The following is a 57671-nucleotide window of genomic DNA, read 5'->3' as shown; positions in this document are numbered from 1 at the left end:
GTTACTTATATAGTATTTGCTATCCCAAGAAGGCATTGGGGGCTGTTGATTTCAGATTTTAGATTGGGGAGAGATCCAAAATCCAATGATGTTATACAGACGATTTGGACGCACAGAATTAAAAATGCCAGTGTTTTCCTGCGGTGGCATGAGATACCAGCATAAATGGAAGGATGTCCCGCAATGGCAAATACCCCGTGATAACCAGCAAAATCTAGAAGCAACTATTCGACGCGCAGTCGAATTAGGAATTAATCACATTGAAACTGCCCGTGGTTATGGGAGTTCCGAAATGCAGTTGGGGAGAATTTTGCCAACATTCCCCCGTGAACAGTTAATTGTTCAAACTAAAGTCAGTCCGATGGCAGATGCAAAAGCATTTCAGCGTGACTTTGAAAAGTCACTGCGAAATCTGCGGCTAGATTATGTTGACTTGCTAGGAATACATGGCATCAACAATGCTGAGTTATTAAACTACAGTATCCGTCCTGGTGGCTGTTTAGAAGTAGCAAAAAAACTTCAGGCACAAGGAAAAGTCAGCTTTATCGGTTTTTCCACGCATGGACCAACAGATATCATTATCCAAACTATTGATACTAACCAATTTGATTACGTCAATTTGCATTGGTACTACATAAATCAAGTCAATTGGGCTGCAATTGAAGCAGCAAATCGTCAAGATATGGGCGTATTTATTATTAGCCCATCCGACAAAGGGGGAATGTTGTATAAACCACCACAAAAATTAGTGAATCTTTGCACTCCTTTGAGTCCAATGGTGTTTAATGATTTGTTTTGTCTAAGTCACTCTCAGGTACATACCTTAAGTGTAGGGGCTGCAAAACCCCAAGATTTTGACGAACACCTGAAAACTTTAGATTTGCTGGATAATACATCCGAAATTTTGCCACCAATTTTGGCACGGCTAGAGGAAGAAGCTATTGCTACCTTAGGGGAAGACTGGGTGAAAACTTGGCAGCTGAATTTACCAACTATTGAGGAAACTCCAGATCAAATCAATATTCGAGCGATTTTATGGTTGAGGAATTTGGCGATCGCCTACGATCTGTTAGAGTACGCCAAAATGCGTTACAACATGCTTGGCAATGCTGGTCATTGGTTTCCTGGTAACAAAGCTGACAAGGTAGATAAACTAGATTTACGGCAATGTCTCAGCCGCAGTCCTCATGCTGAAAGAATTCCTCACCTCCTTACAGAAGCACATCACATGTTGGCAGGTGAAGTGGTGCAGCGCTTGTCGCAAAGTTAGTGTTGTGTGAATTGTGAATTATCAATTATGAATGATGAAGCTTTTTTAATCATTCATAATTTTTTGACGCAATAACTCAAAAAACTTTTCGTCAACCGAAAGCTTATATTATATTGAGCTTCTTGTTGAATCTACACTTTGCAACATTTGAAACCAAACACTTCCAGGAATATTTTCAAAAAATTAGGCAGACAACTTGGGCGTGCTGTGTCTTTTTCCGTTTTATCTAGCAACCATACGTAGAAATCTTAATACTATAAAAAAGTATTTATAAATAATTTACACTTGTCTGTGTCCATCTATGGTTAAAATCAAAAATCGATAAACAATTGGTCTAAATTTCAGAAAATAACAACTGAAATTAGAATTATTAGGCTGCAATCACTATTATGGCTATTAATCGTCGTCATTTCTTATTGTTACTCGGAGCTAGTGCAGGTGCTTTTACCTTAGATGCTTGTGCCCTGGCACAGAATGCGCCAAGCCAAAACAAACCAAGTCCAGGTAAAACAGCTGCTATTGAACTACCACCGTTGCCTTATCCCTACGAGGCGCTGGAACCACACATCGATGCTGGAACAATGCGGTTTCATCACGATAAACACCATGCGACTTATGTAAAAAACTTAAATGCAGCATTAGATAAACATCCAGAACTCAAAAGCAGAACTGTTGAACAACTGCTGCGTAACCTCAACAGCGTACCAGAAGATATTCGTAGAACAGTACGCAATAACGGTGGTGGACACGTGAACCACTCGATGTTTTGGAGAATTATGAAGCCGAAGGGTGGTGGAGAACCAACAGGGGCGATCGCATCCGCCATTAATCAAAACTTCGGCAATTTTGCTGCATTCAAAAAGCAGTTTAACGAAGCTGGTGCAAGTCGTTTTGGCAGTGGTTGGGCTTGGCTAGTCCGCACCAAAGATGGCAAGCTTGCGGTGACAAGTACAGCCAATCAGGACAGTCCCTTGATTGAAGGTAACTACCCAATTATGGGCAATGACGTGTGGGAACACGCATATTACCTCAAGTACCAGAACCGCCGCGCTGACTACTTGGATGCTTGGTGGAATGTCTTGAACTGGGATGAGATTAATAGGCGGTTTGCAGCAGCAAGTAAAGCGGCGTGACAAGGGGAGTAGGAAAGTAGGGGGGAGATGGGGAAGTAGGGGCAGACAATATCTCCCTTATCTCTGCCATCTCCCTAATCTCGCTCCTAAACGCTTATCGCTCCTAAAGCGGCTTTTGGGTGGGTACACCAACAGGACGGGGAAACTGAACTGGTGTGGTTGCTACTTTACGCAAGTAAAGGCAGTGACGGATGCTATCAGTTAAGGGAGTTGTAAATTTTTCAATTGATTCAACTACCCCACCCAACTGATTAACGGCATTTTCCAAAGCTTTTGTTTCTTCTTGTGTCCAATTGCCCCGGTAGATTACGGCTAAACCACCTTGCTTAAGCAATGGTAGGGCATATTCTGCACAGACAGAGGCTGTCCCAACAGCGCGAATGAGGGCAACATCATAAGTTTGTCGGTGCTGAGGTTGCTGACCGACTTCTTCAGATCTGCCAGTGAGAGTTTTAACATTGCTCAGGTCAAGGGCAGCGCTGAGTTTTTCAACAAATGTCATTTTTTTCTGGGTAGAATCAAGCAGAGTAACAGTAGAATTAGCTACAGTAATTGCGACTGGAATTCCTGGGAAACCTGCGCCCGTGCCGATATCTATAAAAGATAGGGAAGTGGGGGAAGATGAGGGAGATACAAAAGTGTTGCCTACCCCTGCTTCCTTATCTCTCAACAGAGGGGCAATTCCTCTTAGAGAATCCCAAAGATGTTTTTCCCAAAACTCTTGGGGGTCGGTAATGCGAGTTAGGTTAAACTGGCGATTACCTTCTAGGATGAATTCGTAAAGCTGTTGGAATTGCACCTGCTGTTGGACAGTGGGAGTCCAATGAAGAGTTTGCTGCCAAATATCCGGCATTTCAGGCAAAGAAGGCGATTTCAAGTTGTTCACAGTCACACAAATCGCTTTGGATTGTATCGCAAGTTTTCTTTCTTTATTGTGAGAGCAATTCTATGGAGTATAGGGTATAGACTGACAATGCTTACCCTATTTATAAAACTGTAAGTTATTCCCATGTTAAAGCTGTATCACGAGCCGATTTCTCCAAATTCTCGCCGTGTCTGGATTACTCTGTTGGAGAAAGAACTTGAGTTTGAATTGGTGGAGGTGAAACTCGATGGCGAACAGTTTCAACCAGAATTTCTGGCACTCAACCCCTTTCACCACATTCCAGTTTTGGTAGACGACGGTTTTAATATAGTAGAGTCTTTGGCAATTTTAGATTATTTAGAGAAGAAGTACCCCAAGCCTGCGATGTTGCCAACTGATGCCAAGGATTTGGCGATCGCCCGAATGGTGCAACTGGTAAGTGTGAATGAGTTGTTGCCTGCCATTGCTCCACTGTTTCCGGTGATGTTAGGTTTAGGTGGAGGAAATCCAGAAAAAATCGAACAGGCAAAGCAGAAAGCGTCAACGGTACTGAAGTTTTTTGAGAATTTATTAGATGAACGCCCTTACTTTGGCAGTCAAAGCTTAACTTTAGCTGAGGTTGTGGCTGGTACTGTAGTACCTTGGTTGCCGAGAGGAGGTGTGTCCTTGAGCGATTATCCAAAATTGAGTGCTTGGTGCCATCGCCTAATAGCACGTCCAGCGTGGCAAACGACTGAGGCTACACCGCAGGTTATTGAAGTGTTTAAGTCTCGCATGGCGGCAAGAATGGCGTAGGCATCCACAGTCTAGCAGAAGGCTGCAAAAATTAAGCATTTATAGCGATTTCGCGCTTAACGCTCGCGCCCGCCCCGATATAGGACGGGCTGTCCTGCCCATCCCAGAAGAATCTAGAACTATATTTTATTGAAACAATACTTTGTCTGTTTGCCGCTTTTTTTTGGCTTGAGCTAAAAGCCTGAAAATGGCAAACTATCTGTAAAGTTTGTTTCAACCAAGAAGTTCTATGAAAACGACTTGGAAGCTTTGACTTTGCATGATCAAATAAAAATGATTTAATACAATTCTTGTCAAAGTACTCTTAATGAGTATAGCGATGCTCCTAGAGGGAGCCGCCCAAAGGGCGATCGCACAGAAACAGTCTTGAACTATAAACAGTCTTATATACTTTACTTTTTGTCAAGACTAATACTAACTTTAGCAAAAGTACTCACGACTTTATTCCTCGACTATGAAACAACCTGCTGCTATTACAACTGCAATATTCACGACTTGCGCTATGCTGCTAACAGCCTGCGGCGGCGGCACTAACAGTAGTACAAACACTGCAACTAACGCCACCCCAAATTCTGCAACCAACGCTGCTGCGACAACAAGTACATCTGGTGCTATTCCTATTGGTATTGCCTTGGCGCAAACCAGCAACGTGGCATTACTTGGTCAAGAGGGATTTGTTGGAGCCAGAATGGCGGAGAAGTATTTTAATGATAAAGGTGGCATCAATGGCACTCCAATTCGATTAGTTATGCAAGATACTGGCGGAGATGAAGCCGGAGCAATTAATGCTTTTCAAACTTTAATTAATAAAGATAAAGTTGTTGGTATTGTTGGTCCTACTTTATCACAGCAAGCTTTTAGTGCCGCTCCGATTGCAGACCGTGCTAAAGTTCCAGTGCTTGGAGCATCAACTACGGCAAAAGGAATTCCGGAAATAGGTGATTATGTTGCGCGTATATCTGCACCCGTTTCTATCGTCGCTCCTAATTCAGTAAAAGCTGCGCTTAAGCAGAATCCTAATATTAAAAAAGTAGCCGTTTTTTATGCACAAAATGATGCCTTTAACAAATCAGAAACAGAAATCTTTCAGAAAACAGTTAAAGACCAAGGGCTAGAAGTAGTCACAGTTCAAAAGTTCCAAACCTCTGACACCGACTTTCAAGCTCAAGCCACCAATGCTCTTAACTTAAAACCCGATTTGGTAATCATATCTGGTTTGGCTGCGGACGGAGGTAACTTAGTTAGACAACTGCGGGAACTGGGTTATAAAGGCATCATTGTAGGTGGCAATGGCTTGAACACACCAAATCTATTCTCAGTATGTAAAGCGCTTTGTGATGGCGTGTTGATTGCTCAAGCTTACAGCCCTGAACATCCAGGAGAAATTAACGCAACATTTCACAAAACCTATGTTAATCAATACAAAAAAGAACCTGCTCAATTCAGCGCTCAATCTTTTACGGCAGTACAGGTATATGTAGAAGCTCTGAAAGCTTTGGATAAAAAGACCAAAATTAGTACAATGTCCCTTGATAAACTGCGTACTGAATTAAATAAGGAATTACTAGCAGGAAAGTACGACACTCCTCTGGGTGAAATTTCTTTCACGCCAGTCGGTGATATCGTTCAAAAAGATTTTTACGTCTCCCAAATACAAATGGATAAAGACGGAAATAATGGCAAATTTGTATTTTTAAAATAGCTGTAATATGGAGATAAATCTGGTTTTACAAAAGATTTTGAATGGTTTATCCATAGGCAGTGTCTACGCTATTTTTGCCTTGGGATACACCTTGGTTTACTCCATTTTAGGCATAATTAATTTAGCTCATGGCGCAGTTTTTACCTTGGGTGCTTATCTCACATATGCACTGATAGGTGGTGCTTTTGGATTTAATGGATTGCTGGCTAATGCATCACTACCTATACAATTGCCATTTGCTGTTGCGTTGATTTTAGGAAGTACGCTTTCCGGGTTAGTTGGGGTGGCAATTGAACGTCTTGCCTTTCTCCCTTTGCGACAGCGGGGTTCTGACCCTTTATTAACAGTTGTTTCCAGTTTAGGTGTAGGAGTGGTTATTGTTAACTTAATCCAGTACCTGGTAGGGGCGGAAAGCTATACATTTCCTGCAAACACTTACGGGAATTTGCCACCTGCTATTAATTTTGGCACGGCCGAAAACCCGATTCCGATTCGCACTGTTCAACTGATGATTTTTGCTATATCAGTAGTGATTGTTGCCATTCTGACTCTATTCATCAATTACACAAAGTATGGTAAGGCAATGCAGGCGATCGCCGAAGATCCAACGACCGCAAGTTTGTTGGGAATAAACAGCGATCGCTTTATTGTGCTGACGTTTTTTATCAGTAGTTTCATTGCAGGAGTGGCGGGAACATTAGTTGCTTCTAGTGTCAGCATTGCTGGACCTTATTTTGGACTGAGTTTTGGGTTGAGGGGCTTATCAGTCATTGTCTTGGGCGGTTTGGGCAGTATTCCCGGTGCAGTGCTAGGAGGTTTGGTGATTGGATTAGTGGAGGCGTTTGTCCCTGGGGAATACTCAGGGTATAAAGATGCTGTTGCCTTTGGCATCCTATTTATTATGTTGTTAGTTCGACCCCAAGGTTTACTCGGGCGTCGGTTTGTACAGAAGGTTTAAATCCAGAAAGTTTAAAAGCGATTGGTAACTCAATGATTATCGACCCAGAAAAAGTACCTACTGAAAGGAGAACGAATTACCCCGATGAGTTCAAGCCAATTGTTGCAGGACGGGTTCGACAACGGTTAGGCAACTTTGCAGGACTCAAGAACTTTGGGGTGAATCTGGTGAAGTTAGAACCTGGAAGCAGTTCTGCTTTGCGACATTGGCATTCCCATCAAGATGAATTCATATATGTCTTGGAAGGTGAACTCACTTTAATCACAGATGCAGGTGAGGAAATTCTGAAACCAGGAATGGCAGCGGGATTTCCAGCCAATGAGGCAAATGGACATCATTTGGTGAATCGGTCGTCGGTAGTTGGTGTTTATCTAGAGGTAGGCGATCGTACCCCTAATGACGAAGCGACATATCCTGATCATGATTTGATTGCACAATCCAGTGCTGATGGCAAATTCAGATTTATCCACAAGGATGGCACGCCCTACTAAAGCTTAGTCAAAACTCTTTAAAATGCCTGAATTTATCGCTACTTACGGTTCTCTTATCGTCTCTATGGTACTAGGGGCGCTGCTGGGGCTGTCGCTGTACTTACCACTGATGGCGGGACAGTTGTCTATGGCAAGCCCTGGCTTTTATGCTTTGGGTGGTTATATTGCAGCCATTCTGTCCACAACCGTTTTTTCTTCCACAGCTAATCCATTCCCCATTCCATTAGTGCTGTTGGAAATGTTGATTGCTGGTGTCGTTTCTGGTTTATTGGGTGTAGTGGTGGGAATTCCAGCGTTGCGGTTGCGGGGGATTTATTTGGCGATCGCCACCATTGCCTTTGTGGAAGTTCTGCGAGTCATATCTCTAAATTTAGATATTACAGGTGGTGCTGTCGGCATTTTTGCCATTCCTCAACCTTTTCAAACACCAATCGAATACTTGTGGATTGCGCTGCCATTGCTGCTTATCAGCATGATATTCATTTACCGTTTAGAACGCATCCGAGCCGGAAGGGCATTCATCGCCATCCGTGAGGATGAATTGGCAGCAAGTGCGATGGGAATTAACCCAACTTACTACAAAGTTTGGGCATTCACGCTAGGGTGTATTCTGGCAGGAGTGGTTGGTGCTATCAGCGCGCATTTTCTTAATACCTGGAATGCACGCCAAGGTACCTTTGATGCGAGTATTATTTACTTAACTTTTGTGTTGATTGGTGGTTCCAGAACTTTTCTTGGTTCCGTCGTTGGAGGTATGGTATTTACAGCTCTGCCAGAAGTGTTGAGAGCAATAGCCGACACAGGTGGTTTACCTAGTTGGTTAGCGCAATTTTTGCGAGATGGTAGATTAATTATCTTTGGATTACTTATAGTTATCGGTACAATATTTTTCCCTCAAGGTCTTGTCACTCCAGATTTATTTAAAAAACGTAAAAAGCGCAGCAAAGATGTATTGAAATAATTATAATGACTCAAGAAAATGTGACGAAAACTGTATTTGGACTACCGATATTAGAGGCGAAAAACCTTACTCGTCGCTTCGGGGGATTAGTTGCGGTCAACGATGTCTCTTTCGTAGTCCATCAACATGAAATTTTTGGGCTGATTGGTCCCAACGGTGCTGGCAAGACAACTTTATTTAATTTAATAACAGGATTCATTACACCTTCAAGCGGGGAATTACTTTATCAAGGTAGCGAAATTTCTCAACTCAGTCCCGATAAAATTGCAGGTTTAGGTATTGCTCGAACCTTCCAAAACATTCGCCTATTTGCTGAACTATCTGCATTAGAAAATGTTAGAATTGCGCGTCATTTACATACTAAAAGTAGTTTGGTGAAAGGTGCGTTAGGGCTGCCACCGACTCTCAAGGAAGAACAAAAAAATAAGCACAAATCTTTAGAATTACTAGATCTTGTTGGTTTGGGCGATCGTATCGATGAAAAAGCCAGAAATTTTTCCTACGGCGACCAACGACGACTAGAAATTGCCCGCGCCCTTGCCTTAGAACCGCAAATTTTACTCTTAGACGAACCGGCTGCGGGTATGAACCCCAGCGAAAAGCAACAGCTCAGTAAATTTATCCGTAACCTCCGCGACAAATTCAACTTGACAATTATTCTAATTGAGCATCATGTACCTTTAGTTATGGGTTTATGTGACCGTATCGCCGTTTTAGATTTTGGTCAGTTGATTGCTTTAGGAGAACCATCTGTTGTCAGAAATAACCCAGCTGTCATTAACGCGTATTTGGGTAACGACTAAGCATATTAACCACAAATGCACACAAATGAACACAGATATATTAAATAATAAAGAAACTTTTCAAATATTAGAAATCAAAGACCTTTATGTTAACTATGGAGGCATTGAAGCTTTACAAAATATTAATTTATATATAAATAATGGCGAAGTCGTAACCTTGATAGGTGCTAATGGTGCAGGCAAAACGACGACTCTGCGCGCTATCTCCAAAATAGTGAATCCTCACCGTGGCAAAATTATGTACAGCGGACGTAACATTACCCGCCGCCAAGCGCACGAAGTTGTACAACTAGGTATCGCCCATTGTCCTGAAGGAAGAAGAGTATTAGCGCGGCAAACAGTTTTAGATAACTTACTCTTGGGTGCTTATATTCGCTCTAATCAAACAGAGCTAAGAAATGATATTCAATACTACTTTGAGATGTTCCCACGTTTAGCACAAAGACGCCATCAACTCGCGGGAACCCTCAGCGGTGGTGAACAACAAATGTTAGCTATAGCCCGTGCTTTGATGAGTAAACCCAAACTTTTGCTTTTAGATGAGCCTAGTTTGGGTTTAGCACCTACGATTGTTCGGGAAATTTTCAGCATCATTCAGAATTTGCGTGCAACAGGCGTGACTATCCTTTTGGTTGAACAAAACGCTAACCTTGCCCTACAAATTGCAGATCGTGGTTATGTGTTAGAAGCTGGTTGTATTACCCTGTCAGGTGCAGCATCGGAATTAATCACCGATGAGCGAGTAAAAAAGGCTTACTTGGGGTAATTAAGTTATTAGACTTCTTGCATTCATTCCAAAAAAAAGAATAATTAACCACAGATGGACACAGATGGAATCAAAGAGATGCAAGAGATGTATTACACATGGTACAGTTACAAACCCAAACTTTAACGTTGGAAGAGTTTATCAAAGGTTTAGATAAGACCAAAACCGTTATCAACACATCAATAGACTTCTTGCAAAAATGCTTGAAATGTCATGTTGAGCGTTCGCGCAGCGTGCCGGAGGCATAGCGAAACATCTCTTGAGATTCTGAGTCCCTGAGTCCTTACGGACACGCTGCGCGATCGGGACACGCTACGCGTTGGCGGAGCCTGCGCTTTGCGCTTACGCTACACTGCGTTTTGTATGCGCTAAGGCGCACGCTACGCGAACAGAATGACATCCACAACTTGCAACAAGTCTAATGTAGAGACGTTGCATGCAACGTCTCTACACGTATAGCGATCGCGCGTCTCTACACGTATAGTTACACAATTTGTCATATTATTTAATATACAGCCCGCGAAACGGGCTTAGTTTATGTAGCCCTAAACTTTAGCCTGCGGGAAATGTATCAAATCATCGCATGAGTCAAATAGTCTGGATTGCAAGACACGCTAACCGCCTCGATTTCGTCAACCCTGATTGGTTTCTCACAGCAGAACGACGCTACGATCCACCACTGTCTGAAGATGGTATGGTGCAAGCGCAGCAGTTAGCCAAGCGTCTCAAGAAAGAAAAAATTGCCCACATTTTTGCTTCCCCTTTCCTACGAACGGTACAAACGGCGATCGCAGTAGCAGAAGTTCTCGATTTGCGAATAAAACTGGAAACAGGCTTGAGTGAATGGCTGAATCCAGCTTGGATGACAGAAGAACCACAGCGACTCTCAACTCCAGCATTAGCAGAATTATTCCCCAGAATTGACATTAGCTACACTTCGTGCATTGCTGCAAAATACCCGGAAACAAGAGAACAAATGCTGGAACGTTCCGGGCAAACTGCGAGATGCTTAACTACAGAATTCTCTCCAGAGGATATTCTTTTAGTGGGACACGGTGCATCTGTATTGGGGGCGACAATAGGCTTAGTAGGTGAAATTGCCAGAACGGAAGTCAAAGCTTCGTTGTGTTCTCTGGTGAAAGTTGTGCGTCAACACCCAGAGTGGTTGTTAGAACTCAAGGGAGATACCTCCCATTTAACCCAAGTAGAAGAAGTCATTCGGTTTAATTAAGAAGAACTCATATGACACTATTATTGGCAGGAGACATCGGCGGCACGAAAACCATTTTGCGTCTGGTTGAGGCGTCAGATAAGCATCTATCACGCACTATTTATGAGGAACGGTACCGTAGTGGGGATTTTCCTGATTTAGTGCCGATAGTCCAGCAGTTTTTGCTCAAAGCTAATACACCAAAACCACAAAAAGCCTGTTTTGCCATTGCAGGACCTATAGTAAAAAATACCGCTAAGCTGACTAATTTAGCTTGGTTTCTCGATACAGAACGGTTACAACAAGAATTGGGTATCCTTCAAGTCAGTCTGATCAACGACTTTGCCGCTGTTGGGTTTGGCGTTTTGGGTTTAGACAAACAAGATTTCCTGACTTTGCAACCTGGCAAACCCAACCCCGAAGCCCCGATTGCCATTATTGGTGCTGGTACTGGCTTGGGGCAAGGATTTTTAATCAAGCAAGGAAACAGCTATCAAATCTTTCCTTCTGAAGGTGGACACGCTGATTTTGCCCCGCGTACTGAGTTAGAGTTTCAGCTTTTGAAATACCTGCTGGATAAGCATGATATCCAACGGGTTTCTGTAGAACGTGTGGTTTCTGGTATGGGAGTTGTCGCAATTTACCAATTTCTGCGCGACAGGAAAATTGGTACTGAATCCCCAGAAATTGCCCAAGTTGTCAGAACCTGGGAACAAGAAGCGGGACACCAAGAAAAAAGCGTTGATCCGGGTGCTGTCATTGGTAAAGCAGCATTAGAGAAAAGCGATCGCCTCTCGGAACAAACGATGCAATTATTTGTAGAAACATACGCCGCAGAAGCAGGCAATCTGGCGCTGAAACTTCTACCTTATGGTGGTTTATATGTTGCTGGAGGAATTGCACCTAAAATACTACCCTTAATTCAACAAGATAGGTTCCTGTTGAATTTCACGCAAAAAGGTAGAATGCGTCCCCTCCTAGAAGACATCCCTGTACATATTATCCTTAATCAACAAGTGGGACTCATAGGTGCTGCGATCGCCGCTGCTAGGTTATGACAGAAACAATTCAAAATTCAAAATTTAAAATAAAAAAAAGAAAATTTTGGATTTTGAAAAAAAAGATATAGCAATCGTATTTAATTTGTGTGAAAGTGCCTGCGGGAAGCGCAGAAATCGCGCCAGATTCCTCAGATTCCCGACTTCTTTAAGAAGTCGGGAATCTTGTTGTGTTTATGGTTGACGCTGGCGATTTTTGTAACACTGCCAAATTTTATCTCCTCCCCAAATCAACATTCCTACAACAACTCCAAAAAGGAGACTGTAACCAAGCGATAAGGTGAAGCGATGAGGAATAGGAGTGTCCAAGGCAGGTAACAGAGGTTCTTCTTTTGTGATTAAGGCGTAACTCGATGCCAAAATCCCGCCACAACCAATTGCACTACCTACCGCAAGAATAGTGATTTGCAAGTTGCGATTGCCTCCGGCACTGCCCCTTGGGCAATCGCCTATTTCTTTCTTTTCCTCTGCAAGGCGATCGCTTTTCGCCCTGTCTATCGCCACACGTCCCCGGATTGAGGCGATCGCTTTATCTAGCAAGCTAGAACCATGATGAAAATATCCCAAGTCTGCTCTTATTTGTTCCTGAAAATAAGAGCAGTTTTCTAAGCTAAATATTTCTAAAAACGTAATATCTTCTTCTTTAATCATACCACGAATCTGTTGCAATCTATCAGCATAGTTTCGAGCATTGATGGCGATTGTATTTTGGTATCCTTCCAGATATCGCAGCAGATTGGCATAATCTAATCCCATTTTGGGAAGTGTCTTTAATTTATGGCTTAATTCTTCTAATTGTTGTTCTGTTAATGACTTATTGTCCCCAAATTGTTCTAAAGTCTTAATTTCTTGTTCTATTTTGCTATATTCTTTATTAGTGTCCTGATAGACTTGCCGGCTTTGTTGAAAAGCTTTCACAACTTTGGCACGAAAGAAAAATAAATCTAATAATTGTTCCTGATAAGAATTAAACTTTTCTTCGGCTTCTGGATGGCTGAAGAACCAAACTAAAATATGACGATAATTGGTTAATTGGTTAAAAAGCCCGTATTCAAAAATGGGGCTACCAAATAAGGTAGCGGAACGAGCAAATGGGGGTATGGTATAGTCTTTAGGAAAGAAAGTTTTGAGACATTCATCAGCAAGTTCCTTCAAAGCTTTCTGATTTTGAGGGTCTTGTTCTGATGACAACCAAGCAGTAATGATTAGGGTTTCACCAAGAAATTTTTTGCTTTCATTTAACAGCAAACAATTATTTGGGTTCAACCGACTGAAAAGCTGAATATCGACATCCTCAGTTCTTTGACCATTTTCTGTTTGTGGACGATATAGATTGAGCCATAACCCGTAGCTATCGTAAAGTCTTAAAGGATAAGCAAAGCCGTCAATAATAATTGACCGATTATTTAAAGTTATCTCACCTTCAATAGGCTTAACTTCTGTTTGTTTCTCCGCTTTGATTAAAGAGACACTAGGATTATTTGGCTCCTTTTCTAAATCCAGCCATTGCATCAAGTTGAAATTTTTATGCAGTATTTTGTAGATGATTTCATCACAGGTTTGCCACAGCCAATCTTTCTCCTTTTCTTCTGCATCATCACCATCAGCGCTTTTTTGCAGAACAAAGGCAAATAAATGGACATTGGGAGCATAAACTTTAGGACTCATTAGGACTTTTTACAAAAGTATGATTAATTAATATTTCTAACCACAGATGGACACAGATTAACACAGATAATTTATCCATGTGTATCTGTGTTATATCAAGTCTCGTTAAATACTTATTATTACCTGAATAACCCCACCCCGGTAAAGCTGCGCTTCACCTCCCCCCCCGCTTGCGGGGAGGGGATAAAGGGGTGGGGTTCTTCACGAATGATAAGCAATCAACCAAACCTGATATTAATCTGCGATTTTATGTTTATAAATTTGACTTTTGCAATCTTGTTTATTTTTTAGGAGGTTCTGGCTGTGGATTTTTCTGCCGTTCATCAATAATTTTTTGGTAATCTGGAAACTGATTGATTAAAGTTCCTTCTTGATTAGCTGGATTACGTTTTTTGATAGTAATTTCTCTCGCAGCAAATAGGGCAGCATCTGCAACATCTGGATGTTCTCTACACCAAGCGGTAATTGCATCAGCGGCTGCTGAAAGTGATTGATTTTCTAATTCTGCCAAGGTTTGCTTAATTGTCAACAAATCTTCGCGGCTTTTTTCATCAAAGACAAATCCTTGCTGTTCTACGACTTGCAAAAAAGCCTCAATGATAATGCTAGCTTCATTAGCTTCCATAGGTTATACCTCCACTAGGATTTGAGATTTTGTTCTTCGTAGTGAGGACTTTAGTCCTCTTTTACAAAAGCAACGACTAAAGTCCTTACTACGAACTTTATTGCCCAATAGCACAGAAACCAGCCCAAGCCTCAGGTTTGCGAAACGGTTTATGCTCAGGAAAATACCACGTTTGTAGACGCTGCTGAATTGTTTGCTTATGTTCTTCATCTATATTGAGGTGATTTTGAGTCCATTCTATGAGTTCGGCTTGGGTAGAGTTGCGTAACCAGCGCTGCGCCTCAGAAAGTGCTTGGGCAACTGGCAGAGAGCGCTGATTATCGTAAAATCGAATCATTAACAAAGCAGTCGCGAAGTCATCCACCGCCCACAAACTGCTGACTATACTAGAAGTGCCTGCCTTGAGAAAGCCACTCGGTAAACCGATATACTCGTCGCTGGTGCTGAAAGGATCGGAAAGCCCAGTTTCACAAGCCGAGAGAGTGACGAGGCGACATTCTGGTAAATTGAGATTAAAGATGTCACGTAAGGTGAGGCATTTTTCTAAGTCAATGACATCACCATTTGCTAACTTTCGATAGCGTTTGCTGGAGTCAGCATCGGCAGGTATGGGAGAAATGCAATCTGCTAAAGCTATAGCTGAATCGACAGGCGAGTTTATATCAAAATAGCCGTGAGAAGAAAAGTGAACAACTTGAGCTTGACATAAACTCTTAAAAGCTGGTGCTTGGAATAAAGCTTGTTTGGTAGCGTCGCCTTTTTTTATAACAGTGGTTGGCTGGAAATAACGCTCAATCGTTTCTACTTCAATATTGGTATAAAGCAGGTTCTCGTTGGGATCTTGAATGGCGAATAGAGAACGTGATTTTTCCCCGCCAGTGCGCGTCCCCCTCCTCGGTGTGGAGGGGTTAGGGGTAGGGTTCCGAGATTTGGCTAATTTTAACAACTGACAACTAGGCGCATATCTCACCCCACGAGGAAATTTATCCAAAAGGCAATTCCCCTCTTCCCCAATAGGCAAAGCGTGCAGCGGTAATAAATGCAGGTAGCGATGGGGTACGAGAATTAAGGCTTGGCAGGAAGATGGTATGAGGTCGAGAATATTATTGATGTGCAAAATATCAGCTAACTTGCTCAGTTTGGCAGCCAGTTGACGTCGCCACAGAGGTTTCTTGGTAGCGTAAGTTTCCAGATACTCATCTGACCATTTCTTCAAATCTTTGACATCTTGCGGGGACGATTTCCAAATAGTCGGGTGTTGGTTGTGGCGAGTGATGATAAAAGCGCGGAAGCAATTACCAAAGATATACCATTGCACAATAGCTGTGTGGTCATCCACAAGCGCTTGAATTTCAGCAAAGCGGATATGTTCCAATTCTTCGGCAATTTTTTGGTCGAGTTCGTGCAGTGGCTGAAAACGCTTTTGACTTGCTATCAGTTCCACCAAGTTACGGGTTTTGCTACGCTCGATGTATTCCACTGCCTGGTCGTAGTATTCTAATTCCAGACAAACTTCCACCATGCGGCGATAAATCCTGTTGTATTCTTCCGCGTGTTTTTGTTTGATTTCATCGCCAGAGACAATTTCACCCCGCAGAAATTCTAGAGTGTCGATAGCAGATTGAAATATGTCGTAAGCATCGGCATACTGCTCAGCATCTATGTAAGCTAAACCCAAATTAAACGCAGTTTCAGCATGGTCTTGGGGCAAAGCATCGCGCGTGTATTCTTGCAACGCCTGTGTGTAGCATGAAATCGCCAGTTCTAAATTCTCCGCACGCTCCCCCCGGATGCGATCACCGTAAGCTATGCCCAGGTTGTTTTGCGTCATTGCCCATTCGATGGGAAAGCGATCGCGCGTGCGTTCTTGCAACGCCTGTGTGTAGCATGAAATCGCAATTTCTAAATTCTCCGCACGCTCCCCCCGGATGCGATTCCTGTAAGCATTGCCCAGGTTGTTTTGCGTCATTGCCCAGTCGATGGGAAAGCGATCGCGCGTGCGTTCTTGCAACGCCTGTGTGTAGCATGAAATCGCAATTTCTAAATTCTCGGCACGCTCCCCCGGATGCGATTACCGTAAGCTATGCCCAGGTTGTTTTGCGTCATTGCCCATTCGATGGGAAAGCGATCGCGCGTGCCTTCTTGCAACGCCTGTGTGTAGCATGAAATCGCAATTTCTAAATTCTCGGCACGCTCCCCCGGATGCGATCACTGTAAGCATTGCCCAGGTTGTTTTGCGTGGTTGCCCAGTCGATGGGAAAGCGATCGCGCGTGCCTTCTTGCAACGCCTGTGTGTAGCATGAAATCGCAATTTCTAAATTCTCGGCACGCTCCCCCCGGATGCGTTGGTCGTAAGCTGCGCCCAGGTTGTTTTGCGTCATTGCCCAGTCGATGGGAAAGCGATCGCGCGTGCCTTCTTGCAACGCCTGTCTGTAGCATGAAATCGCAATTTCTAAATTCTCGGCACGCTCCCCCCGGATGCGTTGGTCGTAAGCTGCGCCCAGGTTGTTTTGCGTCATTGCCCAGTAGATGGGAAAGCGAGCGCGCGTGCCTTCTTGCAATGCCTGTGTGTAGCATGAGATCGCAATTTCTAAATTTTCGGCACGCTCCCCGGATGCGATCACCGTAAGCTAAGCCCAGGTTGTTTTGCGTGGTTGCCCAGTCGATGGGAAAGCGATCGCGCGTGTATTCTTGCAATGCCTGTGTGTAGCATTCAATCGCCAGTTCTAAATTCTCGGCACGCTCCCCCGGATGCGATGGCTGTAAGCTATGCCCAGGTTGTTTTGCGTCATTGCCCAGTCGATGGGAAAGCGATCGCGCGTGCGTTCTTGCAACGCCTGTGTGTAGCATTCAATCGCCACTTCTAAATTCTCGGCACGCTCTCCCCGGATGCGATCACCGTAAGCTAAGCCCAGGTTGTTTTGCGTCATTGCCCAGTCGATGGGAAAGCGTTCTCTGGTAAAAACCGTTAATGCTATCTCGTAACCTGTAATGGCAATTTCTAAATTCTCCGCCCGGTTGCCCAAGGGGAAGTCCCACATCCGGGTACTAAAATTAACGATAACGCCTGCGATGCTTTGTGCTGTTTCTGTCTCCAAGTCTGGCAGAGTCCCTGTTGCCCAGTTTCGCAAAACTTGGGCAAAGCTTATATCCAATTTATCTACATGAGCTGCCAGTAGCGGGTGTATGACTGCGGCATCGCCGTTGCTTTCTGCTGTAGCTATAAGTACCTGTAATAAAAAGTCGAGTTGAGTGTCAGGCGTGGGGGCAATCTCTGTGTCCTTCTCCTGGGCGGGGGTGAATCCTAGCGTACTCGTGATTTTTTGGATAATCTTTTGTAAAAAAGTACGCAGCATTGCTCTTTCCCAGATTTTGATAGCTTCGTAGTTGCGCTTTAGCGCTAAAGCGGTGACTACAAATTAGGCTTACCTCTCAATTATTTTCTAACAAACCACAAGGACAAATGTGTCAGAAATCTTGTGGACGAGTCTCAAAGACTCGTGTGCGAGTATTAAAGACTCATCAACGAGTATTAAACACTCATCAGCGAGTATCAAACACTCATCAGCGAGTATTAGAACCTCGTGCGCGAGTGTCATAACCTCATGAACGAGTATCAGAACCTCATGAACGAGTATCAGAAACTTGTGAACGAGTATCAAAGACTCATCAGCGAGTGTCATAACCTCATGAACGAGTATCAGAACCTCATGAACGAGTATCAGAAACTTGTGAACGAGTATTAAGGGATTTCCAACAAATAAATTATTCCCTAACAGTGGGGTGGGCATCCCGGCATTAGTGTCAACTTAAGCCACAACCCTTTGACAATCTCGTTTCCAGGTTCTACCTGGAAACGCACTTTCATTGCGGCTCTGCCGCTTTGTAAGGGAGGCGGAGCCTCTTGGGAGGCATTCCCAGCCTCAGGCTGGGAACGAGGCATTACCACGTTAACTGCACCCCACCCCTTAATCCCCTCCCCGCTTGCGGGGAGGGGAGGTGAAGCGCAGCTTTACCGGGGTGGGGTTCTTAGAGTCATGATAAGTATTTAACCGGACTTGATATGAACAAGTATTAAGGGATTTCCAACAAGTCAAGAAGAAGTCAGAATTCTGAATTCTGACTTCTTCTTCAATTCGGAAGTCCCTTACGTGGCGATAAAACATAGCCTCAACGCTGACGCCGCTTAATAAACGTAGTAAAAGCCACTCCTAGCATAATTAAAGCCATTGCACACACTCCATGCCACTGCCAGTGACTCCAGCCATAAACACCAAGGAACGAACCCAACGCTCCACCAAGAAAATAAAAGGTAATATAAAGTGCATTCAAACGGCTGTGAAACTCTGAAGGTAAACTGTAAATTCTCGCTTGGTTAGAAACCATTGTGGTTTGCACACCCAAGTCCAAAAGGATAACCCCAGCAATCAACCCCAGAACGTGATAACCAAACACCCAGAAAATCAGAAACGATAAGCTTGTAATCACAAGACCTAACCCTACAGTCAGCTTGGGATTTCTCTTATCTGCTATCTTACCCACAATAGGAGCCGCCGCCGCTCCCACCACACCCACCAGCCCAAATAATCCCGTCACTTCACTGCCGTAATGGTAGGGTGGCTGTGCCAAAAAGAATACCAAAGTACTCCAAAAAGCGCTAAAGGCACCAAAGGACATTGCCCCTGCAAGGGAAGCTTCACGCAAGATAGGGTGCTGCCTTATCAACTTGAACAAAGATCCAATCAGCTGAGGGTAGGAAACACGCAGCGATGGTTGGCTTTTTGGTAGCATCCGAGACAAGACAACAGCCAGAACAATCATCAACCCACTCGCCAGCCAATACATCTCCCGCCAGCCGAAATTAGCTCCCACAAAGCCACTGACTGTCCTAGCTAAAAGAATTCCGATCAACAGCCCACTCATCACTGTGCCAACAACTCTTCCTCGCTGCTGCGGTTTTGCCAGTTGTGCTGCAAAAGGAACGATCAGCTGTGGGGTAATAGTCGTGATGCCGATCGCCAAACTCGCAACCAACAACCAAGCAAGGTTGAGTGACACCGCCGCCGCCCCCAACGCCACAGATGTTAACACCAGCATCGTCAGAACCAATCTCCGCTTTTCCATCAAGTCGCCCAGCGGAACGAGGAGAAAAATTCCCAAGGCGTAACCAATTTGCGTCACTATAGGAATCCACCCAGTGGCATGATTAGGAGCCTGTAAGCTTTGGGCAATCACCGCCAGTAGGGGTTGGTTGTAGTATAGATTAGCAGCCGCTGCCCCACTTGTGATCGCCATGATCCAGACGAGTTTGTGCCCTAATGGGTCTTGGTTCAGCCTTTCGGTAGATGCGTTATTGTTAACAATTCTCACAGGATAAGACTCCAGTTGCTTATTTAGCATTTATTTGAGTGAAAACCAGGTTTTTTGTAGAGGCACGGCACTGCCATGCGTGTCAACTTAAGCCAAAATCCTTCTAAAATCTCGTTTCCAGGTCTAAGCAGGAAATGCAGTGGGCGCGGCTAGTAACGCAAGTAAGCGAGGCAGAGCCTCCCAGTAGGCATTCCCAGCCTGAGGCTGGGAACGAGGCAATCTCTAAAAGCTTGTTCTATACGGGTTTTCACCTTAAGTTGACACCAATGCTGCGTTTATCTGTGGTTCCAACAAAAAATTTATTGCCTATCTATTTAAAAATCAAATCCAAGCGCTGCTGAGATTGTTTGAGCGCTTCTTGAGGCTCACTTTTCCCCAACATCACAGATTCCAACGCCCGTCCGATATTTTCTGAAACCCGATTATAACCCGGAAAAATAGGACGACTGCGCCCATATTTTGCCTGATCCAAAAACACCTTCACTGCTGGTTGTTTCTCAACATATGCCAGATATTTCGGATTTTGACGCGACTTCATGTTCGCAGGTAAATATCCAGTTCCCAACGCCCATTCTGTCTGAAATTCTTCACTTAAAACATATTCTGCAAAAGCAAATGCTGCTTTTTCCCTTTGGGGAGTCGTTTTAAACAGGAACAGATTTTCACCACCAGTGCTAGTAGCAGGACGTTCACCAACGGGAATCGGAAAAACAGCAAAATCTCCATTGGGAATATCTTGTTGCAAATATCCTAGCGTCCAAGGACCTGTTATTTGCATTGCTACCTTACCAGCAATGAAATTATCTGTTTCATAACCTCGTTCTGGTCCAGATAAAATCACTGAACCATCAGTAATCAAATCGCGCCACAATTGCAAAGCGGCAGTAGCACCTTTATTATCTTTTAATTGGACTGCTGCTGCTTGCAGTACGTCACCACTAACCAACTCACCGCCGCCACTCCACATAAACGGTAACCAGATAAATACCGAAAATTCTCCCTTTCCTAAAGGCAGAAAGATGCCGTGTTGGTCTATACTCCCGTCACCATTTGTATCACGAGTCAATTTTTTAGCAACTTGACGCAACTCTTCCCAAGTGCGGGGTAATTCAGTAATTCCTGCTGCTTGAAACAAACTCGGTCGGTAGTAAATACCAACATTATTCGTCGCAAACGGCACCGACCAAATTTTCCCCTTGTATTCCATTGACTCAAACAAAGCAGGGTCAATTTCTGCTTTGACTGGTGAGTTTGCTAACATTTCATCTATAGGTATCAGGGCATTCAATTCCACGAGTTGACCGCCAATGGTTGGGTTATACCACAACAAATCTGGTGGTGCATTTCCTACCACCGCTGATAAAATCTTTGGCATTTGCTGATCTGGTTGTCCCACATAAAGGGACTCCACCTGGATATTTGGGTGCGTTTGATTAAATCGGTCTACCAGCTTTTGCAACACATCGCGATTAGGCGGCGGATTTACCCCCTGCCATAAAGTCACATGAATCACTTGATCTGTTTTCTCGCCTTCTGGTAAAGCTTGACATCCAGTCAAAATCAAGATGCCCACTATGAGTAAAATCAATAACCTTGCTCTAAGGAAAGGGTAAGTAGGAATTTTAATGAATTTCATGAGTGCGTTGTCAAGTGGTTTAACATTAAGTTCCCATTTTTTGGGAAACTTAAGGATGAGTATGCAAAAGCTAGAATCTAGCTATATCGTATCTGGTGAGTAGATAGCATTATTAATTTCCGAATATGGCAGGACACAGTAAATGGGCAAATATTAAGCGCCAAAAAGCAGTAGTCGATGCAAAAAAGGGTAAGACTTTCACCCAGTGGTCCCGTGCGATTATTGTGGCGGCGAGAAGTGGCGTTCCAGATCCAACAGGAAATTTTCAACTTCGTACGGCAATTGAAAAAGCAAAGGCGGCGGGTCTTCCTAACGAGAATATAGAAAGAGCGATCGCCAAAGGTGCAGGTACACTCTCAGGCGGTGCGTCTAGTTTAGAAGCTATTCGTTACGAAGGTTACGGTCCTGGAGGAGTTGCTATCCTTGTTGAAGCCCTAACAGATAATCGCAATCGTACTGCTGCTGACTTACGTGTTGCCTTCAGTAAAAACGGTGGTAATCTCGGTGAAACAGGTTGTGTTGGCTGGATGTTTTCCCAAAATGGCGTTTGTACTGTTGAGGGAGTTGATGATGAAGAACAGCTTTTAGAAGCATCTCTCGAAGGTGGTGCCCAGTCTTATGAGATGACTGAGGAGCAAACCGCTGAGGTGTTTACCGAAGTAGCTGATTTAGAGAACCTCAGCCAAACCCTGAAAGACAAAGGCTTTAAGGTGACTGATGCCGAATTGCGCTGGATTCCTAGTAATAGTGTAGAAGTGAGTGATCCAGATCAGGCGCGATCGCTTCTCAAACTTATAGATACGCTAGAAGGTTTAGATGATGTACAAAATGTTACGGCAAATTTTGATATGTCAGAACAACTCATGGCTGTGATGGCTTGAGCAAGGAAATGAATTGATTTTAGAATTTTCAAAAGCGGTGGAATTAGAACAAATTAGGTACTGATAAGCGCAAAGCTTGGGAGATGTAATTTGTAATTTCTGGAATGAAAAAATGCTGTCAGCTTGCAACTATTGGCTGTAAACATAAGTTGGGCGTTTGAAATAAGAACAGGGCAAAAATCTACACAGAAACTCCACATCAATAACATGAGGCTGACACAACTTTCTGAGATAGTTAGGTTGTTGATTTTCAAATGAAAATTCTCAAATGAACAACTTCGCTAAAGCTGTACTCGTAGCTCTGGTATTTGCTGCTCCTGTAGCCCTGAGCGTACCCTCTGTCCAAGCCAAAACTGCTACTCCTGCGAAGACTACAACTGTTGCTGCCAAGCCTGCTGCTGGTACCAAAGCCACTAAAACTCATTACAAAAATCATCATGGCAAGCACAAAGCCTCCCATACTCAAAGCAGTGTGAAGAAATAGTTAGTGTTAACCTATACAATTTTTAGTAGCCCTACAAAAACTTTAATTGTTATTACTCTTCATTGAGATAAATAACACCATTTAACCCCGTAGCGTTCCTCAAGCTCCAACGGGGTTTTTTCTATTTTCTAGTTGGCAAATCGTCGCCTAGACCAATTTTTTGAGCAAAAATAAAGGCAGAAATTTACACAAAAACTCCACATCAATAACACGGCAATGACACATCTTGTTGAGATACTTAAATTATTGATTCTTGAATAATAAAACTTTCAAATGCTCAAGATCGCAAAAGCTTTACTTCTGTCTGTTGTTATTGCTGCTCCTGTAGCCCTAACTGCACCTACTGTGCATGCACAAACGCCTTCTTCCGCCACAACTACACCTGGTGCAACTACATCTGGTACAAGTACATCTGGTGGTATGACCAAACCTGGTAATACTACTACCAAACCTTCCACCGCTAAAAAGAAGAAATTGGGTACTCCTACCACCGGAAAAAAGACTTCCCGTCGTCCCTCCAGCAATTCTAGTACCAAGACATCTACAGGTAGTACACCTACAACATCTACAAGCGGTACACCTACAACACCTACTACTGAGTCCACACCTACTGCCCCAACTTCTTCAGGTAAATAAGCAATAGTTAGTCTAGGACTGAAGCAGAAAAGCATTTCGGTCAAAAGTATATATCCTCATGCTCTTCAAATTTTGCCTCGCTGTTATCAACAGCGAGCTTTTTTGTTTATAGCGGTTTTCATTTGGATGCAACACGCTTGAAACTTGCTCTCCAGCGGCTGCTTGCGTCAAAATAAGAATTAAAACCCTGTAATTTATCTTAACAATGGCGCAAGCGCAGCTTTCTCAAACCTTTAACGCTCCCCAAACATCAACACAGAAGCGGGGATATGATTATGATTTGGTTATCGTCGGCGGCGGGATAGTTGGCTTAACTCTAGCCTCTGCATTGAAAGATTCCGGCTTAAGTGTGCTGCTGGTGGAGGCAAAAGTAGAATCAGCAGCAGTCGCCAAAGGGCAGGCTTACGCAGTGCATATGCTTTCGGCGCTGATTTACCAAGGAATTGGAATTTGGGACAAAATATTGCCCAACATTGAGAGTTATCGCCGTGTGCGTCTTTCAGATGGTGATTATCCCGGTGTGGTGGAATGGGAAACCGGGGATATAAACGCACAAGATTTAGGTTACGTGGCGGAACACCAAGCACTGTTGCATCCCTTGCAGGAGTTTGTTAAAGATTGTTCTCATGTGACATATTTATGTCCTGGAGAAGTGTTAAATATCGAGTATCAGCAGGATGTGGTGACGATAGAGATCAAATTTGCAGACCAGATGCAGACGGTTCGCAGTAAATTAGTAGTAGCCGCAGATGGTTCGCGTTCTCCTATCCGTCAAGCAGCTGGAATTAAAACCCACGGCTGGAAATATTGGCAGTCTTGTATTGTTGCCTTTGTCAAACCAGAAAAATCCCATAACAACACAGCATACGAAAAATTCCACTCAAGTGGTCCGTTTGCGATTTTACCTTTGCCAGGAAACCGTTGCCGGATTGTGTGGACTGCCCCTCATGAAGAAGCAAAAGCTTTGTGTGCCTTGGATGATCAGCAATTTTTAGCAGAATTACAAGCGCGTTATGGCAATCAGATGGGCAAGTTAGAATTATTGGGCGATCGCTTTATTTTTCAAGTCCAACTCATGCAAAGCGATCGCTATGTTCTCCACCGACTCGCTTTAGTTGGTGATGCAGCGCACAATTGCCATCCTGTCGGCGGACAAGGTTTAAATTTAGGCATCCGGGATGTTGCTGCTTTGGCGCAAGTGTTGCAAGAGGCGAATGCAAAAGGTGAAGATATCGGCAACATTCAAATCCTCAAACGTTACGAACGCTGGCGTCAGCGGGAGAACTTGACAATTTTAGGTTTCACTGATTTGTTAGACCGAATGTTTTCTAATAACATCTTGCCAATTGTGCTAGTTCGCCGCCTCGGGTTATGGATCATGCGTCGAGTACCTGTGGTAAAAATATTTTCTCTGAAGCTGATGATCGGTTTGAAGGGGCGGGTTCCGAAATTAGCACAGCAGTAAATTGTGAGCAAAACTAATTCAGTGCTGAGTCCTGAGTAATGAGTTCAAATTAACTTTTTCCAATTTTTTTTATTCTACTATGGACTCAATACTCGGTACTTTCGACTGTTTTAGTCATTTGTATTTAGACGAAACAAAGCCAAAAATTATGGCTGGCGCGATCGCTCACCAAAGTTTCTAAAATACTATGGTGAAAGAATATATTGATATTGATACTTATATCTTGCTGGCATCCTCCATTAGGGGGATAAAGATGCAAATAAAGGTTCATCCAAAGACTTAACTATTAACAGCATTGTTGACAAAATAATTGTATTTTTTTGTACTAGTATTTCTATAAAAAGTGTTTAATTCCTAAAATTATCCTCTATTTTTTAGATTATATATTTGTTAAATAAAATACAGCAATACAATTTAATTCAGTGTTTATCTTGATAAAGATGGATTTGATACTTGGAGTAATATGTCTTTGTTTTATGAGATATGACAAAGATTATCTAACTTAACGAAGTGTCAATGATAAGTTCGGATTTGAGATTGACATCTCATCGATCCCCAACATTAAAAATACAAAAGTTAAAACTGACGACGTTGACCACTAGTAATGCTAAAGTGGCAAGAAATTCATGTGAAATTTGCAGCGGGAATCGATGCTGAAGAAGCTACAGACAAAGCATATTTCTCTAATTGCGGGTGCAGGACTGTGTGCCTTTTTAGCTGGGGCAATCGTGTCAGCTCCCGAAATAGGAAAATCAGTAGGACAATGGCTTAAACCACGGAAGATTCAGCCTGAACAGCTTTCGGAAGAAAGCAAAGCTAAATCACCCGTTTTTGCCTTGGTGTCACAATCTCCACAAGAACGTGCTGCAAAATTAGAAGCGCTCAAGGAGGGGGCAAAATCAACAGATCGAAATCGCGCTCGTTATCTTTTAGCAAGTGACTTAATTGAAAGGAAGCAAGCTAAAGCTGCACTTGAGTTACTAAAAGGACTAGAGACAGATTACCCACTCCTTGCGCCTTATGTGTTGCTTAGGCAAGCGCAAGCAGAAGAACTCCTAGGAGAAGAAGGCAAAGCCTCGGATCTTAGGCAGAAAGTGGTGAAAGAGTACTCCAAACAAGCAGCAGCAGCGAAAGCTTTGTATCTGATTGCCCTACCAGAGTATCAGGACAAAGCGATCGCGGAATTTCCTTCCCATCCCCTAACTTGGGAAATTATCCGTAAGCGATTGCAGGAAAATCCTAATCAGCCGCAATTACAGTTAGTCTTGGCTAAATACGCCTATGACCAACTAGGAATTGTTCCTGTATTAAATCAGCTGGCGAACAACTCCACCCTAAAACCTGAAGAATGGCAAATCATTGGTACAGCTTACTGGGAAAATAGTGAATTTGGTAAAGCGGCGACAGCATATGGCAAAGCGACGCGCACACCCCAAAACTATTACCGCGTTGCACGGGGATTGCAAGTAGGCGGACAACGAGCAGAAGCCGTTGTCATGTATCAACAACTGGTGAAAACGTTTCCGGATGCAAAAGAAAGTGGCACTGCTTTGATGCGTTTAGCAGAAATGGCAACAGTACGTAAAGACGCCTTGCCTTATCTCAACCAAGTCATTAGTAAATACCCTGACAAAGCAGGTACAGCGCTGGTAGAAAAAATCAAAATTCTTCAAACTCAAGATCAAAAAGCAGCCTCTGAAGCTCTGAAGCTCCTTCTTACCAAATATGGCAACTCTGAGGAAGCCGCAGAGTATCGCTGGAAAATGGCACAACAAAAAGCGAAGGCAAAAGATTATAAAGGTGCATGGCAATGGGCAGAACCGATTCCCAAAAATAACCCCAACAGTATTTTGGCTCCCAGAGCTAGCTTTTGGGTTGCAAAATGGGCAAGCAAACTAGGGAAAAACCAAGAGGCAAAACAAGCTTTTGAGTATACAATCAGCAATTTTCCCTACTCTTATTATTCGTGGCGAGCAGCGGCAACCTTGGGACTAAATGTTGGCAATTTCAACACAGTGCGTAAGATGAACCCACAGGTCGTCCCAATCCAGCGTCCGTTACCAACGGCGGGTTCGGAAACTTTTAAGGAATTGTACCTACTCGGTCAAGACCGCGATGCTTGGTTGCAATGGCAGACCGAATTTCAGAACAAAATGCAGCCAACAGTCGCAGAGGAATTTACCGATGGTTTGATGCAGCTGGCAAAAGGAGAAAATATCAAGGGAATTGATCAAATTTCCAAATTGGAAGACCGAGAAACGCCGCAAGAACAAGCTGAATATCAAGCTTTAAGCAAACAAATCACTTACTGGCAGGCGCGTTATCCCTTCCCCTATCTTAAGGAAATTGAGCAGTGGTCCCAAAAACGTCAGCTCAACCCCTTGCTCGTTACTGCCCTTATACGTCAGGAGTCCCGGTTTGAGACAAAAGTTCGTTCTACAGCTGGTGCGACTGGTTTAATGCAGGTTATGCCAGATACAGCTAAATGGATTGCCCCACAAATTAAGTTCGATACCAAAAAAATTGATTTACAAAACCCCAACAACAACATCATGCTGGGAACTTGGTATTTGGATCACACTCATCAGCAGTATGGCAATAACTCCCTGCTTGCAATTGCCAGTTACAATGCTGGTCCTGGTAACGTTAACAAGTGGTTGCCAATTCTGCCTAAGGAAGATCCAGATGAATTTGTAGAATCAATTCCCTTTGATGAAACCAAAAATTACGTGCGTCAGGTGTTTGGTAACTACTGGAATTACCTGAGACTTTACAACCCGGAAATTTCCCAAATAGTATCAAAATATTCGGCTGAACACCCACAACTACCGCTTCAGTGATGTTAAAGAGTGCAGAGGCGCTAGAGATGAAAGCGTCTCTACATCCACCTGCTTCCCAGTACAATGGTTAAAAGGTGATGCTCTCTAGCTAACTCATGACATCTTCACAAGACATAGACACAACAACTCCTCCTAGTATTGACGTTGAAGTACAAGGCGACTCAAAACCAGAAATAGATCCTATAGATCCTCTTGATGAATTGCCTGGTGAAATCGAAATGTCAATTTTCGATCACCTAGAGGAGTTGCGACAACGAATTTTTTACTCGTTAATTGCTGTAGCAGTAGGTGTTATCGGCTGCTTCTTAGCGGTTAAGCCGATTGTTCAGCTGCTAGAAGTGCCAGCACAGGGAGTAAAGTTTCTGCAACTGGCTCCGGGAGAATATTTCTTTGTCTCCCTCAAAGTCGCAGGCTACAGCGGGTTAGTGTTATCTAGCCCTTTTGTGCTATTGCAAATTATCCAGTTTGTCCTCCCTGGACTGACTCGGCGCGAACGCCGCTTACTGGGACCTGTGGTTTTGGGGTCAAGTGTTCTGTTCGCCGGGGGGATCGCATTTGCCTACCTTTTGTTGATACCAGCTGCTCTAAAATTCTTTATCAGCTATGGTGCAGACGTAGTCGAGCAACTGTGGTCGATTGACAAGTATTTTGAATTTGTCTTGTTGCTGCTCTTTAGTACTGGATTAGCATTTCAAATCCCCATCATCCAAGTGCTACTTGGTGCTTTAGGGATTGTTTCTTCTAAACTAATGCTTTCTGGTTGGCGCTACGTCATTTTGGGAGCAGTGATTTTAGGAGCAATTCTCACACCTTCAACTGACCCCTTCACCCAAAGTCTTTTAGCAGGAGCTGTGCTGGGGCTTTACTTTGGTGGTATTGGTCTAGTTAAGCTAATAGGAAAATGACACTAATTTCCTATGAAGACTTTGAAAAAGTAGAAATTCGTGTTGGTAAAATCATCAAATTAGAAGATTTTCCCGAAGCGCGCAAACCAGCATACAAACTTTGGATAGACTTTGGTGATTTGGGTATCAAAAAATCTAGCGCTCAAATTACCAAACTATATCAAAAACAAGATTTAACACACAGGTTAATATTAGCTGTCACAAACTTTCCACCCCGTCAAATAGCTGATTTCATGTCTGAAGTTCTTGTCTTAGGCGTAGTACTAGACGATGGTGAAGTCGTGTTAATTCAGCCAGATAGAGACGTACCTCTAGGTAAAAGAATTTTATAACAATTTTCTTTCTATTCTTTTCTTAGCGCCCTAGCACAACGCGGCGAAAATAAAGCTACCATTCCAAAGCAGTGAAAAGCCTACGTAATAAGCTTTTTGACTTGTTACCTTCACTTTTGACTTGTTACCTTCACTTTTGACTTTTGACTTCCAAAGCAGCGGTACTCGCCTACCCTTCAACAAGGGCTTCGTTCGCCCTAACAGCACGCCGCTGAATGTCTAAGGCGTCTACACCCGTCTCATGCGGTTCATACTTTCAACTACTCAATCAACCATTCCGCAGCGCGTTCACCCAAATCTAAGGAAATGCTCACAGCTTTACCAAGTCGTGGGCGTTCTCGTGTTTCTCTAATATACTTTTTCACCTGTGTCTCACAACCCAAGCCACTGAGATAATTGGCAATACTATCGAGATGCTCTTGGTAATCTGCCTCACTTAATGGAAAGGAAGCTTGCTCTAAATATTTCCACATAACTTGTAAGAATATTTTACCCTGTGTCCGACGCAACTGGACGTCATAAGAGCGTCCCCACTTCTCAATCAATAGTTGGTGCAATTCCTGTCCCGTCATAGCTTTTCTCAGATATTTTTACATTTAGTTATGATGTTAAGTTCCATTACTCAAGTATGATAGGACTATAAAGAAATGTAATCCTACTAAGAAAGATGCTAGAAATATCTTTGCATAGAGCATTCTCGCATCCTTGTAGGTATTATCATTTTGGCTCAGACAAGAGTTTTTTCATGAGAAACTCTTGTAAAATCTGTTAACAAAATACACAAAGAACGCGTAGGTTATGGCGCAATTTTCTGAATCAATGGACGTTCCCGATATGGGGCGTCGTCAATTCATGAATCTTCTGACTTTTGGAACTGTAACCGGAGTGGCACTGGGAGCATTGTATCCCGTTGTCAAGTATTTTATTCCACCAGCAACTGGTGGTGCTGGTGGTGGTACAACAGCAAAGGACGAGTTGGGCAACAATGTCAGCGTTAGCAAGTTTTTAGAAAGCCATAATGTAGGCGATCGCGTTCTGGTTCAAGGACTCAAGGGAGACCCTACCTATATTGTGGTAGATAGCAAAGAGGCGATTACTGATTACGGTATTAACGCTGTTTGCACCCACTTAGGTTGTGTTGTTCCTTGGAATGCAGCAGAGAACAAGTTTAAGTGTCCCTGTCATGGTTCACAGTACGACGCTACTGGTAAAGTTGTCCGAGGTCCAGCACCGCTATCTTTGGCTTTGAGTCATGCAAAAGTAGAAGAAGACAAAATTCTTCTAACTCAATGGAGTGAAACCGACTTCCGCACTGGGGAAGCACCTTGGTGGGCTTAATCAGGACTAAAGTGCAACCGATCCGAGTCTGGAGTCGAAATTTGACTCTTGACTAATGACACATCAGGCATGACTAATAACTAATATCAGAGAACGTTGTCCAAGTTGTCCTTATAGAGATGAGAAATGTTTGTCAAACGGCGAGTATAGCTCGCAGTGCTAGAGCAGTTGTAAAAACATTGCTTATAGCGATCGCTACAGTGACATTTTTCTTCACCAGCGATTTCGCCTTTCCTCAAGCGGCTTCAGCATATCCCTTTTGGGCACAGCAAACCTACCCCGAAACCCCTCGCGAACCGACAGGGCGGATTGTGTGTGCCAACTGTCACCTAGCAGCAAAGCCAGCCGAAGTAGAAATTCCCCAGTCTGTTCTACCTGACACGGTATTTAAAGCCGTGGTCAAAATTCCCTACGATACCAGCTTGCAGCAGGTGGGTGCCGATGGTTCCAAAACCGGCTTAAACGTTGGTGCTGTGCTGATGCTACCAGAAGGCTTCAAAATTGCTCCGGAAGAACGCATTCCTGAGGAGTGGAAAGAAGAAGTCGAAGGTTTGTTCTACCAACCCTACAGCGAAGAGAAAGAAAACGTCGTTATCATCGGACCACTACCTGGTGAACAATATCAGGAAATCGTCTTCCCCGTTCTTTCTCCCAACCCCGCAACGGATAAGAACATCCAGTTTGGTAAGTATGCTGTTCACCTAGGTGCTAACCGGGGACGCGGACAAATTTACCCAACAGGCGAAAAGAGCAACAACGCAGTATATGCTGCTTCTGCTACTGGTACAGTTAGCAAAATCGCCAAAACAGAAGATGAAGACGGTAACGTCAAGTATCAAGTCAGCATCCAGCCAGAATCTGGGGATACAGTCGTTGATACCATTCCCGTTGGACCAGAATTGATTGTTTCCGAAGGGCAAGCAGTCAAAAAAGATGACCCTTTGACCAACAATCCAAACGTCGGTGGATTCGGTCAAGATGATGGGGAAATCGTGCTACAAGATGCCAGCAGAGTTCAATGGTTGATTGCATTTGTCGCACTTGTGATGTTGGCTCAAGTTATGCTTGTTCTCAAGAAGAAGCAGGTTGAAAAAGTCCAAGCTGCAGAAATGAATTTCTAAATTAAGAGCCAATTTATTAGTTATAAGACAGGCATTTTGCCTGTTTTTTTTTGCGGTACAAAACCGCTTTGCGTGGCACCTTTATGACAGAGAATGAGCGTGGCGATGCTCCTCTGGAGCCGCCCAAAGGGCGATTGGCTCCGCCACTGCCCCGAATCGCAATCGCAGCTTCTTGGCGGGAAAGCGATCGCCCTTGTTATGCGCTTTATAGCAATCGCACACCTTCATCTGGGACTGAGCGATCGCCCCTCGAATCAAAGAGCGAAAGAGCCAAGTACATCAAGACCCACAGTTCTTGACGCCATAACACCAATAAGCACACCAAGACCTAGCGCTCTACGAAAATAATTAACGCCTTGAAATAATTCTAGCCACGCCCAAGTAAATAAAGAGCCAAAAGCAAGTGCCTCTAACCCTGTATTCACAACGCCTGTTGTAAAAACTAATTTGAGCAAACTAGCTGTTATCCAAACAATAAGCGGTAAGTTTGGCATCTGAGCTAAAACAATCTTGCCATCGCTGTCACGGAAGATTTTATCGAATAATGTATTTTTCATCACTTTAAATTGCAACAATCAGCTAAAATTATTAACTTACAAAAACTACGATTCCCATTACAACATTCAGATTTCTCTCTTATCAACCACCATTATGCTGAGATTAGAGCGGCAAAGCATATTCATATTGGACTTGGGTTTTAAGTTGAGCAATCTCCGTCTTTCTACTCTTTTGTGGTATGGCATAGTGAGCGAAAACCTATGTAAATTCTTCTTAGGTAATAACTGAAAACAGCCATAATCGTAAAAATATGTCCGTGGCAGGATGTGGCTTAGTTTCACCTCAAAAAGTGGGACTTTGAGACAACTGTTTAAACTTCATACCTTAATAGTCATTGTCAGCCACACAAATCCCTTTACATTTAATACCGTTCGTAGCGGTGCGCTGACAATGAGAACATAGAACTTTTTCGTTTTCTGTTTCTTGATTTGTTTTGATACTAGTGCTTGCGGTAAGAAAGTCTTTTTCGGTCTGGATTTTTTCACTCATAAGGTAGTTCTTGTTGGATAGCGATTAGTTCTCGAACATCGTCCATACTTAATTTTATTAAACTTGCCCAATGTTACGGTTTTCCCTCTTATCAAATTAATTCCTCTTCTCTTAATCTGGCTGCTTTTGGAACCAGTGACGGTCAGATATTTTTATCAGATAAAGGATTTAAAATTCCTCGTGATTTCCCAGCCTCCCAGTCATGGCGATCGCATTCTGAGCGATAGTATATAACCTAAGCTCCTAATGAGTTGAGGGATTGGTAATGACAGCCGCAGTAGAGTATTTTCCTATTACTCCAATTGAGTACCCAGATGAGGACGGTAAGCCAATGGCTGAAGGAGATATCCAGTGCAGTTACTTAACTTATGCAAGAAACGCGCTACGGCTATATTTCCAAAACCGTTCTGATGTATATGTTGCTGGCAATTTATTTATTTACTACGAACAGGGTAATCCAGAATCAGTTGTAGCACCAGATATATTTGTGGTGTTTGGAGTGGAAAACCGCCAGCGCCGCTCTTATAAAACTTGGGAAGAAAATAATAAAACACCTGATTTTGTTCTAGAGATTACCTCAAAAGCAACTCGTACAAAAGACCAAGGTGCAAAAAAAGGAATTTACGCCTTTTTGGGAGTTTGCGAATATTATCAATATGACCCTACAGGAGATTATCTCACTCCCCAACTCCAAGGTTTGCGCTTAGTCAATGAAAACTATTTCCCAGTCCCTACCAGTACTTTGCCAGATGGTACAGTATCCTTATCCAGTGAAGTCTTGGGTTTAGAGTTGCGAATTCAATCAGGAGAAATGCGCTTTTATGACCCAGCTACAGGTAAAACACTGCTAAGCTATGAGGAAGAAGCAGCAGCACGACAAGCTGCTGAAGAGAAAGCGCAACGCTTAGCCGCTAAACTTAGAGAATTGAACATTGACCCAGATACCCTATAAGGGACTCCCAAATTAAAAAATATCCAACTTTTTCTTGTGGGATGGGCTTCTAGCCCGTCCTATTAACTGGGCGGGCGGGGACGCCCACCCCACAAGATGGATAATTTATTTCTTGCAATACCCTAATACCAAAGCACCTCACCCGCAACTCCTCTCGGTGCCAGTGGGGTGAGGTTATTGGTGTATTTGAGCTAAGTCAAAACCCCTATAATTACAATGGACGATACACTCGATAATTGATATTAGGGAAGATATTGTCCATCAATTCAACTTTTTCCAGCCAACCGCTATCGATTTTGCCGATTTTAACGTCTTCGTAAAGCTTGTTGAAACGCATGAGGTGCGATCGCGTCCTTCTAACAGCATAAGGTACCATCGTTCCCGTTCGCATAATAAACGCCCAGTCAGAAGATTGCGCCAACAACAATTCCCGCGCCGCTTGGTTTAACGCTTTCCATTCCAACTCATCTGCTGGTTCCCGCTTTGATATTTCAATCATCCGTTCTGCGGCTTTATGCAGATGTGGGTAAATCCACGCATTTGTTTCGTTCAACCAATACTCGTGGAATCCTTTATAACCCCAACTCGATTGCGAAGGACGGCAGACTTGCTGAGTTGGTTCCGCCCGCAGATAATCTGCCAAGTGGGTCATTGCATAAGTCTTTTGGTCAAACCAGGACTTGCGGAACAGGTAATCGATGAACCAGGGACCCTCGTACCACCAATGTCCAAATAACTCTGCATCGTACGGAGAAACAATAATCGGCGGGCGATTCATTATACCATAGAGATGCCCGGCTTGCTGTTCTCTATTATACATAAAATTGGCAGCGTGTTCCGCAGTTTTTTCCCTTGCCCAATAGGGGTCGTAGAGTGCCTTATCTCCTAACCCTAAACCGCGTCCAGTAATTTTGTGATACTTAATGCCCGTATTTTTCCGCTGACCGTTGGGCATGATGTAGGGCTTGATGTATTCATATTCTGCTTCCCAGCCCAAGTCTTTATAAAATTCCCGGTATTCCGGCGCACCAGGATAGCCTACCTCAGAAGACCACACTTGCTGAGAAGATTCATGATCTCGACCAAAGACAGCGACACCACTTTCTGTAAAAATTGGGGCATAGCTGCCAAATCGCGGACGAGGACGGGCATAAAGAATGCCATGTCCATCAGTGAGGAAGTAGCGCAACCCTGCATCGGCTAACATTCGATCTACACCTTCGTAGTAGGCGCATTCTGGCAGCCAAATACCTCTGGGTGGCTGTCCAAAAGTTTCCTCGTAGTGTTCGCACGCTACCTTAATTTGTGCCCACACAGCTTGCGGGTACATTTTCATCAGCGGTAGGTAGCCGTGGGTCGCACCGCAGGTGATGATTTCTACATTATTAGTATCTTGAAACTGCTTAAAAGCTGTTACTAAGTCCCCTTTGTAGCTTTCCCAAACTTCTCGTATCGCCTTAAACTCACTGGCGTAATGCTCGGCTAAATACTTGATATGACCATTGTGCGCATTATGTTCGAGTTCTAGTTGTATAAGTTCTTCTAGCTTGGCTAAGTGGGCGTCGTAGCGTTCTTGCAGCAAAGGATCACGGAGCATCGACACAAGGGGTGGTGTCATACTCATCGTAATTTTAAAGTCAACGCCGTCTCGCTTTAAGCCTTCAAATACTCGTAGCAAGGGAATGTAAGTTTCGGTGATGGCTTCATAAAGCCATTCTTCTTCCAGCACATAGTCACTTTCTGGGTGACGAACGAAGGGCAGGTGTGCGTGGAGTACAAGCGCAACGTAGCCGATAGCCATAATAAATAGTTCCGGGGTGTTACCTATTAATTGAAGGTTGGGGATTTGGTAGATTTAAGATTATTTTAAGACTTTATGGTGGTTAAGAGACATTGCCCCCATTAACACAACATCGGCTATGATTCTTCACTCTCTTGATACAAGTGTTCCAACTCCTGCAACTGCGTCCTGCGGGAACTACGGCGATATTTTTTAGATTCCAGCTTCGGTTCGTACTGAGTTTGTCCCTTACCTTTGCTTTTCAGCTTGAGAGTGGATTCAGGATCTGCTTGTTGGTTCTGGTGAGTCTGGCGCTCAATCGCTTCTGTTAAGAAATCTAAGTAATGTTGATATCGTTCCCATTCTCCCCGAACGACACACTCCGGTTCGTCTCGGTGTAAACAATCACTAAAACGACAGCTACCAACCGCTAATCTCTGCCTTGCTTCTGGAAAATAACTTGCTAATTCTTCTGGAGGAGAATCAAGGTCAGGTTGGTTAAATCCCGGAGTATCTGCGAGTAAACCCCCAGTGGGCAATTCAAATAATTCTACGTGGCGAGTAGTGTGCCGACCCCTTGCTAGTTTGCCAGAAATCTCTCCGACTCGTAAGTTAGCATTGGGAATCAGTCGATTGATGAGGCTGGACTTGCCAACCCCGGAAGATCCAGCAATCACCGTAATCTTATCTTTGAGCTTGTCTGCTACTTCGTCAATATTTATACCTTGACCAACACTAATAAATATTGGTTGGTAGCCCCAATTTCCCAACTGGTGATAAATTTCTGCCTGCTGTTCTTTTGAGATTAAATCGCACTTATTCAGGCATAAGATTACATCTATATCGGTAGACTCAGCCTTTACCAAAAATCGGCTGAGTTGGTATGGTTCCAAAGGCGGATCGGCGACGGCAAAAACTAACAGAATTTGGTTCACATTGGCGATCGCCGGACGATCCAATTGACTTTGACGGGGTAAAACGGACGCGATCGCTCCCCGTCCGCCAGCCCAATCTGGTTCTTCCACAACCACGCGATCGCCCACCATAACTTGTTGCCCGATCTTTTTCAATCGGCTTCTGCGGGTGCACAGCAGGATAAGGGGCAGGGGGGAATTTGGAGGTTTTATCTCCTCTGCTCCTACGCTTCCTCCGAAGTTCCGAGCGGAGGCTTCCTCCGATCGGACTTCTCTGTGCTCCCCTACATCCAGTTGTACTCGATAAAAATTAGCTTGCACGGCTAAGACCGTGCCTATTAACTGCTTAGTGGCTTCTAATCCTTCCCCTCTCATGAGGCACTATCGGGACGGCGGACTAGCAAGGAAAAATAACCAACGCAATCTGTGATTTGCTCCACCTGATAGCCTGCCATTGTCAGACTATCAGGAACCTGCTCAATCGGCTCCCCAGGATCTAGCCAGACTTCTAGTAACTCTCCCGGTTTCATTTGCTCCAAACGGAGTTTTGTCCGTACAAAGTTTATCGGGCAAGGGGTGCCGCGCAAATCGAGTTGAGCATTAGGAGTTGAGAGGGCAGATAGACTCATCGTTGGTGAAAAAAGTTTCCCAAAAATCCTTCTAGACCACCTTTACCTGTGCGATCTCCTTTAATTTTAGCGAGCTTCTCCAGTAGTTCACGTTCCTCAGTTGTTAACTTGCTGGGGATATCAATTAACACAGTAATCATGTGATCGCCACGGCTGACAGGATTACCCAAGCGTGGTACCCCACGATTTTCCATTTTCATTACAGTATTTGGCTGAGTTCCAGGTGGAATTAACAATTCCTCTGGTCCATCTACCGTATTTACCTCCAATCGGCAGCCTAAAATCGCTTGCAGATAGCTAATTTTGATTTCTGAGAGAATGTTGATGCCATCCCGATGGAATTCCTCATCCTCATTCACAAATAAGTAAACGTACAAATCTCCTGGAGGACCACTGCGTTGACCCGCATCACCTTCTGAGGAGATTCGCAAGCGTGTGCCGTTGTCCACCCCAGGTGGAATGGAAATTTTCAGTTTCTTCGTGACTTGTTTTGCACCCTTACCGTCACAAGTATCACATTTGTCTTCTATCACCATTCCCGTAGCATTACAGGTGGGACAAGTCGAAACTTGCGTGAAGCTGCCAAACGGCGTTCTAGTGACGCGGCGTACTTGACCTGTTCCAGTACAAGTCGAACAAGTGCGGGGGCGAGTACCTGGTTTTGCTCCAGATCCGCTACAGATTTCACAAGTCTCTAAATGAGAAATGCGAATTTCTTTTTCACCGCCAAATACTGCTTCCCGAAAGTCTAGCTTTAGGTCTAGCCGGAGGTCATCGCCCCGCACTGGTCCACTACGCCGCCTTTGCGTTGTCCCACCACCCATACCGCCAGCAAAACCGCTGAAAATGCTTTCAAAAATATCAGCGAAGCCACCCATGTCGCCGATATCTTGGTAGCCTACACCAGCTCCACCATTTACAGCAGCTTCACCAAAGCGGTCATAACGAGCGCGAACTTCCGGTTCGCTAAGCACTTCATAAGCACGGTTTATTTCTTTAAAGCGCTCTTCAGCTCCCGGTTCTTTGTTCACGTCTGGGTGATACTTCCGGGCTAAGCGGCGGTAGGCGTGTTTGATTTCTTCTTTGTCGGCGTCACGAGAGACACCTAGAATTTCATAATAATCGCGAGCCATATAGCAAAGGTGAAAGTTAAAAGGTAGAAAGCGGCTATGCACAGAGAACAACAGCAGCAGCGGCTTATTGCCGAAGCGCGTTAGCTCCACTCTAACGAAAAGCCGCGCTATGCGCGTCTTGTGGAAAGTGAGCTCAGAAGTTTGTCAAGGCAGAAGGCAGAAGGCAATGGTTAAGTTTTATTAATACTAAATTATTTTACCTTTTACCCTTTACAAAAATCACCATAACAGTCTTCAAATCTGAATGCTGAGGATGTTTTCCTCTGCTTTGGTTGCCTAGAGTTGTAGACCCACAGCTTCAGAGAGGGTTTCCCGCTCTCATGGCGAGGAGCATTGCACTTCTGGCCGTTCTACAAAGTGGTAGGCGAGTGGCGTTGCGCAGTAAAAAAATCTGGAATTAGTTTTGAAATCAAAGACTAAATTGAAACCAGAAAAATTTTTACTTGCGCATCAGCACTGATTGCTCAGCACTGAATAATTGCAACAGGTACTTCCCTCGTGGTAGACGACAAAAGCATCTTTTACAATTGTGCTATGTAGATGGCAAAAACTCCGCTCATTTTACAGATAGGCTACCCGCACAAAAAAGTGTGGAAAACCCCACAGACATCATGAAATTGCATTTGTACTGTAACATTATTTAGCCGGAAGTATAAACCTCCGGCTAACAATTCAGTGTTATTACGAGTGATATTATGATGCTCAGTGCTAAATCAAGAATTACCTTTTGAGAATTTATAATTCATAATTCATAATTTCCTTAGTCTATCACTTCATAATCAGCCTGCGTAGTATTTTCGTCATCAAAATCAAAGTTAAATTGTGGTGTTAGCGTTCCATTCACTAGCGCGGCTGGTTCTGAGGTCAATAAAGTCTCTGAAGCTTCAGTCATTTCATCGTGCCTATTAACGCGGTTATACACCTGGGAGCCAATGGCAAACAAACTTTGCTGGAAGTCATCCAAGCGTTGCTTAAATTCTGCTATGGAGATAGCTTCATCTGTCATTGCTGCTTGTAGCTGTGTCATTTTTTCATTTGCCAAGGCTCTCATCTGGTCGCTAATCAAGTTGCCATTGTTCTTTAATGTCGATTCGTAACTGTATAACAGATTATCAGCCTGGTTTTTGAGTTCAACGAGTTGTATGCGTCTTTTGTCTTGTTCGGCAAACATTTCGGCTTGTTGCCGCATTCTTTCGACTTCATTAACACTCAAGCCACCTGTATTGGTAATCTGAATACTTTGTTCTCGAAGAGTGCCTTTGTCTTGTGCTGAAACTTTGAGAATGCCATTGACATCAATTTCAAAAGAGACTTCAATTTGCGGTACACCACGAGGAGTCGGCGGAATTCCCCCAAGAAGAAATTTGCCCAAACTCTTGTTGTCCCGTGCCATTGCCCGTTCACCTTGAAGGACGTGAATTTCCACTGAGTTTTGCCCATCGACTGCTGTGGAAAAGACTTGGGACTTACTGGTTGGAATTGTGGTGTTACGTTCGATAATTTTGGTGAACACTTCTCCCAAAGTTTCAATACCTAAAGACAAGGGCGTGACATCTAACAAAAGCAAATTCTCAACTTCACCTCCCAGCACCCCAGCTTGGATAGCTGCGCCTAGTGCGACTGCTTCGTCGGGGTTGACAGAGCGATCTGGAGTTTTGCCATTAAAAAATTTGATCAAGGCATTTTGCACCGCAGGAATGCGAGTGGAACCGCCCACCAAAATAATCCGGTCGATATCTTGTGGTTTGAGTTCCGCGTCTTTCAGCGCTTGAGTCATCGGTTCAATGGTGGCTTCCACCAGATGTGCCGTTAACTCTTCAAATTTCGCGCGGCTTAATTCGATCTCTAGATGCTTCGGACCCCTTTCATCAGCGGTAATGAAAGGCAAGTTAATTGAAGTACTGAGTATACTGGAAAGTTCAATTTTTGCCTTTTCCGCTGCTTCGCGCAAGCGTTGCAAAGCCATTTTGTCCTGAGACAGGTCAACTTTCTGTTCCTGCTGGAAACGTTCCATCATCCAGCGTACGATACAGTTATCAAAATCGTCCCCACCCAGGTGATTGTTGCCACCAGTCGCCTTGACTTCAAACACTCCATCCCCAAGTTGTAGGATCGAGACATCGAAAGTACCGCCTCCCAAGTCAAAGACCAGAACGATCTGCTCTTGCTCAAGCTTGTCCAACCCAAAGGCTAAAGCCGCTGCAGTTGGTTCATTGATAATCCTTAAAACTTCTAGTCCGGCAATAGTGCCAGCGTCTTTAGTCGCTTGTCTTTGACCATCTGTAAAATATGCTGGTACTGTGATCACTACTTGAGTCACAGGTTCACCGAAGAAGTTTTCCGCATCCTGTTTTAGCTTTTGTAGGATCATGGCGGAGATTTCTTGTGGTGTGTAGTGATGTCCACGAATCTCGACATCAACAGTATCGTCTCGACCTTTGATACAGGTGTAAGGTACACGATCGCGTTCAACTGCGGTGTCATCCCAGCGACGACCGATAAATCGCTTGATACTGAAAATTGTGTTTTCGGCGTTCGTGACAGCTTGACGCTTTGCCAGTTGACCGATTAAGCGTTCACTGGCTTTAGCAAATCCCACAATACTAGGAGTCATTCGTCCGCCTTCTGAATTAGCAATGACAATCGGTTGACCACCTTCGAGAACCGCGACACAACTGTTGGTAGTGCCTAAGTCGATCCCAATAATTCCCATAAATATCGGTATTTTTATCGGTATTTTTACTGAGTGCTTTTCGCTTGAAGTTTTAAGCGCCATCCGGTGTTAGCGCTACACAAACACCGGTCAAGGCTGCTCAACTTCGGGCGTGATGTTTCGCGGACTATTTTTGTTTGTGGTTAGATATGCGATGCTCGCCCAAGTTTGCCAGGCACTTTTGGTCAGTAAGGCGAGCGACTACAGCTTAGCTGTTAGCTGGGCTCGACTGATTTTCTTCAGAAGAGGGTGCATCTTCCTTTGGAGCAGCCACCTTCACCATTGCATGGCGCAGCACGCGATCGCCCAAGTAATATCCGCGTACTAATTCTTCTAACACTGTTCCTTCAGGATATTCATCCGTAGGTTCGCGCAATACTGCTTCGTGTAGGTTCGGATCAAAGGGTTGACCTTCAGGACGCATCGGTGATACACCCAAGCGCTTTAAGCTATCAACTAATAGCTTGTAAACGCCTTGGTAGCTCTTATGAATGGTCATTTCCCCATCATTTTGGGGTTTGATTTGCGACCTTGCCCGTTCAAAATTATCGACGATTGGCAGTAATTCAGTAATTGTGTTCCGCTTCACCTGCTGTTCCAAGTCTTCTTTCTCTTTTTGATTTCGTTTGCGGTAATTCTCAAAATCAGCCACAATCCGCAAATATTGAGTGTTACGCTCTTCTACCTGCGCTTTTAGGGACTCAATTTGTTGATTGACTGCTGGTTCTTTGGCTGTGGACTCATTACCAGCAGCCTCAGTTGCAGCAACACCACTATCTTGACTCTGCGTAGCTGTATCTCCAGAGACATTGGCTTGAGTTGACACTTGATCAGTCACTTCGCTTTGGGTTGCGTTGGCATTTATTTCGGCTGTAGAGTCGCTAGTCATTGCTTGCTTTTCCTCGGTTTGTTCACCTAATGGCTGGTTTGTATTGTTTTGCTGTTGCTCGTCTATCATTTTGCACTCTTCCCAGATGCTAGATTGGGCAGTTATCCCCATATTTTGCAGCTCTTAAATTCAGCTACAAAAAGCGGTCACCTAAAGTATCAAGTTATGAACTCAAGGCAAAAGAGTGTAGACGCCCGGAGGACGGTGAGACAGCGCTGCAGGAGGGTTTCCCGACAGCAGGCGACTGCGTTCACCGTTCGCGAAGCGTGCGCTCTGCGCTCAGGTGTGCCGTTCGCCGTTAGGCGTGGCGTTAGCCATAGGCATACCCGCAGGGCTTCCCATAGGATTGTAGGAAGTATGAAGTGAAGTACGGAATATTTCATCCTTCATTCTTCATCCTTTAACCTTTATTTGGTCACCGTCATCTATTTTGACAAATGCTGAGTGCGTTAGCGTATACGCTCCTAGGGCGGCTTTCCGTAAGGTAAAGGAGATGCAAAGAGCGGACGCTTGCTTTATTTGACAGGTTATTGTTTTTTGCCAGATAAAGCAAGTGTGAAGTCTCTACAGGAATTTAAGGGTATTTTCGTACGTGTTACGTGTTTTTTTATAATAAATTATTTTCTTGACTTACCCTGAGGCAAGCAAAAGTTCGTTTGGCAGGCGCTCCAAGACACGCTCAAAGGGTACAGTATTATCTAAACTCCGAGCTAGTCTCAGAGAACCTTGAATTTGCAAGCATACCATCTTCGGCTCTTTGCTGTGCTTGACAATACTCAATAAATTAAGAACACACAGGAAAAAACCATGATTAAGCTATACGACGTCGAACTGTCAGGGAATTGCTATAAAGTACGGCTGATGCTATCACTGCTGGGGTTGGAGTATGAACGTGTACCCATCGCTTTGAAAAAAGGCGAACACAAAACAGAAGAATTTCTCAAACTCAACCCGCTGGGACAAGTGCCAGTTCTTAGGGATGGCGATGTGGTCATTAGGGACGCCCAAGCAATTTTAGTTTACTTGGCACGCCGTTACGGCAGCGAAGACTGGTTGCCCACAGAAGCAGAACCGATGAGTAAAGTGGTGCAGTGGTTGTCTGTTGCAGCTAACGAAATTCAACATGGTGTTGCCGCAGTCAGAAAACATTTCTTGTTGAACGCGGAAATAGACTTAGAACAAGCGCAAAAAAAAGCACATCAGACACTTCAAATTTTAGACAAACACTTGAGTGAACGTTTTTGCTTAGAATGCGATCGCCCAACAATTGCTGATGTTGCTTGCTTTCCCTACATTGCATTAGCACCCGATGGAAAGATTTCTCTGGAACTTTATCCCCATGTAGTGGGTTGGATTGAACGAATTAAGCAACTGCCAGGATACGTTGATATGCTTGGCATGTAGGTGTTTTGGCATCCGTTGCCATAATAAGTTTGAGATTATCTGCTTTCCGCCGCGCCATTTTTTTTATGAAAGACTTGAGACAAACAATAATCAACTACTCCAGCAAAGATCTCGAACAAAGAAAAAATTGGTATTCTCCCGCAGCAGAGGCTTATAACAAAGCAAGACCTCGCTATCCCAAGAATCTAATTGATCGAGTTGTCGAAGCAGCCGAACTTTCTTGTGACTCGAAAATTCTGGAAGTGGGGTGTGGTCCTGGAACTGCAACGGTAGCGATCGCTCCATTAGGCTGCTCAATGGTTTGCTTAGAACCTAACCCAGATTTTTGCCACCTTGCCCAACAAAATTGCGAACCGTATCCCAATGTCGAGATTCACAATACCTCATTTGAAGAATGGATGCTAGAGGCTGGCAAATTTCATGCTGTCTTAGCAGCGAGTTCTTTTCATTGGATACCACCAGAAGTTGGATATCCAAAAGCAGCAAATGCCTTAGAAGAGAATGGCTACCTAATATTGTTGTGGAACATGAACCTTCAGCCCCGGTACGAAGTTTACCAAAGTTTATCTGAAGTCTACCAAATGTATGCTCCATCGCTTGCTCGATATGAAGACAGAGAAACTCAGGAGCAGATATTGAGAGGGTTAGGGCAGATTGTTATTGACTCTGGACAATTCAAAAACTTGGTATCCGGACAGGTTATATCTGAAGTGACCTACACCATTGATGATTATCTGACGCTTTTGAACACTTACTCGCCATACTTAGAACTCGATCCATCAAGCAAGAATTCTTTATTTGAAGGGTTAAGGCAAAAGATAGTGCAGGAATTTGGAGGCAGTATTCAACTTTCATACCTCTCTGCTTTTCACATTACCCAAAAATATTAACCCGACTAAAATATATTTAGAATATTGGGCAGGAGAGTGAGATGGATACCTCTATTCTTGACAAGGTGGTTGAGCAACTGAGAGGCATGCCCGAAAGTTTGCAGCAGCAGGTGCTCGAATTTGCACTTGCTTTGGCAGGTTCAACAATTCAAGGTGTTCTAGGTCAGCAACTGCTGCGTTTTGCGGGTGCAATACCACCAGATGATATCCAGTTGATGCGCGAAGCAATTGAAGAAGACTGTGAACAGGTTGACACTAATCAATGGTAGATATCTGCTGGATACTAACATTATTATTGCTCTGTTTGCAGATGAGATGACGGTCAAAAACAGCCTTGCACAAGCAGTGTATTTCAAAAATCAAGTAGGAATCTTAGATTTCATAGGTTATCGGTGGGACAATAGCCTTAGCTGTTCAGCGTCAAGTTATGGGATGGTTATCGGTAAGGACATGGTTTTGAGGTTGCTGATGAGTCGTTCAGCAACTTAGAAGTTGTCACTGAGGCATCGCTTGGAGAGTGTCGGTGGGTTATTAGTTAATAGCCAGTAAAATTAAAGGAGTTATTAACCCTATGGCAACCTATGCTGAAAACAGTCGAAGGTGTTTATCAAAATGGGCAAATTGAACTCGCCGAGCTACCGCAAGATGTGAGCGATTGTGCCCAAGTTCTCGTTACTTTTCTTGAACCGGGCAAAGTTAATACCGATAAACTGCGTCAATTGATTGATCAATTAGAAACGATTGCAGGTATCCAGCAAGGTTTTGAGGAACTCGATGCTGGACAAACTCGTCCTATTGGGGATTTCATCCAAGAAATGCAGCAGAAATATGGCATTTCAGGTTGAAATCACCCCTATTGCTGAAGCCCAGATTGAGCAAGCCTATCGTTGGTATCGAGAGCGTAATCCAGAATTTGCTGATCGATGGTTCCGAGGATTGATGAACGCGATCGCAACGCTTCAAGAAAAGCCCCTGCGTTGTACCCTAGCAGTTGAACACGAGATTTTCGCTGAAGAAGTCCGACAACTACTTTACGGAAAGTCCAAAAACATCTATCGAGTGCTATTTACGATTCGAGATACGACGGTGTACGTTTTGTACGTGCGCCATAGTGCTCAAGCACCAATGACTGTGGATGATTTAGAGTATGAAGTTTAGGCAAGTATGCTGTGAGGGCTAACAAATTTAAGAAATTTTTGTCTTGATTTGACTGAGTGTATATGTCAATTCTGGCTAATAGCCTGGGAATACTGTAATCAGAGGTTTCCGCAACGAATTGCTCACATATGACTCAATCGTCATCACAAAAACGTAGTACTGCTCTTACTACAAGAATAGAGTTCTCGCCCTTCGGCAACAAGCTGGTACAATCTGGCTTTGTCAATAGCGAACAAATGAGACAGGCGCTGATTGAAAGCCGTAAGTCTGGCAGACCTTTGACACAAGTGCTGGAATCAATTTCAGGACGCCAGCTCTCGCCAGAGTTATATAGGCTACACAAAAAGCAGCAGCTATTTGAACTGAAAATACTCTACGGTGTTGAATCCCTTGATCTGGAAGTTAGGCAAGTTGGCAAAATAAAAATTGGTCAACTGATTGATACTCTCATTCCCGTGGATATCTGTCGTCGCTATCACTTGGTACCACTTGCTAAGAATGAAGACCAAAACCCGCCCTCTGTTTTGGTGGCGATGGTAGATCCGGATAACCTAGACGCTTGCGATGATTTGAACCGCATTTTGCGCCCGCAGGGATGGGCTTTGCAGCGGATGGTGATCACCCAAGAAGATTACCAGCAACTGATTAACCAATATTTAGATGAACTGACTGTTAAACAAAAGAACTTAGAACAGGAAAAGTCTACAGACATCAACCAAGATTTAGAAAATATTGAAAATCTTAATTTAGATGATGCGCCTGAAGATAAGGACACTGACTTGGGCGCAGCGATGAAGGGTGCCCAGGATGCCCCCGTGATCAATTTAGTTAACAGAATCCTTGCCAGAGGACTACATGAGAGGGCTTCTGATATCCATGTAGAACCGCAGGAAGACAACTTACGCGTTCGCTTTCGTAAGGATGGTGTGCTACGTCAGGCTTTCGACCCCCTGCCCAAAAAAATCATTCCTGCTGTCATAGCTCGTTTCAAAATTATTGCTAACTTAGATATTGCTGAACGGCGTGTACCCCAAGACGGACGCATTAGACGAGTGTTTGAGGGACGCAAGGTGGACTTCCGCGTCAGTACCTTGCCCAGTCGCTACGGTGAAAAGGTTGCACTGCGGATTTTGGATAATTCTGCAACCCAACTGGGATTAGATAAGTTAATTACTGATCCAGAAACTTTGCAAATTGTCCAAGAGATGGTTAGCCGTCCCTTTGGTCTAATTCTAGTAACCGGACCCACAGGTTCTGGTAAAACAACAACGCTGTATTCGGCTTTGTCAGAACGGAACTCTCCAGGCATCAACATTTGTACGGTTGAAGACCCAATTGAGTACAGCTTACCTGGAATTACGCAAGTGCAGGTAATTCGGGAAAAAGGGCTAGATTTTGCAACAACTTTGCGAGCTTTTTTGCGGCAAGATCCCGATGTGCTTCTGGTGGGTGAGACGCGAGACAAGGAAACGGCAAAAACAGCGATTGAGGCAGCATTGACTGGTCACTTGGTTTTAACAACGTTGCATACTAATGATGCTCCAGGGGCGATCGCCCGTTTGGGAGAAATGGGCATTGAGTCTTTCATGATTTCTAGTTCTCTGATTGGCGTGTTGGCACAGCGCCTAGTACGACGTGTCTGTTCCAGTTGTCGCATTCCGTACACTCCCACTTTAGAGGAACTCGCTCGCTACGGTCTATCAGCTTCTCAAGAAGCAGGTGTCACTTTTTACAAAGCTAACACCCTCATTTCAGAGCAAATTCAAGAAGCCAAGGCAAACAATCAGCTTTGCCCAGAGTGTAATGGCGTTGGCTACAGAGGACGTTGTGGTGTTTATGAAGTCATGCGAGTCACGGAAAACCTGCAAGCGCTCATCACCGAAAATGCACCAACAGAACGCATCAAAGAAGTGGCGGTGGAAGAAGGGATGAAAACCTTGCTGGCTTACAGCTTGGATTTAGTGCGTCAAGGCGACACCACCTTAGAAGAAGTAGAACGGGTGACGTTGAGCGATACAGGTTTGGAAGCAGAGTTAAAAGCCAAACGCAAGAGCAGTCTGACGTGCCGAACTTGTCAAGCTGGATTGCAGCTCGAATGGCTGGATTGTCCTTACTGCATGACACCACGATTTCAAGATTAGTCATTTGTCCTTAGTAGAGCATTTCATTAATTCGTAACGTTTTTAAACGCAGAGGAGCGCTGAGGTAAACGCAAAGGTACGCAGAGACCCAGTCTGGATTCGTGTAGTAAAACGCCAGGAACTTGTGAAATTCTGTACTTAACTAAGGACAAATGAATTTGCAAAAGGAATTTTCAAACAGGAAGCACAAAGATGGAAATGATAATTGAAGATTTAATGAAGCAGTTGATTGAAATGGGCGGTTCGGATTTGCACTTATCCGCAGGTTTGCCTCCCTACTTCCGCCTGAGTGGTAAACTTACACCCATTGGCGACCAACCGTTATCAGCAGATCAATGCCAAAGCCTAATTTTTAGTATGCTTAACAACTCTCAGCGTCAAACCTTAGAGCAGAACTGGGAGCTAGATTGTTCTTATGGTATCAAAGGATTAGCTCGTTTTCGGGTCAATGTTTACAAAGAACGTGGTACTTACGCCGCATGTTTACGGGCATTAAGTTCTAAAATTCCTAACTTTGAAAAATTAGGTTTGCCAGATGTTGTGCGGGAAATGTCAGAAAAACCAAGGGGATTAATTTTGGTGACAGGTCCCACGGGTTCTGGTAAAACAACAACGCTAGCCGCAATGATTGACTTAATTAACCGCACCCGCGCAGAGCATATTTTAACAGTAGAAGACCCGATTGAATTTGTTTACGAACCTATTAAAAGTGTCATCCACCAAAGGCAACTTGGTGAGGATACAAAAAGCTTTGCTAATGCTCTTAAAGCAGCGCTTCGGGAAGATCCAGATATCATTTTGGTAGGAGAAATGCGCGACTTAGAAACAATTTCGTTGGCTATTTCTGCTGCGGAAACAGGACACTTAGTGTTTGGTACTTTGCACACCAGTTCAGCAGCACAGACTGTAGACAGAATTATCGACGTTTTCCCCCCAGAAAAACAAACTCAAGTGCGAGTGCAGTTATCTAATTCACTGGTAGCAGTCTTGAGCCAAACTTTAGTTCCAAGAAAAAATCCCAAACCAGAAGAGTTTGGTCGAGTGATGGCTCAAGAAATTATGGTTGTGACTCCTGCTATTTCTAACTTGATTCGTGAAGGAAAAACATCTCAAATTTATTCCGCTATCCAGACTGGCGGAAAATTCGGGATGCAAACTTTAGAAAAGGTTTTAGCCGATTTATATAAAGCAGGAGTTATCTCCTTGGAAGCGGCGATGTCTAAAACTTCCAGGGCGGATGAAATTCAGCGTATGATCGGTGGTGCACAACCAGCAGGCGCAAGACCAGGACTAGCTGTAAAACCACATTAAAAAGTTCAATTCAAAACGCATATAACTATAAAAAATACTTTTTAATATTCAGATTTGACTTAAAGAATTTAAGTAGACTTATTGTAAAAGTATGATTGATAGATATTTATAACCACCACACAGATGCACGCAGAGAAATTATCTGTGTCCATCTGTGTCCATCTGTGGTTTATTTTTCATAAAATTGACTTTTGCAAGAGATTTAATGACTAATCCGCTCTTTTAATTTTTTAGACCATGCCAACATTTCTTGCCCGTGTTAGGGACTCGCAAGGAAAACCGAAAATAGAAAAAATTAAGGCTGATTCCTTGGCTCAAGCCCGTATTAATCTCAGACAGCGAGGTTACGTAGTCCAAAACCTGAAAAAACAACCTCAACGCTTGAATTTAAAACAAATTAAAACCAAATTTACGAACGTTTCAGTGAAGGATAAAGCCGTATTTTCTCGTCAATTTGCTGCTTTGGTAAATGCGGGAGTGGCAATTGTCAGAAGTTTGGGTGTGTTATCTGAGCAGTGTAGCAACCCTAAACTGAAACAAGCTCTTTTGGGCATTAGTGCTGATGTCCAAAGTGGAATTAATCTTTCTGAAGCAATGCGGAAATATCCTGATTGCTTTGATAATTTATATGTCAGCATGGTTGAAGCTGGCGAAGTTGGTGGTGTTTTGGACGAAGTACTAAATCGTTTAGCCAAATTGTTAGAAGATGTTGCTCGATTACAAAATCAAATTAAATCAGCACTGGCTTATCCAGTTGTTGTAGGATTTTTGGCAGTTGCCATTTTTATCGGGATGACCGTTTTTCTCATCCCTATTTTTGCAAATATTTTTAAAGAATTAGGAACTACATTGCCTCCTCTAACGCAGTTTATGTTATGGATAAGTGAAAATTTGAGAAGTTGGCGGCTGTTGCTTGTCATTGGTATTGTGATTGCAGCAGGAATTGCTTATAGACAGTACTACAAAACTTCGGCTGGACGTGAAACTATAGACCGCCTTTATCTAAAAATGCCGTTGTTTGGTGACTTAATCCAAAAATCATCAGTTGCCCGTTTTAGCCGGACGTTTGGTTCTTTAACTCGTTCAGGTGTGCCAATTCTCACTTGCTTAGAAATTGTGCGGGAAACATCAGGAAATCAGGTGATTGCCAACGCCATTGATGCAGCGCGTGCAGAAATTCAACAAGGAGGTATGATTAGCCTTGCCTTGCAAAAAGAAAAAGTTTTTCCTTCTATGGCGATTCAGATGATTAGTATCGGCGAGGAAACTGGTGAATTAGATAGTATGTTGATGAAAATTGCCGATTTTTATGAAGATGAAGTCGAACAGACAGTCAAAGCACTAACTAGCATTTTGGAACCAGTAATGATTGTGGTTTTGGGGGGGATGGTAGGTACAATTTTACTGTCGATGTACCTGCCTATGTTCAAGGTCTTCGATACCTTGGGATAGCCAAAGAAAAATTATGAATGATGAATAAAAAAAATCAGACTTCATAATTTTTAACTTTTATAAAGACTATATCAATCCGATAATTTTGAATTTTGAATTTTGAATTTTTTTATCTATGCCTGTGCAAAAATCGCATTACGAAGCTTGCTTAGCAGAGTACAGCAATCAAATGGCGGCGATCGCTCTCTTGAAGCAGCATCTTCCCTACCTGGAAATGATCCCTAGTTTGCACCGTCCAGATGAAAGCGTGATCACTATTCCACTTCCAATAGCCCGTCTTCGTGGTAACGTCACTACAGCAGCAGAAGCAACTCGCTTACCCTGTGATTTGGCAATTTTGATGTGTGGTCCAGAGTGGAAAATCAAAACATCACCCGAAATTCTCATTTTTATTCATCGTCCCCATGAAGATTTTTCTGACTTTTTGGGACGTTGGCGACAAACACAGGTTTGGCTAGACAAAGACTATGCGTGGCTTATGTCTCCACGATATACACATATATTAAGTGAGGGAACTAATACAATACATCCTCTATTTGTGGTTTTTTCAGAAACACCAGAACGTATCAAACGGGGTCTTACAGGAGCTGAGTTGCCATTTATAATTCAAACACCGGAATCTCTAGTAGAGGAGAACACAATGGAAATTTTCTCTTCAGAAAGTCCATAAATATCATTAGACAAGATTCCATCTCTTTGATTCCATCTGTGTCCACCCCCCTCATTCCCCCCTCAAGAGGGGGGAAGACAGAGGAAAAACTTTTATTTATTGTCCATCTGTGGTTAATTATTCTTTTTTTTTGGAATGAATGCAGGAAGTCTATTGTTTGTGTTGGGCGATCGCCCAAGGCGCACTGCGCTTTGCGCAATCGCGCAGTGCGCCCAACAATCAGACATCTTTAAACTCGACTTTATAACCTGTTTAGGGCTGCTTTTCTCAGCACCATCGAAGCCCGCCATCTTAAAATTAGTGTCGTCCCGGCTGTAAATAATATACCAAGTAACAGGCTTTTCAGGCTGAGACTTTTGCCGCTATCATTTACCAAAATACTTTCTAGTATCAGGGAAGGTAATAATATTCCGCTAGCAAGCAATAACCTGTTAAAACTTAACTTTCTTTTGGCGAGGGTTGTTAAAAGCGCTAAGCAAAGCCCTAGAGGGATAAAAGTGAGTGCATAGTAAAAAATTTTCTGGTCTTTGGGAACCAATTCCAGCAGATTCAAAGAATAGGCATTTTGTGATTTATCTACGTAAACTTGGATAGTCGCCCCAGAATAAGTAATGACTATCTGGTGGGGGTTAGTATCAGCAAAAATACCAGGAATACTTAATTTTGTGTCTGCCCCGTTTGCTCCAGTCATTGGTGTTCGTATTCGCAAATCTAGGTCAGATCCTTGCTGTCCTAGTGTAAAATTGCGATGAAGAGAATCACTTGAAAGTGAGATTATGCGTGCAGGTCCAATCTGATCTGTATCAGCAGTAGCAACGGTAGTGATTATTGTAAACTGAGAAGTTTCACGTATCCTTTCACTTAAGAAGGTCACAGGCTCTCTTGTTTTTAACCAATGGTTAGAACTCAAAGCAACACCTTTTTCATCTTTGTCTGGTGACTGTCCTATTGATAGTAGTTCGGGAAGTTGACCAGTACGATCTTGATAACTTCTCTTACCAGTTAATTGATAGGAAGCTAGCAAAGACTTCCCGATAGTTTTCGATTCATTTTGCTGATTAAATACTTGTGAAACTTCATTTTTAGAAATTGCTCTATCAGCAATAGAAACTTCTGAAACATATCCCTGCCAAGGTCTATCACCTGTTTGCTCATTACCTATCAAAAGTGGATAGTTCAAAGACCAATTGCTCAAATTAGTGGTATGTTGCCAGGCTATTGAAATCAGAAATGATATAAGTATGTATCCAAGAAAAAATAATGTTAATTTTTTGATAGAGTTGCTAGCTCTACTATTTTCTCTATGTATTAATGTATATATAAAGCTTTGTGAGTTCCATACATAAAAGCAGATTAAACCTACCAATCCACCTATCGTATTGTTAAAAATATCGGCAGGAGTAGGTGTTCTTGAAGGCAGAAACACTTGCAATGCTTCAACTGTGAATGATAAGCCTGCACTCACAAGTATAACTGCTAAAAATTGAATTGTCGGTTTCATCCTTATTCTCTGTAAGAGACTGGCAAAACCGAAACCTAAAGGCGCAAACAACAAAATATTGTTTACCTGGTCTTTAAAAAAACTCGAGTTGTCAAAACTGGCAACAAGTTCTGGTAGTGAAAAAGTATCTGGAAAGGAAAAATTAAAGGGAGAAAGTGTAGCTACTAGCACCACTAAGATGCTAAGAATGACTAGGATAAAATCTCCTGGAAGTACTGATTGATCTAAGCTAGATAATTGGCTAAAAATTTTGCGTCTATTCATAATGATCTATGTTCTGTGTCTTTGTAGTAATGGATAATTGGAATGCTGATTAGTGGTATACGGTTAAAAAAGAGTAATTAACAAAACGTAAATGAACACTTTTCTTAATATTATTTATTGGTCAGTCCTAATGGGTAAAAAATTGTAAAACTTTCATAAAGCCGTCGTGAAGATAACCTTATAAGAAATACATTTAATAAATACATTGCGGAATCACGTTTTTCCGGATTCCAAAGTATGCCGCACCAACCACCGATGCAGGGCAGCCATAACAACTGCTATTGGTATCATCAGCGCTGGAATACTTTCTAAACCAGCACGAGCCGCCACCCAGCCAGCTGCAGTTGGTATAGTGGCTGCACCCAAACTGGCAACGCTCGTGACAAACCCAATTGTTGCTGGCACAAGCGAAGTGGGTACGCGCTGTGGCACTAACCAGATTGTTGCCGGAAAGATGGCTGCCAAAGCAAAACCAATCCAAGGCAAGCTCAACAATTGATTTGGTAATAACCACCACATCACTAAACCGCCTACTAGCAATGCCAGGGAAATATCAAGTGTGCGAACTGCACCAAGTCGTTGCATGAAGAACCCAAGGCTGAAGCGCCCAATTGTCAACCCTAGCCAGTAAGCACTGACGCTGTAACCTGCAACTACCTCCGGTGTGCCACGACCAATATGCTGAACTGTGTAAGCCCAGTTGCCTAAAGATGCTTCCGTACCCACGTAGACTAGCAGCAACAGCCCTGTTAGAAGGACTACGGGTCTTCTAAGGGCTGAACGTAGGTTTGCCCAAGCATTGGTATCGGATGCTTTCACTCGCACGGTCATTGGGCTGTAGTGATATACAACAGTCCAAAGAACTCCTACAACCAGCAGTCCTACAACTCCAGCAAACACCAGGTAGATGAGCCGCCAGCTAAGTCCTAGCAAAAGAAGCGTGGTGGCAAAAGTAGGTCCGAGTAATGCACCAATTCCATAGAAGGCATGCAACACACCAATCAGATGGGCATTACGTTGATCGTTAACAATGTAAGTGTTAATACCAGCATCAATGAGTCCGATTCCAAGACCCAGCAGTGTTCCACCGGCAACCATGACAAACCAGTAAGCGGTGAGCGCGTAGGTCAACAGCGCACTGGTAAGTGTGACAGAGGCAAACAACAGCATTCGGGCAAGTCCTAATCGGCTGCTAATCACGCTACTAGTTAATGCTGCGACGACATAGCCTGTGATTTGGCTAATAAATAAGAGCGTAACGGTTGCAGGTGTGAGGTGATAAGTGGACACAATTGACGGCAGCAGTACTCCCAGACCTCCCTCCGCAATGCCAATGGCGATAAAGGCGTAAAATGCGATCGCCACCCCAATCCAGCGCCCCTGTTGGAAAGTTCTCATGAGAAATTCTTAGATGATCGGATTTCTGAATCGATTCAGATTAACAGATCGTGCCTACCCTAGAGAGTGATGCAGCTCAAATGACAATCCAGCAACCGCTCATTCACAAAGGGGCGATCGCAGCTGAACTGCTTCTTGGCGACGCGGATCTAATCACTTCTAAGGTTCTTCAGACAAAACTCGTTGTGCGAGAATCCTCAGGACCTGCTCCAATACAGTTGAGATAAACCATAAAAAGTCTTACTTGCGACAGTTGCTATACCTTTGTGCAACCGCAAACTATTAGTACATAATCAATAAGTTTTATATTGTGTTCTCACCCTGGCAAATTCCACTCCCGTTGGAAGAGTACACAGCAACCCGAGTTGTTGTCTACTTTTTCTCCAACGGCAGATGGGTTCCAATCAAATTTTGTACCTTGAAGAAGGCAATTAAGCTTTATCATGAGGGATTGCTCACAAATCAGGAAATTTTTTTATTTCCTCTTGACATAGACCCCAACGACTTTGATGGCTCTTTTAACTGAATTGTATTAGAACCAGATGCAGCCATAGTCTGAGGCAACAAAAGACCCATTATTGAATATTTTTCAGGTAATTCCTCTACTTGAAAAAGAGATTCTTGGGGAGCGTTCATGACAGCATCATAGCGCTCTCGTCCCTTTTTGTCCTTGTTCCAACCATCCAACAGCACTCTAGCAGAATTGGGTATTGTATAGCGAAGAGATGCTGATGAATAAAGTTGGCTTACTTAGGGCTTGCACAAAAATCATCCAAAATTCAAAATGACAAATTGGGTGTTAAGCTAAATTCTTTATTTCAATTCAACTGTTAAGTTAAATTCTTTTTCTTACGTAATGCCAGCAATCCAACTACACCAAGACCAAGTAATGCCGATGGTTCAAAAACAGAGATTTTTTGGGCTGTAAAGCTACTTTCGTAAGAAATTCTCACATTTCCATCTGACAAAAACGAGTAGCTGGTTTCAATTTGTTGCAACCCTCCAACACCAATGGGGATGGAAAAGTTGCCGTTGTTATCTTTAGAGACTTCTTCACCCAAGTATTCTACTATCACATCTGAAAGTGGTTGTCCTTGATAGTATACTTGAACTTCCAGGTTGTCTCCATCCTGAACTGAAAAGGGATTTTCCAAAGGTATAATTTCCAGCGGCTGGTTGAAGGGTTGCGCTAGAGTGTCAGACCAATCATAAAGAGCTTTGGTGTACTTCAGATTATGACTTACATTTTGGTATTGGCTAATTTCTGCTTCTGAAATATTGCGAGATTGATTTTCGGATATTCTGGCATAATAGCCATTATCAAAAAATGCAGTTAACGCTGCTATTTCGCCGTCAGGAGTCAGAGAAAGTCCATCTTGTTTCTGATTAATAGTAAATGGCACTATCTGTCTTGTTGCATCATAAGCTGTGGCTTCCTTAAGTTTTGCTGGAGAATAAGGTAGTGGTCCTTCTTCTGGATGACCATACAATAGATTGTATTCTCCATTTTGATAATCAAACCAGACAACGTGTGCTGAAGCTGGTTGCAAAAGCAATGGTAGAATTGCACCCGCCAAGAGCAATTTTTTAAAATTGCGAATAAGCATCTCAATTTCCTTAATTGAGTTATTACATCATTATTAAACGCAAGTTTTTTGATACCGAACAATCCCCCTATAAGGGATATTATTGTTAATAAAAATTTCTATTTTTTATAAGGGTTAAATTTTTCTTTATTCAGTGATAATAATTATCAAAAATATGATAAGGTACAATATTTATCTATTACAACCGGTCGTTAGAATTTGTGGCTGTAACGTGTGAAAGGCAATAAATAAGCTGGGTTTTGTTCCTCAACCCAGCCTACAAAAGATAAATAATTGAATACTCAAGCGGGTAGCTAATAGCTACTTGACAAATTGGGGCATGATTTCAGCAGCGGTGAATAAACCGTAAATACCGCGCTGGTGCAATGCAATACCAGCTTTGAGATAGCCAAAGGCAGGACCACAGACGTTGGCTGCCATGCTGGTTTCATCACCTAAAGTAAAGGTATGGGTAGAAATTTTACCTTCAAAGGTACGACCAGTAATTTTAACGTTGGTGCTGATGGGCTTTTTGGAATTACGGGTATCAACTATGCCACCAACAGTGACGCGATCGCGTCCCACAATTCCCGCCAACTCTAGCATCACATCATCGGCGTGTTCCATATTCTCTAACCTCAGCACGCCATTGGTTTTATCCAGAAGTGCTTCTACTTCCTCATCCGTCATTGCCCTAGCAGTTTCCACGGTATACCCTGGCATATGGGCAATATCTTCGCGGATGGTGGCGCGGTAAGCTTCCCAATTAGCAATTCCCACTCCAAAAGTAATTTCCACTCGGTGAATTTCGGCGTAGCTTTGTGCTGCTAAGGCTGCTGCTGCTGTTAACAGTCCTGGTGTTGCCCCACATCCTGTCATGTAGGTAATTCCTGCTGCTTGCAGTTCTTCTTTCATCGCCAGCAGTTGTTCCACGGCGCTGGTGCGCTTAATTGCATCTACCAATACCCCACGCCATCCAGATTTGATAAACTGCTGAGCTACAGAGGGAATGAAATTATTCGGTAGGTTGGGTAAAGCCAGAAAATAACCATCTACAGGATGAGATTTTTCGATTAAATCCTCAATACTGCGATTGGTTAAAGTCCCCAAGGGTTCTAAATAACCCACCGAACCTTGAGATTGGTAAGTTGTAATACATTCTTGAGCATTTAAACCATCAGCGGCGTAGATATAGCCTTGCTTGTCTGCCGCTGCCACTAAAATCATTTCACGTTTTGGGGCGAGTACTTTGGCAGCAGCTTGCCCCAGTCCACCAAAGCCTAGTACTCCTACGCGCATCGCTTTGGGGCTAGAAACTGTAACTTTATTGCTAGACATATCTGTACATTTGTGATCATTTTGTAGAGGTTTACGCATAGTCGTAACCATCCTTCCGATGAACAGGTGTTAAGTACTCCAATTTGATTGACCTTCGTTTTTTGTCGATAACAAACTCTCCGTAACCATGCGACATTGGGCAGACTCGCGCTGTAAAAGTCCCAGCATATTTACCTTTGGGAACCGAGGCACGAACGATGTCGCCAGTACAAAATCCTAAAATTGGACGAAGTGGACGATGTTTTTGTGGATAACCAAACTTGTCTGTCTGACATCGTTGTCTACCACCAAAACCAGTTGCCTTAACTCGTAGAATCTTTGTAGTAATCAATTTGACGATTTCAAAAGAGCCGACACAAGCCGCATCAATCCAGTGTGCTTTTGGTAAACCAAACCGAATTCGATTGAACTTAGTTTGACCACTAGTACCAGTCTTTATAGGCAAACCAAAAGACTTAAACGCATTGAACAACGCCCACCTCGTAGAATTGACCGATGCGGCATCTTTTAACGGCGATGAAGCTTGTCGCAATACTCGGTTTAGGACATCTGGCTTACCTTTGAGAAAATCTTTGATATTTTTGTTTCCTTTGCGCTGATTACACTTGTGGCAAGCTAAGCAAAGATTGGATATGCGGTCTGAACCACCTTTTGATTTTGGTTGGATGTGTTCAATTTCGAGCGGAACGTCCTTGACTGGGCAGTAAGCACATTGACGATTCCATTTCTCTAACAAATACTCACGGCACTCATAACCATGCAAAGTGCCTTGCTGGTATTGGGTTCCAGAAATTTCTGGATTTTGAATAGCTTGCGTGTCGAATTTTACCAATTCCTGAACAATTGAGTCAATGGGAGTAAACTTTTGAAGTCGTTTTACCCAGGTTTTAGTTGTTAAGACACGGTGTCTCAAAGATGGTGCTAACCAACCGTTGGGACGTTTACGATTGAAGAATCTAGCTTCGCGATAACGAGTGTTTCGGTTTCTCCGTCCTCTACGCACCGCTCTACGATGTTCCAAACTATCCTTAATTTGTTGACCGCGATGCTGTAACTCCATCCCCCAGATGACATCTCCACGGTTTGTAACCAGTGCAATGCCAGTAAACTTTGAGCCTGGGTCGATTTTGAGCGTAAGCGGATACACATTTGGATTTTCGATAGCTCGCTTCAAAATTAAAGTGAATG

Annotated in this window: 57 protein-coding genes; 33 read left to right on the top strand and 24 right to left on the bottom strand. The window is 43.4% G+C overall.

Annotation, left to right across the window (positions count from 1 at the left end; genetic code table 11):
• The first annotated feature begins 88 nt into the window (after nucleotides 1–88).
• Nucleotides 89–1270 carry an aldo/keto reductase gene (locus V5G28_RS03425; RefSeq protein ID WP_332990210.1) on the top strand — a complete coding sequence of 394 codons (1182 nt, stop codon included), beginning with the start codon at nucleotides 89–91 and terminating at the stop codon, nucleotides 1268–1270.
• 389 nt (nucleotides 1271–1659) lie between these two features.
• The gene (locus V5G28_RS03420) at nucleotides 1660–2403 is read left to right on the top strand and encodes a superoxide dismutase (protein ID WP_332990198.1); all 744 of its coding nucleotides are present in this window, start codon (nucleotides 1660–1662) and stop codon (nucleotides 2401–2403) included.
• A 103-nt stretch (nucleotides 2404–2506) separates the two neighbouring features.
• Here the strand turns inward: V5G28_RS03420 and rsmG are convergent, their stop codons facing one another.
• Complete coding sequence (gene rsmG / locus V5G28_RS03415; RefSeq protein WP_332990196.1) at nucleotides 2507–3289, bottom strand: 16S rRNA (guanine(527)-N(7))-methyltransferase RsmG; 783 nt, start codon at nucleotides 3287–3289, stop codon at nucleotides 2507–2509.
• Nucleotides 3290–3412: 123 nt separating this feature from the next.
• Here rsmG and V5G28_RS03410 point away from each other — a divergent pair, with 123 nt between their 5' ends.
• From V5G28_RS03410 to V5G28_RS03365, 10 genes are all read left to right on the top strand, one after another.
• On the top strand, nucleotides 3413–4063 hold the full coding sequence (locus V5G28_RS03410; RefSeq protein WP_332990194.1) for a glutathione S-transferase family protein: 651 nt from the start codon (nucleotides 3413–3415) through the stop codon (nucleotides 4061–4063).
• A gap of 454 nt (nucleotides 4064–4517) precedes the next feature.
• Complete coding sequence (locus tag V5G28_RS03405) at nucleotides 4518–5765, top strand: ABC transporter substrate-binding protein (RefSeq protein WP_332990192.1); 1248 nt, start codon at nucleotides 4518–4520, stop codon at nucleotides 5763–5765.
• A gap of 7 nt (nucleotides 5766–5772) precedes the next feature.
• Nucleotides 5773–6723 carry a branched-chain amino acid ABC transporter permease gene (locus tag V5G28_RS03400; RefSeq protein ID WP_332990190.1) on the top strand — a complete coding sequence of 317 codons (951 nt, stop codon included), beginning with the start codon at nucleotides 5773–5775 and terminating at the stop codon, nucleotides 6721–6723.
• Between the two features lie 32 nt (nucleotides 6724–6755).
• Nucleotides 6756–7214, top strand: coding sequence for a cupin domain-containing protein (locus tag V5G28_RS03395; protein WP_332990187.1), 459 nt, complete (start codon nucleotides 6756–6758; stop codon nucleotides 7212–7214).
• Between the two features lie 22 nt (nucleotides 7215–7236).
• Nucleotides 7237–8175 (top strand): branched-chain amino acid ABC transporter permease, encoded by a 939-nt coding sequence (locus V5G28_RS03390; RefSeq protein ID WP_332990185.1) that lies wholly within the window; start codon nucleotides 7237–7239, stop codon nucleotides 8173–8175.
• Between the two features lie 5 nt (nucleotides 8176–8180).
• Nucleotides 8181–8978 carry an ABC transporter ATP-binding protein gene (locus V5G28_RS03385; RefSeq protein ID WP_332990183.1) on the top strand — a complete coding sequence of 266 codons (798 nt, stop codon included), beginning with the start codon at nucleotides 8181–8183 and terminating at the stop codon, nucleotides 8976–8978.
• 25 nt (nucleotides 8979–9003) lie between these two features.
• Nucleotides 9004–9744 carry an ABC transporter ATP-binding protein gene (locus tag V5G28_RS03380; RefSeq protein WP_332990182.1) on the top strand — a complete coding sequence of 247 codons (741 nt, stop codon included), beginning with the start codon at nucleotides 9004–9006 and terminating at the stop codon, nucleotides 9742–9744.
• A gap of 98 nt (nucleotides 9745–9842) precedes the next feature.
• Nucleotides 9843–9992, top strand: a complete 150-nt coding sequence (locus V5G28_RS03375; RefSeq protein ID WP_332990180.1) for a hypothetical protein — start codon at nucleotides 9843–9845, stop codon at nucleotides 9990–9992.
• Nucleotides 9993–10327: 335 nt separating this feature from the next.
• Nucleotides 10328–10975: a histidine phosphatase family protein gene (locus V5G28_RS03370; RefSeq protein ID WP_332990178.1), complete on the top strand. Its 648-nt coding sequence runs from the start codon at nucleotides 10328–10330 to the stop codon at nucleotides 10973–10975.
• A gap of 11 nt (nucleotides 10976–10986) precedes the next feature.
• Nucleotides 10987–12012, top strand: a complete 1026-nt coding sequence (locus tag V5G28_RS03365; RefSeq protein ID WP_332990176.1) for a glucokinase — start codon at nucleotides 10987–10989, stop codon at nucleotides 12010–12012.
• 174 nt (nucleotides 12013–12186) lie between these two features.
• Here V5G28_RS03365 and V5G28_RS03360 read toward each other — a convergent pair whose 3' ends face one another.
• The 8 genes from V5G28_RS03360 to V5G28_RS03325 form a co-directional block, all read right to left on the bottom strand.
• Complete coding sequence (locus tag V5G28_RS03360; protein WP_332990174.1) at nucleotides 12187–13680, bottom strand: hypothetical protein; 1494 nt, start codon at nucleotides 13678–13680, stop codon at nucleotides 12187–12189.
• Nucleotides 13681–13960: 280 nt separating this feature from the next.
• Nucleotides 13961–14305 carry a hypothetical protein gene (locus V5G28_RS03355; RefSeq protein ID WP_332990172.1) on the bottom strand — a complete coding sequence of 115 codons (345 nt, stop codon included), beginning with the start codon at nucleotides 14303–14305 and terminating at the stop codon, nucleotides 13961–13963.
• 97 nt (nucleotides 14306–14402) lie between these two features.
• Complete coding sequence (locus tag V5G28_RS03350; RefSeq protein ID WP_336229583.1) at nucleotides 14403–16316, bottom strand: CHAT domain-containing protein; 1914 nt, start codon at nucleotides 16314–16316, stop codon at nucleotides 14403–14405.
• A 166-nt stretch (nucleotides 16317–16482) separates the two neighbouring features.
• Entirely contained in the window at nucleotides 16483–16929 is a 447-nt protein-coding gene (locus V5G28_RS03345) for a tetratricopeptide repeat protein (RefSeq protein WP_336229581.1), read from the bottom strand.
• 102 nt (nucleotides 16930–17031) lie between these two features.
• Nucleotides 17032–17661, bottom strand: coding sequence for a tetratricopeptide repeat protein (locus V5G28_RS03340; protein WP_336229580.1), 630 nt, complete (start codon nucleotides 17659–17661; stop codon nucleotides 17032–17034).
• A 416-nt stretch (nucleotides 17662–18077) separates the two neighbouring features.
• Nucleotides 18078–18248, bottom strand: a complete 171-nt coding sequence (locus V5G28_RS03335; protein ID WP_332990166.1) for a hypothetical protein — start codon at nucleotides 18246–18248, stop codon at nucleotides 18078–18080.
• Between the two features lie 227 nt (nucleotides 18249–18475).
• Nucleotides 18476–19675: an MFS transporter gene (locus V5G28_RS03330; RefSeq protein ID WP_332990164.1), complete on the bottom strand. Its 1200-nt coding sequence runs from the start codon at nucleotides 19673–19675 to the stop codon at nucleotides 18476–18478.
• A 310-nt stretch (nucleotides 19676–19985) separates the two neighbouring features.
• The gene (locus tag V5G28_RS03325) at nucleotides 19986–21311 is read right to left on the bottom strand and encodes an ABC transporter substrate-binding protein (protein WP_096561162.1); all 1326 of its coding nucleotides are present in this window, start codon (nucleotides 21309–21311) and stop codon (nucleotides 19986–19988) included.
• Nucleotides 21312–21436: 125 nt separating this feature from the next.
• On the opposite strand from V5G28_RS03325, the gene V5G28_RS03320 reads away from it, so the two are divergent.
• A complete protein-coding gene (locus V5G28_RS03320) occupies nucleotides 21437–22192 on the top strand; it encodes a YebC/PmpR family DNA-binding transcriptional regulator (RefSeq protein ID WP_332990160.1) in 756 nt (251 codons plus the stop codon).
• A 268-nt stretch (nucleotides 22193–22460) separates the two neighbouring features.
• Entirely contained in the window at nucleotides 22461–22676 is a 216-nt protein-coding gene (locus tag V5G28_RS03315) for a hypothetical protein (protein WP_332990158.1), read from the top strand.
• A gap of 269 nt (nucleotides 22677–22945) precedes the next feature.
• Here the strand turns inward: V5G28_RS03315 and V5G28_RS03310 are convergent, their stop codons facing one another.
• Complete coding sequence (locus tag V5G28_RS03310) at nucleotides 22946–23356, bottom strand: hypothetical protein (protein ID WP_332990156.1); 411 nt, start codon at nucleotides 23354–23356, stop codon at nucleotides 22946–22948.
• A gap of 161 nt (nucleotides 23357–23517) precedes the next feature.
• On the opposite strand from V5G28_RS03310, the gene V5G28_RS03305 reads away from it, so the two are divergent.
• From V5G28_RS03305 to V5G28_RS03290, 4 genes are all read left to right on the top strand, one after another.
• On the top strand, nucleotides 23518–24777 hold the full coding sequence (locus V5G28_RS03305; protein WP_332990154.1) for an FAD-dependent hydroxylase: 1260 nt from the start codon (nucleotides 23518–23520) through the stop codon (nucleotides 24775–24777).
• Between the two features lie 650 nt (nucleotides 24778–25427).
• Nucleotides 25428–27617 (top strand): lytic transglycosylase domain-containing protein, encoded by a 2190-nt coding sequence (locus V5G28_RS03300; protein WP_332990152.1) that lies wholly within the window; start codon nucleotides 25428–25430, stop codon nucleotides 27615–27617.
• A gap of 95 nt (nucleotides 27618–27712) precedes the next feature.
• Nucleotides 27713–28522, top strand: a complete 810-nt coding sequence (gene tatC, locus V5G28_RS03295) for a twin-arginine translocase subunit TatC (protein ID WP_096561156.1) — start codon at nucleotides 27713–27715, stop codon at nucleotides 28520–28522.
• A complete protein-coding gene (locus tag V5G28_RS03290; protein WP_096561155.1) occupies nucleotides 28519–28854 on the top strand; it encodes a tRNA-binding protein in 336 nt (111 codons plus the stop codon). Before tatC ends, V5G28_RS03290 begins: the two co-directional genes overlap by 4 nt.
• A 260-nt stretch (nucleotides 28855–29114) precedes the next feature.
• Here V5G28_RS03290 and V5G28_RS03285 read toward each other — a convergent pair whose 3' ends face one another.
• Nucleotides 29115–29426, bottom strand: a complete 312-nt coding sequence (locus tag V5G28_RS03285) for a DUF3067 family protein (RefSeq protein WP_096561154.1) — start codon at nucleotides 29424–29426, stop codon at nucleotides 29115–29117.
• A 226-nt stretch (nucleotides 29427–29652) separates the two neighbouring features.
• Between V5G28_RS03285 and petC the strand changes: the two genes are divergently transcribed.
• The 3 genes from petC (at nucleotide 29653) to V5G28_RS03270 (ending at nucleotide 31612) form a co-directional block, all read left to right on the top strand.
• Entirely contained in the window at nucleotides 29653–30192 is a 540-nt protein-coding gene (gene petC / locus V5G28_RS03280; RefSeq protein ID WP_096561153.1) for a cytochrome b6-f complex iron-sulfur subunit, read from the top strand.
• A gap of 119 nt (nucleotides 30193–30311) precedes the next feature.
• Nucleotides 30312–31313: a cytochrome f gene (gene petA, locus V5G28_RS03275; protein ID WP_073631560.1), complete on the top strand. Its 1002-nt coding sequence runs from the start codon at nucleotides 30312–30314 to the stop codon at nucleotides 31311–31313.
• Between the two features lie 83 nt (nucleotides 31314–31396).
• Complete coding sequence (locus tag V5G28_RS03270; RefSeq protein ID WP_336229573.1) at nucleotides 31397–31612, top strand: hypothetical protein; 216 nt, start codon at nucleotides 31397–31399, stop codon at nucleotides 31610–31612.
• Here V5G28_RS03270 and V5G28_RS03265 read toward each other — a convergent pair.
• Nucleotides 31568–31870, bottom strand: a complete 303-nt coding sequence (locus V5G28_RS03265; RefSeq protein WP_096561152.1) for a hypothetical protein — start codon at nucleotides 31868–31870, stop codon at nucleotides 31568–31570. The genes V5G28_RS03270 and V5G28_RS03265 overlap by 45 nt on opposite strands.
• A gap of 755 nt (nucleotides 31871–32625) precedes the next feature.
• Here V5G28_RS03265 and V5G28_RS03260 point away from each other — a divergent pair.
• Nucleotides 32626–33312 carry a Uma2 family endonuclease gene (locus V5G28_RS03260; RefSeq protein ID WP_332990143.1) on the top strand — a complete coding sequence of 229 codons (687 nt, stop codon included), beginning with the start codon at nucleotides 32626–32628 and terminating at the stop codon, nucleotides 33310–33312.
• Between the two features lie 211 nt (nucleotides 33313–33523).
• Here V5G28_RS03260 and V5G28_RS03255 read toward each other — a convergent pair whose 3' ends face one another.
• The 6 genes from V5G28_RS03255 to grpE form a co-directional block, all read right to left on the bottom strand.
• Nucleotides 33524–35113: a glycoside hydrolase family 57 protein gene (locus V5G28_RS03255; RefSeq protein ID WP_332990141.1), complete on the bottom strand. Its 1590-nt coding sequence runs from the start codon at nucleotides 35111–35113 to the stop codon at nucleotides 33524–33526.
• Between the two features lie 116 nt (nucleotides 35114–35229).
• On the bottom strand, nucleotides 35230–36381 hold the full coding sequence (gene rsgA, locus V5G28_RS03250) for a small ribosomal subunit biogenesis GTPase RsgA (protein WP_332990139.1): 1152 nt from the start codon (nucleotides 36379–36381) through the stop codon (nucleotides 35230–35232).
• Nucleotides 36378–36635, bottom strand: a complete 258-nt coding sequence (locus V5G28_RS03245) for a sulfurtransferase TusA family protein (RefSeq protein ID WP_096561148.1) — start codon at nucleotides 36633–36635, stop codon at nucleotides 36378–36380. Before V5G28_RS03245 ends, rsgA begins: the two co-directional genes overlap by 4 nt.
• Nucleotides 36632–37768, bottom strand: a complete 1137-nt coding sequence (dnaJ, locus tag V5G28_RS03240; RefSeq protein ID WP_096561147.1) for a molecular chaperone DnaJ — start codon at nucleotides 37766–37768, stop codon at nucleotides 36632–36634. The genes V5G28_RS03245 and dnaJ overlap by 4 nt, the downstream gene beginning before the upstream one ends.
• A gap of 760 nt (nucleotides 37769–38528) precedes the next feature.
• On the bottom strand, nucleotides 38529–40481 hold the full coding sequence (gene dnaK / locus V5G28_RS03235) for a molecular chaperone DnaK (protein WP_336229571.1): 1953 nt from the start codon (nucleotides 40479–40481) through the stop codon (nucleotides 38529–38531).
• A gap of 208 nt (nucleotides 40482–40689) precedes the next feature.
• The gene (grpE, locus tag V5G28_RS03230; RefSeq protein WP_332990137.1) at nucleotides 40690–41439 is read right to left on the bottom strand and encodes a nucleotide exchange factor GrpE; all 750 of its coding nucleotides are present in this window, start codon (nucleotides 41437–41439) and stop codon (nucleotides 40690–40692) included.
• Nucleotides 41440–42177: 738 nt separating this feature from the next.
• Between grpE and V5G28_RS03225 the strand changes: the two genes are divergently transcribed.
• From V5G28_RS03225 to V5G28_RS03180, 10 genes are all read left to right on the top strand, one after another.
• On the top strand, nucleotides 42178–42774 hold the full coding sequence (locus V5G28_RS03225; protein ID WP_332990134.1) for a glutathione S-transferase family protein: 597 nt from the start codon (nucleotides 42178–42180) through the stop codon (nucleotides 42772–42774).
• 65 nt (nucleotides 42775–42839) lie between these two features.
• Nucleotides 42840–43664, top strand: coding sequence for a class I SAM-dependent methyltransferase (locus V5G28_RS03220; RefSeq protein ID WP_332990130.1), 825 nt, complete (start codon nucleotides 42840–42842; stop codon nucleotides 43662–43664).
• Between the two features lie 41 nt (nucleotides 43665–43705).
• On the top strand, nucleotides 43706–43933 hold the full coding sequence (locus V5G28_RS03215; RefSeq protein WP_332990128.1) for a hypothetical protein: 228 nt from the start codon (nucleotides 43706–43708) through the stop codon (nucleotides 43931–43933).
• A complete protein-coding gene (locus tag V5G28_RS03210) occupies nucleotides 43905–44153 on the top strand; it encodes a hypothetical protein (RefSeq protein ID WP_332990126.1) in 249 nt (82 codons plus the stop codon). Before V5G28_RS03215 ends, V5G28_RS03210 begins: the two co-directional genes overlap by 29 nt.
• Before the next feature lie 92 nt (nucleotides 44154–44245).
• Complete coding sequence (locus V5G28_RS03205) at nucleotides 44246–44509, top strand: hypothetical protein (protein ID WP_332990124.1); 264 nt, start codon at nucleotides 44246–44248, stop codon at nucleotides 44507–44509.
• Complete coding sequence (locus V5G28_RS03200; RefSeq protein ID WP_332990122.1) at nucleotides 44493–44822, top strand: type II toxin-antitoxin system RelE/ParE family toxin; 330 nt, start codon at nucleotides 44493–44495, stop codon at nucleotides 44820–44822. The genes V5G28_RS03205 and V5G28_RS03200 overlap by 17 nt, the downstream gene beginning before the upstream one ends.
• A gap of 128 nt (nucleotides 44823–44950) precedes the next feature.
• Complete coding sequence (locus tag V5G28_RS03195; protein WP_332990118.1) at nucleotides 44951–46963, top strand: GspE/PulE family protein; 2013 nt, start codon at nucleotides 44951–44953, stop codon at nucleotides 46961–46963.
• A 192-nt stretch (nucleotides 46964–47155) separates the two neighbouring features.
• On the top strand, nucleotides 47156–48274 hold the full coding sequence (locus tag V5G28_RS03190) for a type IV pilus twitching motility protein PilT (RefSeq protein WP_332990116.1): 1119 nt from the start codon (nucleotides 47156–47158) through the stop codon (nucleotides 48272–48274).
• 237 nt (nucleotides 48275–48511) lie between these two features.
• Nucleotides 48512–49726 (top strand): type II secretion system F family protein, encoded by a 1215-nt coding sequence (locus V5G28_RS03185; protein WP_332990114.1) that lies wholly within the window; start codon nucleotides 48512–48514, stop codon nucleotides 49724–49726.
• 115 nt (nucleotides 49727–49841) lie between these two features.
• Entirely contained in the window at nucleotides 49842–50396 is a 555-nt protein-coding gene (locus V5G28_RS03180) for a hypothetical protein (RefSeq protein ID WP_332990112.1), read from the top strand.
• A 241-nt stretch (nucleotides 50397–50637) separates the two neighbouring features.
• Here V5G28_RS03180 and V5G28_RS03175 read toward each other — a convergent pair whose 3' ends face one another.
• Both V5G28_RS03175 and V5G28_RS03170 read right to left on the bottom strand, forming a co-directional pair.
• A complete protein-coding gene (locus V5G28_RS03175; RefSeq protein ID WP_332990109.1) occupies nucleotides 50638–52161 on the bottom strand; it encodes a VanZ family protein in 1524 nt (507 codons plus the stop codon).
• Between the two features lie 213 nt (nucleotides 52162–52374).
• Nucleotides 52375–53559 (bottom strand): MFS transporter, encoded by a 1185-nt coding sequence (locus tag V5G28_RS03170; RefSeq protein ID WP_332990106.1) that lies wholly within the window; start codon nucleotides 53557–53559, stop codon nucleotides 52375–52377.
• A gap of 50 nt (nucleotides 53560–53609) precedes the next feature.
• Between V5G28_RS03170 and V5G28_RS03165 the strand changes: the two genes are divergently transcribed.
• Nucleotides 53610–53786: a hypothetical protein gene (locus tag V5G28_RS03165; RefSeq protein WP_332990104.1), complete on the top strand. Its 177-nt coding sequence runs from the start codon at nucleotides 53610–53612 to the stop codon at nucleotides 53784–53786.
• Nucleotides 53787–54021: 235 nt separating this feature from the next.
• On the opposite strand, the gene V5G28_RS03160 is transcribed toward V5G28_RS03165, so the two are convergent.
• The 4 genes from V5G28_RS03160 to iscB all read right to left on the bottom strand — a co-directional run.
• Nucleotides 54022–54246, bottom strand: a complete 225-nt coding sequence (locus V5G28_RS03160; RefSeq protein ID WP_336229565.1) for a hypothetical protein — start codon at nucleotides 54244–54246, stop codon at nucleotides 54022–54024.
• A 143-nt stretch (nucleotides 54247–54389) separates the two neighbouring features.
• Nucleotides 54390–55166 (bottom strand): DUF4198 domain-containing protein, encoded by a 777-nt coding sequence (locus V5G28_RS03155; RefSeq protein WP_332990098.1) that lies wholly within the window; start codon nucleotides 55164–55166, stop codon nucleotides 54390–54392.
• A 300-nt stretch (nucleotides 55167–55466) separates the two neighbouring features.
• Nucleotides 55467–56483, bottom strand: coding sequence for a (S)-8-amino-7-oxononanoate synthase BioU (gene bioU / locus V5G28_RS03150; protein ID WP_332990096.1), 1017 nt, complete (start codon nucleotides 56481–56483; stop codon nucleotides 55467–55469).
• A gap of 31 nt (nucleotides 56484–56514) precedes the next feature.
• Nucleotides 56515–57671, bottom strand: a 1157-nt coding sequence (gene iscB / locus V5G28_RS03145) for an RNA-guided endonuclease IscB (RefSeq protein ID WP_332990094.1), incomplete at its 5' end; no start/stop codon positions are given.

The organism is Scytonema sp. PRP1, from assembly GCF_036697665.2.
GTDB classification, from domain to species: domain Bacteria; phylum Cyanobacteriota; class Cyanobacteriia; order Cyanobacteriales; family Nostocaceae; genus Kalymmatonema; species Kalymmatonema gypsitolerans.
This window is presented reverse-complemented; position numbering and strand designations above follow the sequence as displayed.

Coding starts and splice junctions, on each gene's coding strand:
- V5G28_RS03410 (WP_332990194.1), top strand. CDS start 3,413: ATGTTAAAGCTGTATCACGAGCCGATTTCTCCAAATTCTCGCCGTGTC.
- tatC (WP_096561156.1), top strand. CDS start 27,713: ATGACATCTTCACAAGACATAGACACAACAACTCCTCCTAGTATTGAC.
- V5G28_RS03255 (WP_332990141.1), bottom strand. CDS start 35,113: ATGGCTATCGGCTACGTTGCGCTTGTACTCCACGCACACCTGCCCTTC.
- V5G28_RS03355 (WP_332990172.1), bottom strand. CDS start 14,305: ATGGAAGCTAATGAAGCTAGCATTATCATTGAGGCTTTTTTGCAAGTC.
- V5G28_RS03260 (WP_332990143.1), top strand. CDS start 32,626: ATGACAGCCGCAGTAGAGTATTTTCCTATTACTCCAATTGAGTACCCA.
- V5G28_RS03380 (WP_332990182.1), top strand. CDS start 9,004: ATGAACACAGATATATTAAATAATAAAGAAACTTTTCAAATATTAGAA.
- V5G28_RS03175 (WP_332990109.1), bottom strand. CDS start 52,161: ATGAATAGACGCAAAATTTTTAGCCAATTATCTAGCTTAGATCAATCA.
- V5G28_RS03180 (WP_332990112.1), top strand. CDS start 49,842: ATGCCTGTGCAAAAATCGCATTACGAAGCTTGCTTAGCAGAGTACAGC.
- V5G28_RS03200 (WP_332990122.1), top strand. CDS start 44,493: ATGGCATTTCAGGTTGAAATCACCCCTATTGCTGAAGCCCAGATTGAG.
- V5G28_RS03335 (WP_332990166.1), bottom strand. CDS start 18,248: ATGCCTCGTTCCCAGCCTGAGGCTGGGAATGCCTCCCAAGAGGCTCCG.
- V5G28_RS03325 (WP_096561162.1), bottom strand. CDS start 21,311: ATGAAATTCATTAAAATTCCTACTTACCCTTTCCTTAGAGCAAGGTTA.
- V5G28_RS03385 (WP_332990183.1), top strand. CDS start 8,181: ATGACTCAAGAAAATGTGACGAAAACTGTATTTGGACTACCGATATTA.
- V5G28_RS03190 (WP_332990116.1), top strand. CDS start 47,156: ATGGAAATGATAATTGAAGATTTAATGAAGCAGTTGATTGAAATGGGC.
- grpE (WP_332990137.1), bottom strand. CDS start 41,439: ATGATAGACGAGCAACAGCAAAACAATACAAACCAGCCATTAGGTGAA.
- V5G28_RS03360 (WP_332990174.1), bottom strand. CDS start 13,680: ATGAGTCCTAAAGTTTATGCTCCCAATGTCCATTTATTTGCCTTTGTT.
- petC (WP_096561153.1), top strand. CDS start 29,653: ATGGCGCAATTTTCTGAATCAATGGACGTTCCCGATATGGGGCGTCGT.
- V5G28_RS03290 (WP_096561155.1), top strand. CDS start 28,519: ATGACACTAATTTCCTATGAAGACTTTGAAAAAGTAGAAATTCGTGTT.
- V5G28_RS03405 (WP_332990192.1), top strand. CDS start 4,518: ATGAAACAACCTGCTGCTATTACAACTGCAATATTCACGACTTGCGCT.
- V5G28_RS03420 (WP_332990198.1), top strand. CDS start 1,660: ATGGCTATTAATCGTCGTCATTTCTTATTGTTACTCGGAGCTAGTGCA.
- V5G28_RS03265 (WP_096561152.1), bottom strand. CDS start 31,870: ATGAAAAATACATTATTCGATAAAATCTTCCGTGACAGCGATGGCAAG.
- V5G28_RS03390 (WP_332990185.1), top strand. CDS start 7,237: ATGCCTGAATTTATCGCTACTTACGGTTCTCTTATCGTCTCTATGGTA.
- V5G28_RS03395 (WP_332990187.1), top strand. CDS start 6,756: ATGATTATCGACCCAGAAAAAGTACCTACTGAAAGGAGAACGAATTAC.
- V5G28_RS03375 (WP_332990180.1), top strand. CDS start 9,843: ATGGTACAGTTACAAACCCAAACTTTAACGTTGGAAGAGTTTATCAAA.
- V5G28_RS03320 (WP_332990160.1), top strand. CDS start 21,437: ATGGCAGGACACAGTAAATGGGCAAATATTAAGCGCCAAAAAGCAGTA.
- rsgA (WP_332990139.1), bottom strand. CDS start 36,381: ATGAGAGGGGAAGGATTAGAAGCCACTAAGCAGTTAATAGGCACGGTC.
- V5G28_RS03285 (WP_096561154.1), bottom strand. CDS start 29,426: ATGACGGGACAGGAATTGCACCAACTATTGATTGAGAAGTGGGGACGC.
- V5G28_RS03365 (WP_332990176.1), top strand. CDS start 10,987: ATGACACTATTATTGGCAGGAGACATCGGCGGCACGAAAACCATTTTG.
- bioU (WP_332990096.1), bottom strand. CDS start 56,483: ATGTCTAGCAATAAAGTTACAGTTTCTAGCCCCAAAGCGATGCGCGTA.
- V5G28_RS03300 (WP_332990152.1), top strand. CDS start 25,428: ATGCTGAAGAAGCTACAGACAAAGCATATTTCTCTAATTGCGGGTGCA.
- V5G28_RS03185 (WP_332990114.1), top strand. CDS start 48,512: ATGCCAACATTTCTTGCCCGTGTTAGGGACTCGCAAGGAAAACCGAAA.
- V5G28_RS03305 (WP_332990154.1), top strand. CDS start 23,518: ATGGCGCAAGCGCAGCTTTCTCAAACCTTTAACGCTCCCCAAACATCA.
- V5G28_RS03155 (WP_332990098.1), bottom strand. CDS start 55,166: ATGCTTATTCGCAATTTTAAAAAATTGCTCTTGGCGGGTGCAATTCTA.
- V5G28_RS03425 (WP_332990210.1), top strand. CDS start 89: ATGTTATACAGACGATTTGGACGCACAGAATTAAAAATGCCAGTGTTT.
- V5G28_RS03170 (WP_332990106.1), bottom strand. CDS start 53,559: ATGAGAACTTTCCAACAGGGGCGCTGGATTGGGGTGGCGATCGCATTT.
- V5G28_RS03315 (WP_332990158.1), top strand. CDS start 22,461: ATGAACAACTTCGCTAAAGCTGTACTCGTAGCTCTGGTATTTGCTGCT.
- V5G28_RS03245 (WP_096561148.1), bottom strand. CDS start 36,635: ATGAGTCTATCTGCCCTCTCAACTCCTAATGCTCAACTCGATTTGCGC.
- V5G28_RS03340 (WP_336229580.1), bottom strand. CDS start 17,661: ATGCTGCGTACTTTTTTACAAAAGATTATCCAAAAAATCACGAGTACG.
- V5G28_RS03215 (WP_332990128.1), top strand. CDS start 43,706: ATGGATACCTCTATTCTTGACAAGGTGGTTGAGCAACTGAGAGGCATG.
- V5G28_RS03195 (WP_332990118.1), top strand. CDS start 44,951: ATGACTCAATCGTCATCACAAAAACGTAGTACTGCTCTTACTACAAGA.
- V5G28_RS03205 (WP_332990124.1), top strand. CDS start 44,246: ATGCTGAAAACAGTCGAAGGTGTTTATCAAAATGGGCAAATTGAACTC.
- V5G28_RS03225 (WP_332990134.1), top strand. CDS start 42,178: ATGATTAAGCTATACGACGTCGAACTGTCAGGGAATTGCTATAAAGTA.
- dnaK (WP_336229571.1), bottom strand. CDS start 40,481: ATGGGAATTATTGGGATCGACTTAGGCACTACCAACAGTTGTGTCGCG.
- V5G28_RS03370 (WP_332990178.1), top strand. CDS start 10,328: ATGAGTCAAATAGTCTGGATTGCAAGACACGCTAACCGCCTCGATTTC.
- dnaJ (WP_096561147.1), bottom strand. CDS start 37,768: ATGGCTCGCGATTATTATGAAATTCTAGGTGTCTCTCGTGACGCCGAC.
- petA (WP_073631560.1), top strand. CDS start 30,312: ATGAGAAATGTTTGTCAAACGGCGAGTATAGCTCGCAGTGCTAGAGCA.
- V5G28_RS03270 (WP_336229573.1), top strand. CDS start 31,397: ATGACAGAGAATGAGCGTGGCGATGCTCCTCTGGAGCCGCCCAAAGGG.
- V5G28_RS03220 (WP_332990130.1), top strand. CDS start 42,840: ATGAAAGACTTGAGACAAACAATAATCAACTACTCCAGCAAAGATCTC.
- V5G28_RS03400 (WP_332990190.1), top strand. CDS start 5,773: ATGGAGATAAATCTGGTTTTACAAAAGATTTTGAATGGTTTATCCATA.